The sequence below is a fragment of the Mesorhizobium sp. WSM4842 genome (assembly GCF_055901575.1).
The window spans coordinates 5161129-5217139 of sequence record NZ_CM148372.1 but is presented as its reverse complement, the minus strand read 5'-3'; the positions used below and the strand labels follow the sequence as shown (position 1 = coordinate 5217139).

At 62.6% G+C, this 56011-nt stretch carries 53 protein-coding genes and 3 pseudogenes (2 of these 56 running past the window's edge); 35 read left to right on the top strand and 21 right to left on the bottom strand.

The features are described 5' to 3' along the window. Window positions 1–596, top strand: the final stretch of a protein-coding gene (locus AC0NIE_RS25385) for a DHA2 family efflux MFS transporter permease subunit (RefSeq protein WP_473489371.1). Its footprint begins 940 nt before the window's first position; the window shows 596 of its 1536 coding nt (coding positions 941–1536); its start codon lies beyond the left edge, outside the window; it ends in the stop codon at window positions 594–596. A 35-nt stretch (window positions 597–631) separates the two neighbouring features. On the opposite strand, the gene AC0NIE_RS25380 is transcribed toward AC0NIE_RS25385, so the two are convergent. From AC0NIE_RS25380 to AC0NIE_RS25370, 3 genes are all read right to left on the bottom strand, one after another. Next, the gene (locus tag AC0NIE_RS25380; protein WP_473489372.1) at window positions 632–1147 is read right to left on the bottom strand and encodes a CAP domain-containing protein; all 516 of its coding nucleotides are present in this window, start codon (window positions 1145–1147) and stop codon (window positions 632–634) included. Next, window positions 1144–1275, bottom strand: coding sequence for a hypothetical protein (locus tag AC0NIE_RS25375; RefSeq protein WP_473489373.1), 132 nt, complete (start codon window positions 1273–1275; stop codon window positions 1144–1146). The genes AC0NIE_RS25380 and AC0NIE_RS25375 overlap by 4 nt, the downstream gene beginning before the upstream one ends. A 144-nt stretch (window positions 1276–1419) precedes the next feature. Next, window positions 1420–3339, bottom strand: coding sequence for an adenylate/guanylate cyclase domain-containing protein (locus tag AC0NIE_RS25370; RefSeq protein ID WP_473489374.1), 1920 nt, complete (start codon window positions 3337–3339; stop codon window positions 1420–1422). Between the two features lie 417 nt (window positions 3340–3756). On the opposite strand from AC0NIE_RS25370, the pseudogene AC0NIE_RS25365 reads away from it, so the two are divergent. Beyond that, window positions 3757–3993 (top strand): annotated as a pseudogene (locus tag AC0NIE_RS25365) (ATP-binding protein); the annotation flags it as partial. 42 nt (window positions 3994–4035) lie between these two features. Beyond that, window positions 4036–4653 carry a response regulator FixJ gene (gene fixJ, locus AC0NIE_RS25360; RefSeq protein WP_473529893.1) on the top strand — a complete coding sequence of 206 codons (618 nt, stop codon included), beginning with the start codon at window positions 4036–4038 and terminating at the stop codon, window positions 4651–4653. 133 nt (window positions 4654–4786) lie between these two features. Here fixJ and AC0NIE_RS25355 read toward each other — a convergent pair whose 3' ends face one another. Then, on the bottom strand, window positions 4787–5350 hold the full coding sequence (locus AC0NIE_RS25355; RefSeq protein ID WP_473489377.1) for a TetR/AcrR family transcriptional regulator: 564 nt from the start codon (window positions 5348–5350) through the stop codon (window positions 4787–4789). 110 nt (window positions 5351–5460) lie between these two features. On the opposite strand from AC0NIE_RS25355, the gene AC0NIE_RS25350 reads away from it, so the two are divergent. Both AC0NIE_RS25350 and AC0NIE_RS25345 read left to right on the top strand, forming a co-directional pair. Next, window positions 5461–6249, top strand: coding sequence for an SDR family NAD(P)-dependent oxidoreductase (locus AC0NIE_RS25350; protein ID WP_473489378.1), 789 nt, complete (start codon window positions 5461–5463; stop codon window positions 6247–6249). 61 nt (window positions 6250–6310) lie between these two features. Then, entirely contained in the window at window positions 6311–7405 is a 1095-nt protein-coding gene (locus AC0NIE_RS25345; protein ID WP_473489379.1) for an alkene reductase, read from the top strand. Window positions 7406–7584: 179 nt separating this feature from the next. Here the strand turns inward: AC0NIE_RS25345 and AC0NIE_RS25340 are convergent, their stop codons facing one another. The 3 genes from AC0NIE_RS25340 to AC0NIE_RS25330 are packed head-to-tail and all read right to left on the bottom strand — an operon-like array spanning window position 7585 to window position 11091. After that, window positions 7585–9285: a flotillin family protein gene (locus AC0NIE_RS25340; protein ID WP_473489380.1), complete on the bottom strand. Its 1701-nt coding sequence runs from the start codon at window positions 9283–9285 to the stop codon at window positions 7585–7587. Window positions 9286–9343: 58 nt separating this feature from the next. Beyond that, on the bottom strand, window positions 9344–9964 hold the full coding sequence (locus AC0NIE_RS25335) for an OB-fold-containig protein (protein ID WP_473489381.1): 621 nt from the start codon (window positions 9962–9964) through the stop codon (window positions 9344–9346). Between the two features lie 5 nt (window positions 9965–9969). Further along, window positions 9970–11091, bottom strand: coding sequence for a PspA/IM30 family protein (locus AC0NIE_RS25330; RefSeq protein ID WP_473489382.1), 1122 nt, complete (start codon window positions 11089–11091; stop codon window positions 9970–9972). Between the two features lie 364 nt (window positions 11092–11455). Here AC0NIE_RS25330 and AC0NIE_RS25325 point away from each other — a divergent pair, with 364 nt between their 5' ends. Continuing rightward, window positions 11456–11629 (top strand): VOC family protein, encoded by a 174-nt coding sequence (locus AC0NIE_RS25325; protein WP_473489383.1) that lies wholly within the window; start codon window positions 11456–11458, stop codon window positions 11627–11629. 381 nt (window positions 11630–12010) lie between these two features. Beyond that, window positions 12011–13090, top strand: a complete 1080-nt coding sequence (locus tag AC0NIE_RS25320) for a mechanosensitive ion channel family protein (RefSeq protein WP_473489384.1) — start codon at window positions 12011–12013, stop codon at window positions 13088–13090. A gap of 167 nt (window positions 13091–13257) precedes the next feature. On the opposite strand, the gene AC0NIE_RS25315 is transcribed toward AC0NIE_RS25320, so the two are convergent. Then, window positions 13258–13623, bottom strand: a complete 366-nt coding sequence (locus AC0NIE_RS25315) for a winged helix-turn-helix transcriptional regulator (RefSeq protein ID WP_473489385.1) — start codon at window positions 13621–13623, stop codon at window positions 13258–13260. 113 nt (window positions 13624–13736) lie between these two features. Here AC0NIE_RS25315 and AC0NIE_RS25310 point away from each other — a divergent pair, with 113 nt between their 5' ends. Both AC0NIE_RS25310 and AC0NIE_RS25305 read left to right on the top strand, forming a co-directional pair. Further along, window positions 13737–14432 carry a glutathione S-transferase family protein gene (locus AC0NIE_RS25310; protein ID WP_473489386.1) on the top strand — a complete coding sequence of 232 codons (696 nt, stop codon included), beginning with the start codon at window positions 13737–13739 and terminating at the stop codon, window positions 14430–14432. Window positions 14433–14602: 170 nt separating this feature from the next. After that, window positions 14603–15430, top strand: coding sequence for a DUF2189 domain-containing protein (locus AC0NIE_RS25305; protein ID WP_473489387.1), 828 nt, complete (start codon window positions 14603–14605; stop codon window positions 15428–15430). A gap of 98 nt (window positions 15431–15528) precedes the next feature. Here AC0NIE_RS25305 and AC0NIE_RS25300 read toward each other — a convergent pair whose 3' ends face one another. Then, entirely contained in the window at window positions 15529–16113 is a 585-nt protein-coding gene (locus AC0NIE_RS25300) for a LysE family translocator (RefSeq protein ID WP_473489401.1), read from the bottom strand. A gap of 254 nt (window positions 16114–16367) precedes the next feature. Next, window positions 16368–18328: pseudogene (locus AC0NIE_RS25295) on the bottom strand (TadE/TadG family type IV pilus assembly protein). 342 nt (window positions 18329–18670) lie between these two features. On the opposite strand from AC0NIE_RS25295, the gene AC0NIE_RS25290 reads away from it, so the two are divergent. After that, on the top strand, window positions 18671–19531 hold the full coding sequence (locus tag AC0NIE_RS25290; RefSeq protein WP_473489388.1) for a TIGR01459 family HAD-type hydrolase: 861 nt from the start codon (window positions 18671–18673) through the stop codon (window positions 19529–19531). Window positions 19532–19540: 9 nt separating this feature from the next. After that, window positions 19541–20524 (top strand): bifunctional riboflavin kinase/FAD synthetase, encoded by a 984-nt coding sequence (locus AC0NIE_RS25285; RefSeq protein WP_473489389.1) that lies wholly within the window; start codon window positions 19541–19543, stop codon window positions 20522–20524. A 58-nt stretch (window positions 20525–20582) separates the two neighbouring features. Here the strand turns inward: AC0NIE_RS25285 and AC0NIE_RS25280 are convergent, their stop codons facing one another. Beyond that, window positions 20583–21137, bottom strand: coding sequence for an HdeD family acid-resistance protein (locus tag AC0NIE_RS25280; protein WP_473489390.1), 555 nt, complete (start codon window positions 21135–21137; stop codon window positions 20583–20585). Window positions 21138–21476: 339 nt separating this feature from the next. Between AC0NIE_RS25280 and AC0NIE_RS25275 the strand changes: the two genes are divergently transcribed. Continuing rightward, window positions 21477–22403, top strand: a complete 927-nt coding sequence (locus AC0NIE_RS25275; protein WP_473489391.1) for an alpha/beta hydrolase — start codon at window positions 21477–21479, stop codon at window positions 22401–22403. Between the two features lie 220 nt (window positions 22404–22623). Beyond that, a pseudogene (locus AC0NIE_RS25270) lies at window positions 22624–23435 on the top strand (MipA/OmpV family protein). Between the two features lie 3 nt (window positions 23436–23438). On the opposite strand, the gene AC0NIE_RS25265 reads toward AC0NIE_RS25270, so the two are convergent. The 3 genes from AC0NIE_RS25265 to AC0NIE_RS25255 form a co-directional block, all read right to left on the bottom strand. Then, window positions 23439–23873, bottom strand: a complete 435-nt coding sequence (locus AC0NIE_RS25265) for an RES family NAD+ phosphorylase (RefSeq protein WP_473489392.1) — start codon at window positions 23871–23873, stop codon at window positions 23439–23441. 3 nt (window positions 23874–23876) lie between these two features. Beyond that, window positions 23877–24299, bottom strand: coding sequence for a type II RES/Xre toxin-antitoxin system antitoxin (gene parS / locus AC0NIE_RS25260; RefSeq protein ID WP_473489393.1), 423 nt, complete (start codon window positions 24297–24299; stop codon window positions 23877–23879). 65 nt (window positions 24300–24364) lie between these two features. Continuing rightward, window positions 24365–24550 (bottom strand): hypothetical protein, encoded by a 186-nt coding sequence (locus AC0NIE_RS25255; RefSeq protein ID WP_473489394.1) that lies wholly within the window; start codon window positions 24548–24550, stop codon window positions 24365–24367. Between the two features lie 58 nt (window positions 24551–24608). On the opposite strand from AC0NIE_RS25255, the gene ileS reads away from it, so the two are divergent. Both ileS and AC0NIE_RS25245 read left to right on the top strand, forming a co-directional pair. Next, window positions 24609–27593 carry an isoleucine--tRNA ligase gene (gene ileS / locus AC0NIE_RS25250; RefSeq protein WP_473489395.1) on the top strand — a complete coding sequence of 995 codons (2985 nt, stop codon included), beginning with the start codon at window positions 24609–24611 and terminating at the stop codon, window positions 27591–27593. 191 nt (window positions 27594–27784) lie between these two features. Continuing rightward, window positions 27785–28459: a hypothetical protein gene (locus tag AC0NIE_RS25245; protein WP_473489396.1), complete on the top strand. Its 675-nt coding sequence runs from the start codon at window positions 27785–27787 to the stop codon at window positions 28457–28459. Between the two features lie 131 nt (window positions 28460–28590). Here AC0NIE_RS25245 and AC0NIE_RS25240 read toward each other — a convergent pair whose 3' ends face one another. Next, complete coding sequence (locus AC0NIE_RS25240; protein WP_473489398.1) at window positions 28591–29043, bottom strand: nucleoside deaminase; 453 nt, start codon at window positions 29041–29043, stop codon at window positions 28591–28593. 176 nt (window positions 29044–29219) lie between these two features. Between AC0NIE_RS25240 and AC0NIE_RS25235 the strand changes: the two genes are divergently transcribed. From AC0NIE_RS25235 to AC0NIE_RS25210, 6 genes are all read left to right on the top strand, one after another. After that, window positions 29220–31349, top strand: a complete 2130-nt coding sequence (locus tag AC0NIE_RS25235; RefSeq protein WP_473489399.1) for a pseudouridine synthase — start codon at window positions 29220–29222, stop codon at window positions 31347–31349. Further along, window positions 31330–31884, top strand: a complete 555-nt coding sequence (gene rsmD, locus AC0NIE_RS25230) for a 16S rRNA (guanine(966)-N(2))-methyltransferase RsmD (protein ID WP_473489400.1) — start codon at window positions 31330–31332, stop codon at window positions 31882–31884. Before AC0NIE_RS25235 ends, rsmD begins: the two co-directional genes overlap by 20 nt. 153 nt (window positions 31885–32037) lie before the next feature. Continuing rightward, complete coding sequence (locus AC0NIE_RS25225; RefSeq protein WP_473529890.1) at window positions 32038–33402, top strand: M16 family metallopeptidase; 1365 nt, start codon at window positions 32038–32040, stop codon at window positions 33400–33402. A 243-nt stretch (window positions 33403–33645) separates the two neighbouring features. Further along, window positions 33646–34998 carry a M16 family metallopeptidase gene (locus AC0NIE_RS25220; RefSeq protein WP_473489878.1) on the top strand — a complete coding sequence of 451 codons (1353 nt, stop codon included), beginning with the start codon at window positions 33646–33648 and terminating at the stop codon, window positions 34996–34998. Between the two features lie 20 nt (window positions 34999–35018). Further along, window positions 35019–35903 carry a patatin-like phospholipase family protein gene (locus AC0NIE_RS25215; protein WP_473489877.1) on the top strand — a complete coding sequence of 295 codons (885 nt, stop codon included), beginning with the start codon at window positions 35019–35021 and terminating at the stop codon, window positions 35901–35903. A gap of 148 nt (window positions 35904–36051) precedes the next feature. Then, entirely contained in the window at window positions 36052–36222 is a 171-nt protein-coding gene (locus AC0NIE_RS25210) for a winged helix-turn-helix domain-containing protein (RefSeq protein WP_473489881.1), read from the top strand. 11 nt (window positions 36223–36233) lie between these two features. Here AC0NIE_RS25210 and AC0NIE_RS25205 read toward each other — a convergent pair whose 3' ends face one another. Further along, window positions 36234–37385, bottom strand: a complete 1152-nt coding sequence (locus AC0NIE_RS25205) for a helix-turn-helix transcriptional regulator (RefSeq protein WP_473489876.1) — start codon at window positions 37383–37385, stop codon at window positions 36234–36236. 352 nt (window positions 37386–37737) lie between these two features. Between AC0NIE_RS25205 and AC0NIE_RS25200 the strand changes: the two genes are divergently transcribed. Both AC0NIE_RS25200 and AC0NIE_RS25195 read left to right on the top strand, forming a co-directional pair. Next, window positions 37738–38097: a hypothetical protein gene (locus tag AC0NIE_RS25200; protein WP_473489875.1), complete on the top strand. Its 360-nt coding sequence runs from the start codon at window positions 37738–37740 to the stop codon at window positions 38095–38097. A gap of 87 nt (window positions 38098–38184) precedes the next feature. Next, window positions 38185–38592, top strand: coding sequence for a c-type cytochrome (locus AC0NIE_RS25195; RefSeq protein ID WP_473489874.1), 408 nt, complete (start codon window positions 38185–38187; stop codon window positions 38590–38592). Window positions 38593–38618: 26 nt separating this feature from the next. Here AC0NIE_RS25195 and AC0NIE_RS25190 read toward each other — a convergent pair whose 3' ends face one another. Then, on the bottom strand, window positions 38619–39758 hold the full coding sequence (locus AC0NIE_RS25190) for a CapA family protein (protein ID WP_473489873.1): 1140 nt from the start codon (window positions 39756–39758) through the stop codon (window positions 38619–38621). Between the two features lie 116 nt (window positions 39759–39874). On the opposite strand from AC0NIE_RS25190, the gene AC0NIE_RS25185 reads away from it, so the two are divergent. Next, window positions 39875–40693, top strand: a complete 819-nt coding sequence (locus tag AC0NIE_RS25185; protein ID WP_473489872.1) for a phosphosulfolactate synthase — start codon at window positions 39875–39877, stop codon at window positions 40691–40693. Between the two features lie 465 nt (window positions 40694–41158). Here the strand turns inward: AC0NIE_RS25185 and AC0NIE_RS25180 are convergent, their stop codons facing one another. Next, window positions 41159–42055 carry an MBL fold metallo-hydrolase gene (locus AC0NIE_RS25180; protein ID WP_473489871.1) on the bottom strand — a complete coding sequence of 299 codons (897 nt, stop codon included), beginning with the start codon at window positions 42053–42055 and terminating at the stop codon, window positions 41159–41161. A 164-nt stretch (window positions 42056–42219) separates the two neighbouring features. On the opposite strand from AC0NIE_RS25180, the gene AC0NIE_RS25175 reads away from it, so the two are divergent. From AC0NIE_RS25175 to AC0NIE_RS25150, 6 genes are all read left to right on the top strand, one after another. Then, window positions 42220–43107 carry a LysR family transcriptional regulator gene (locus AC0NIE_RS25175; protein WP_473489870.1) on the top strand — a complete coding sequence of 296 codons (888 nt, stop codon included), beginning with the start codon at window positions 42220–42222 and terminating at the stop codon, window positions 43105–43107. Window positions 43108–43369: 262 nt separating this feature from the next. Continuing rightward, window positions 43370–44641, top strand: coding sequence for an amino acid ABC transporter substrate-binding protein (locus AC0NIE_RS25170; RefSeq protein ID WP_473489869.1), 1272 nt, complete (start codon window positions 43370–43372; stop codon window positions 44639–44641). Between the two features lie 178 nt (window positions 44642–44819). Then, a complete protein-coding gene (locus AC0NIE_RS25165) occupies window positions 44820–45692 on the top strand; it encodes a branched-chain amino acid ABC transporter permease (RefSeq protein WP_473489868.1) in 873 nt (290 codons plus the stop codon). A gap of 13 nt (window positions 45693–45705) precedes the next feature. Next, on the top strand, window positions 45706–46692 hold the full coding sequence (locus AC0NIE_RS25160; protein WP_473489867.1) for a branched-chain amino acid ABC transporter permease: 987 nt from the start codon (window positions 45706–45708) through the stop codon (window positions 46690–46692). Window positions 46693–46694: 2 nt separating this feature from the next. Beyond that, window positions 46695–47435, top strand: a complete 741-nt coding sequence (locus AC0NIE_RS25155) for an ABC transporter ATP-binding protein (protein WP_473489880.1) — start codon at window positions 46695–46697, stop codon at window positions 47433–47435. Continuing rightward, window positions 47432–48145 carry an ABC transporter ATP-binding protein gene (locus tag AC0NIE_RS25150; RefSeq protein WP_027156099.1) on the top strand — a complete coding sequence of 238 codons (714 nt, stop codon included), beginning with the start codon at window positions 47432–47434 and terminating at the stop codon, window positions 48143–48145. Before AC0NIE_RS25155 ends, AC0NIE_RS25150 begins: the two co-directional genes overlap by 4 nt. Here AC0NIE_RS25150 and AC0NIE_RS25145 read toward each other — a convergent pair. Beyond that, on the bottom strand, window positions 48127–48351 hold the full coding sequence (locus AC0NIE_RS25145) for a dihydrofolate reductase family protein (protein WP_473489866.1): 225 nt from the start codon (window positions 48349–48351) through the stop codon (window positions 48127–48129). The genes AC0NIE_RS25150 and AC0NIE_RS25145 overlap by 19 nt on opposite strands. Window positions 48352–49119: 768 nt before the next feature. Between AC0NIE_RS25145 and AC0NIE_RS25140 the strand changes: the two genes are divergently transcribed. Continuing rightward, a complete protein-coding gene (locus AC0NIE_RS25140) occupies window positions 49120–49686 on the top strand; it encodes an NnrU family protein (protein ID WP_474044203.1) in 567 nt (188 codons plus the stop codon). A gap of 1037 nt (window positions 49687–50723) precedes the next feature. Here the strand turns inward: AC0NIE_RS25140 and AC0NIE_RS25135 are convergent. Further along, window positions 50724–52031, bottom strand: a complete 1308-nt coding sequence (locus tag AC0NIE_RS25135) for a hypothetical protein (RefSeq protein ID WP_473489293.1) — start codon at window positions 52029–52031, stop codon at window positions 50724–50726. Window positions 52032–52307: 276 nt separating this feature from the next. Continuing rightward, window positions 52308–53552 (bottom strand): sodium/glutamate symporter, encoded by a 1245-nt coding sequence (gltS, locus tag AC0NIE_RS25130; protein WP_473489294.1) that lies wholly within the window; start codon window positions 53550–53552, stop codon window positions 52308–52310. Between gltS and AC0NIE_RS25125 the strand changes: the two genes are divergently transcribed. The 4 genes from AC0NIE_RS25125 to AC0NIE_RS25110 form a co-directional block, all read left to right on the top strand. Then, on the top strand, window positions 53506–53931 hold the full coding sequence (locus tag AC0NIE_RS25125) for a DUF6074 family protein (protein WP_473489295.1): 426 nt from the start codon (window positions 53506–53508) through the stop codon (window positions 53929–53931). The two genes, gltS and AC0NIE_RS25125, sit on opposite strands and share 47 nt — an antisense overlap. A 50-nt stretch (window positions 53932–53981) precedes the next feature. Further along, window positions 53982–54518 (top strand): hypothetical protein, encoded by a 537-nt coding sequence (locus AC0NIE_RS25120; protein ID WP_473489296.1) that lies wholly within the window; start codon window positions 53982–53984, stop codon window positions 54516–54518. A 542-nt stretch (window positions 54519–55060) separates the two neighbouring features. Next, entirely contained in the window at window positions 55061–55456 is a 396-nt protein-coding gene (locus AC0NIE_RS25115; RefSeq protein ID WP_473613747.1) for an MAPEG family protein, read from the top strand. Window positions 55457–55886: 430 nt separating this feature from the next. Then, on the top strand, window positions 55887–56011 hold the beginning of the coding sequence (locus AC0NIE_RS25110) for a LacI family DNA-binding transcriptional regulator (protein ID WP_473489297.1). The gene runs 931 nt beyond the window's last position; only the first 125 of its 1056 coding nucleotides appear in the window; the start codon lies at window positions 55887–55889; its stop codon lies beyond the right edge, outside the window.

Here is a 56011-nt window from a genome sequence, read left to right as displayed (position 1 = left end):
TCGGCACGATGATTGCCATGCTCGTCGTCGGCCGCATCATGCACAAGGTCGATGCCCGAATTCTCGTCGTCATCGGCTTCCTGCTGACCGCGCAATCGCTCCACACCATGTCTAGCTTTTCACCGCAGATGGACAACTGGCTCATCCTCAGCTCCGGCGTCATCCAGGGCCTTGGAATGGGAATGGTGTTCGTGCCGCTGTCGACCGTGGCCTTCGCCACGCTGGACGCACGCTTCCGCACCGATGCCACGGCGTTATTCAGCCTGGTGCGCAATCTTGGCTCGTCGATCGGCGTATCGGTGGTGACGGTTCTGCTGGTACGCAACACGCAGGTCAACCATGCCGAGCTCTCGGCCTACATCAATCCGTTCAATCCCAACCTCTGGGCGGCGTCACCGGCAGCGGCGGGCGGCGATCCGACGGCGCTTTCCCGGGTGGACGGCATGGTCAATATCCAAGCGATGATGATCTCTTACATCAATGACTTCAAGCTGCTGATGATGATGACGCTGATTGCCATCCCGTTCGTTTTTCTGCTGCGCAAGCCAAAGGCTGGTCCGACCACCGGCGGGGCGCCCGCCGCGCATATGGACTGATGAGTAGGGATTGGTCGACGTTCCGGTCACCCCTTCTATTTGCCCAGAACAAGGCTCCAGTAGCGCAGCGAGCTGTCGCGGCCGTCCCGCACATAGGCCAGACCAAAGCGGGTGAAGCGCGGGTCGAGCATGTTGCGGCGGTGGCCGGCCGAGTGCATCCAGATGTCGAACAGCTTCCGCTGATCGAAACGGCCCTCGGCGATGTTTTCGGCGGCAGCACCGGCAATACCGTTGCCCTTGACGCGCGAGGCAAATCCCTTGCTCCAGCCGGTGGAGTGGGTCATGCGGCCGCCGCGCGCCATATAGCCGGACTGCTGCAGGGCTGCCTGTTCGAGTTGAGGGTCGGGGACAAGCGGTTCGAGACCGGCTGAGGCGCGGATGCCCGCCAGTGTGCCGACGGCGGAGGCGGAGACCCCGGCGCCTTCGCCGGTGGGCAGCACAGTGGCGCAAGCGGCAAGCCCGGCCAGCGCGGCAAGGCCGGCAGCTCTAAGCAGCATTCGCCTGTTTAAGCTTGATCGGACTTCGGAATTTTCGATTTTGGCAGCGGTCATGCCCGCCTGACATAGCGGTGATCATGGCTTTTGCCGGGCAGGTGCTCAAGAATCTCGCTCGCCGCGGTTCGTCGCCCGGTGGTGAAATCTGACGCGTGGTGCCGCGACGGAATATCGGTTTGGCCCATCGGTGACCTCCACCGGTGCGCGCTGCGAATGACTGCTTCGCTTCACCATGTCGGCCGTTCAGGCAAACGTTACCTTCGCCTCGAAGCGGACATTCCGGCTGGCATGGTCAAAGGTGACGCCGTTTGACATTCCTGCGACGCAGCCTAGTTGGCGGTCCCTTTCTCGCATTCCGGCAACCGCTGAGGCTTGGCGAACTTCGCCAGCGCCTCGGGGCTCGCACAGGCCGGGAAGCCGGCCTTGCGCATTGTCTCGAGGAAGCGCTGGTGCTCGGCGTCGCTGTAGCCCGGCTCGTTGGCCATGGCTTCGATGGTCAGGTCCGGTAAGCGTTTGAGCGCCTCTGCGACACAGGCTTTTGTGTCTTCCGTTCGACCAAGCGCGGCGAAGGAACCGCACCGCATCGACCACTTGGAGAGGTTGTAGGTTTCTGGTGTCATGCGCGCCTGCATCTTCAGCGCATCTTCATAGCGGCCGGCCATGAAGTATGCATAGGAGAAGCTGCCTGTGGCCCACAATGGGTAGTTCGGATCGAGTCGGATCACCTGGTCGACCAGTTCCACGCCGCGTTCGGGTTCCCCGAAGGTTGACGCCCAGCCGACATAGAAGGTCAGGATTTCAGCTGAACCCGGAGCCATACGCAAGGCGGTGTCCAACTCGACCTTGGCCCGCGCCAGGTCGCCCCTTTCGCCAAAACTCATGCCGAGCACGGCGTGCGCCTCGGCGTCGCTCGGATCAAGCCTGACGGCGCGCTCGGCCGCTTCGACAGCCGCCTTCCGCTCGCTCTCAGGGCTGACCCCGAAGCTCGCCAAAAGACTGTGCGAATGATAAAGCTCGACCCAGGCGCGGGCGAGGCCGGGGTCCAGATCGACGGCGCGGGTAAGCAAATGAATGGCCTCTTCGAGATCGGCTTTGGTGATTTGCTCGAGCTTCTCGGTGCCGAGTAGATAATACTCATACGCGTTCAGGTTTTCCGGCCGCTTGCGTTTGGCCGCTGTCCGCCCGGTCTCCTGGATCAGGCCAGCGCCGCCGCCGAGCCGGTTGGTGACCTGTTCGGCGATCTCGGTTTGGACAGCGAACACGTCTTCATCCGGCCGATCCCAACGCTCCGACCACAGATGCTTGCCGGATGCCGCCTCGATCAGCTGCGCATTGATCCGCACGCGGCTGCCCTGGCGCTGGATGGAACCTTCGAGCACATATCCGACGTATAGCGATGCTGCGACCTGGCGGACGTCCACCGGCTTACCCTTGTAGGCTTCGGTGGAATTGCGGGCGACGACCTCGAATTCGGGGAAACGCGCGAGGTCGGTGATGATGTCCTCGGTGAGGCCGTCGGCGAGGCGCCCGGTGGCCTCGTCGCCGCCATAATTGCTGAAAGGCAGAACCGCAATGGACGGCTTGCCGATGGCAGTATCAACCGGCCGCAGCCACCACCACGCTCCAGTAGCCGCAAACGCAAGCAAAACAAGGGATGCAGCCGCCATCGGCAGAAAGCGCCGGATGTGGCGAGTGCGCAGGCTCCAGCCGCGCTTTGCCCCTTGCATTCTGACGCTGTAGGTGCGAACCGGCTCGGCGATATTCTTGACCTTTTGAGCGCCGGCAAAGTCAATTGGCAGGCTGAGCTTGCCTTTCATGTGGTCGTAGGCGGTTCCTGAGATGAGCACGCCGCCCGGCGGGCAAAGCTGCTCAAGGCGCGCCGCCACGTTCACCCCGTCGCCGAAGAGATCATCACCTTCGACCACCACGTCGCCGAGATTAATGCCGATACGAAATACTATGCGGCGCTCGGCAGGAGCCTCGCTCTGATGCGCGGCGACTCTGGTCTGAATGGCCACAGCGCAAGCAACGGCATCGACGACGGAGTGGAACTCAGCCAAGGCGCCATCGCCCATGAGCTTAACGACACGTCCGTTATGCTCGTTGAGCAGTGGATCGATCACCTCCGCCCGGAGCGCCTTGATCGCTGCGAGCGTCGCCGCCTCGTCGGTTTCCATGAGGCGCGAGTAGCCGACGATGTCGGCGGCCATGATGGCCGCCAGCCGCCGCTCCGTTCGAGTGGTCACCACGCTGGCGTGCTCCCACAGCCAGAGCTGTGCTCTCGCATCTGGCTCGCTTCAATCCTTTCAGGTCTCGACTCAAATCGCAAGGCGAATGGGCTACGCGTTTGCCAGCTTCTGCGATGGCACGCTGCTCACGGCTCTCGTCCGCGCCTTCCGTCGGAAGAACATGATGGACAAACGGCCGCGTTGGCTCGATCAGCGAACTGGCCAGGGCAGAGAAGCTCAAGACCTCCTACGTCGCGTAGTTCCTACGCCCTGCGCTGCTCGAGCCCGACGTTGTTGAGGCGATTCTCGATGGTCGGCAGCCACCTACTGCAGCTTCAGCGGCTCATGCGCGGGTTTCCGATCGAGTGGACGGAGGCAGGTAAGCCGTCTCACGTTGAACCCCGATTTGACCCGTAGCTGAGTTGCGCGCTCCGCAAGATGGAGGGCAACTTTGCGCCGATTCTGGTCATTTCGCCGACCCCTCCCGTCCTCCAGAAGCGGACATCGCTGGTTCAACGCCCCGGGCATCGATCCGGCGGTGCAAAACCGGCTTTCCAGCCCTTCATGACGACCAAGAAGCACGGCATGGGAGTGGGCCTGTCGATCTGCAGGACGATTGTCGAATCCCACGGCGGCAAGATCTGGGCCGAGTCTGCCCCAGGACAGGGAACCACGTTCGGCTTCACCTCCGGTCCGTGGAGCGAGAGGAGCTTTCCGATGCAGGCTGAAGCCGTGGTGCATGTGGTCGATGACGATCTGGCTGTCCGTCAGTCGCTGGCATTCCTGCTCGCGTCGGACGGCCTTGCGGTCAGGCTGCACGAATCCGCCTCCGCCTTCCTGGAAGACGTGGAGGGCTCGGCGTCCGGCTGCGTCGTTACCGACGTGCGGATGCCGGGCATCGATGGCATCGAATTCCTGCGTCGCCTGAAGGCTCGTGGCTCGCTTCTCCCTGTGATCGTGATGACGGGCCACGCCGACGTGCCCATGGCGGTCGAGGCAATGAAGGAGGGCGCGATCGATTTCATCGAGAAGCCGTTCGATGACGACCTGCTCATCGCGACGATCCGCTCCGCGCTTGGCCGCCGGACGAAGACCATCCAGGACGGCGCACACGTCAGGGAGGCGGCGAGCCGGGTAGGATCGCTCACAGAACGCGAACGCCAGGTCCTGGACCTGCTCGTCGACGGCAAGGCGAACAAGGCGATCGCGCACGAACTCGGCATCAGCCCGCGAACGGTCGAAATCTACAGGGCCAATGTCATGTCGAAGATGCAGGCGAAGAGCCTGTCCGAGCTCGTCCGGCTGGCGTTGTTGGCCGACCGCTCCGCTCAGTAGGGCCAGGTTCTGTGCGTCTTCGCCTGCGCAAGGATGCTGAGGCGCTGATGCCCGCCAGCGTGCCGGCGGCGGAGGCCGAGACACCGGCGCCTTCGGCGGGCAGTACGGTGGCGCAAGCCCGGCCGCAGACCGCCTATCTGGCAGACACTTGGCTGATCCCGGCATCGATCCAGGCATGCGTCTGTTCCAGAACTTCATCCGAAAGCGCGGGATCGTCGATAGCCCGGGCGAGGATCACTGCCCCCACCATCGCTGCCCAGCATCCGATCGCTGCGCGGCGTCTGCCTGCCGGATCCAACTCCGGCAGCGCCTTGCCGATACGGTCGATCTGCGATCGAAGGCCTTCCGTCATGGCCGAGCGTGCAGCCGGGGTCTGATGGCGAATGGCCGCGGCAAGGCCTGCCGTCGGGCAACCACCAGCGGCGTTGTCGCGATGACGGGGCGAAAGATAGGCGTCTACATAAGCGCGAAGATCGGCCCCTGCGCTTGAGTCCGCGGCGAGGACATGGGCAAGGGTCTGCGCGATCAGGTCGTCCTTTGAGCTGAAATGGCCATAGAAGCCGCCATGGGTGAGTCCGGCGGCTTTCATCACCTCCGCCACGCTGACCGCGTCGAAGCCCTTGTCGCGAAACAGCCGGCCGGCAACATCCAGAATTCGGCGACGGTTCTCCGCCATCTGTTCTCGACTGACCTTCATTTCAAAATTCTCCGCCGGCCCCGTTGACATTTACATGATGGCTATCATATTAAACAGCAATCATGATGATCGTCATGAATATAGAGTCCATCAGAGAAAAGAGCAATGCCATGACCACCATTCCGTCAGTCCTCATAACCGGTGCCTCCACCGGCATCGGAGCCGCATATGCCGAGCGCTTCGCGCGCCGCGGGCACGACCTCGTGCTGGTTGCCCGTGATATGGCACGAATGGAGGCTCTGGCGGCCAGTCTGCGTCAGGAAAATGGCGTGGCGCTCGACATCATCCAGGCTGATCTTACGCAGCCTGCCGAGCTTGCAACGGTAGAGACGAGGCTGCGCGATGACGCCCGCATCGGGATCCTCGTCAACAATGCCGGAACGGCCATCGGCGGAAGCTTTATCGAGCAGAGCACCGATGACGTCGCGCGGCTGGTTGCGCTCAACACGACCGCGCTTCTGCGGCTAGCCAGCGCCATCGCCCCGCGTCTTGCGGCGGCCGGCGAAGGGGCGATCGTCAACATCGGCTCGGTGGTCGGCCTGGCGCCGGAGTTCGGCATGACGGTCTACGGCGCAACCAAAGCCTTCGTGCTGTTTCTGTCGCAGGGACTCAGCCTCGAGCTCGCGCCGAAGGGTGTCTACGTCCAGGCCGTGCTTCCCGCCACGACGCGAACGGAGATCTGGGAACATGTCGGCGCCGACGTCAACACGCTTTCCAACGTGATGGAGGTGGACGATCTGGTGGATGCGGCGCTGGTCGGCTTCGACCGCCGCGAACTGGTGACCATCCCGCCGCTACCCGATGCCGGGCAGTGGGACGCGCTTCAGGCCGCGCGCCAGGCCATGCTTCCGAACTATCGGAACGAACATCCCGCCAAGCGGTACCGCACGGTCGCCTGAGCATGAACGAAGCCATTTCGATAAGCGACCCCGCCGCGGCGGGGACAAACAAAGGTGACCTATGACGAGCACAACGCTGTTTGAGCCCTATACTCTCGGCTCGCTCACTCTCTCCAATCGTATCGTCATGGCGCCGCTGACGCGCAATCGCGCTGGCCCGGGCTTCGTTCCAGGCGATCTCGCCGCGCAGTATTACGGCCAGCGCGCGTCGGCCGGCCTGCTGATTTCCGAGGCCACGCAGATCTCGCAGCAGGGACAGGGCTATCAGGACACGCCCGGCATCTACTCCCAGGCGCAGATCGACGGCTGGCGCAAGGTCACCCACGCCGTGCACACCAAGGGTGGCCGGATCTTCCTGCAGCTCTGGCATGTCGGCCGCGTCTCACATGTCGACCTGCAGGAGCATGGCGCCGCGCCCGTCGCGCCCTCGGCGATCCGGGCCGCGACCAAGACATTCGTCAGCAACGGCTTTGTCGACGTTTCGGAGCCCCGCGCGCTCGAGCTCGACGAGCTTCCGGGGATCGTCAACGATTTCAGGCAAGCAGCCGCGAACGCCATCGAGGCCGGCTTCGATGGCGTCGAGATTCACGGCGCCAACGGCTATCTGCTGGACCAGTTCGCCAAGGACAGCGCTAATGTCCGCACCGATGCTTATGGCGGATCGGTCGAGAACCGCGCCCGGCTGATGCTGGAGGTTGCGACTGCGGTGGTCGAGGAGATCGGCGCTGAGCGCACCGGCATCCGGATTTCGCCCATTTCGCCCGCCAACGGTGTCTCGAGCGGCGCCCCCCAGGCGCAGTTCGACTACATCGTCGATCAACTCGACGCCTTGGGCATCGTCTACATCCATGTCGTCGAGGGCGCCACGGGCGGACCGCGCGATGTCGCGCCCTTCGACTTCGGATCGCTCCGCCGGCGCTTCAACAACACCTATATCGCCAACAACGGCTATGACCTCGAACTCGCGGCGTCGCAGCTCGCCGACGGCAAGGCGGACCTGTTCGCCTTCGGACGCCCATTCATCGCCAATCCCGACCTTGTGGAACGGCTGAAGACGCGCGCGCCGCTGGCGGAGTTCAACCCGGCGACGCTCTATGGCGGCGGCTCCGCCGGCTATACCGACTATCCCGCGATCACCGCCTCAAGCCACCCATGAGCCATCGGAGGGCCGCGCCTGCGAGGCAGCCATCCCAACTCGACGGCAGCACCGGCGCTTTCGCCGGTGGGCAGGACGGTGGCGGCAAGGCCGCCTGCCTGACATAAGCGCGATCCTGACTGCCAAATAGACCGGGCGTGGATTGTTTCCACGCCCGATCAAATCAGCGTTTGGGCAGTTCAGGCCTTCGGTATCCCAGCCAGGGGGGCGACCAGCTCGTCGTCCTCCACGTCTGCCTCCTCGAACAGATCGGCCCCGTCAGCATCCGTTTCCCGCGGCCGCGTCGAGACCAGATCCTTTAGAGAGCCACCGGCGCCGGCGATGCCAGCTTCCTTCAGGAGCGCGTCAATCAGAGACTTGTTGCCGGTGAACTTCAGCAGCTGGTCGGCCAGATCGCCCGGACCCGAACGCCCGCCTTCGCCGCCCGAGCGACCGCCCGAAAATCCCGCCGTGTCGAACACGCGGATGCTATCGATACGGCTCGCCGGCTCCATCAGCGCCTTTAGTGCTTCCGGTAGCATGGTGATCCGGGCCTGCGTCAGTTCAAGCTGGATCAGCCGGTCGGAGAGCAGGTTGCGCGCTTCGTTCGTGGCGCGGATGGTCGCGGCCTCCGCCTCGCCTTCCGCGATCACGCCCTCGGCGCGGACCTTCATCGCTTCCGCTGCCGCGCGGGCTTCCACCAGCGCCGCCTCGGCGCGGTCTTCCGCCGCTGCTTTTTCGGCGCTCGCGCCAACTGTCACCGACACAGCCTCAGATTCCGCCGCTTCCTGCGCTTGCAGAACGGCGATCTGCCTGGCGCGGTCGGCGATTTCGCGTTCGCGCGCCGTCTGCACCTTTTCTTGAGCAGCAACCGTCAGCGCCTCGGCCTCGCGGGCCTTGGCTTCAGCCTGGCTGGTTTCCTGGCTCTTCTTGGCGATGGCCACCGCCATATTCTGGCGCGACAATTCAACCTCGCGCTCAGAGTTAATGCGCGCCTCTTCCTTGGCGCGCTGCGCTTCCGCCGCATGCTCGGCGATCTCGCGTTCGCGCGCGATCTGCGCCGCCTGTTCGGCGAGCTTCGCCGCTTCCTCGGCCTTGGCCATTTCGGAGCGCGTGGAGGCCTGCTTGGAGACTACGTCGCGCTCCTGCTCCAGCCGCGCCTCTTCCTCTTGCCGCTTCAACGCGTACTTTTCGCGCGAGGCGTTCAGATCCTGCTCGGCAATCGCTACTTCGGTCTTCCGGGTCACCTCGTTGCGCTCCTTGCGGCGCTGTTCGGTGATGGTTGTCAGCTTGGCCAAACCGACGGCGTCGAAAGCGTTGGTTTCGTTGAAGAACTCACGCGGCGTCTGGTCGAGGCCCGTCAACGACACCGATTCCAGCTCAAGCCCGTTCGAGCGCAGATCGGTCTCGACTGCGTCCTGCACCGCCTTCACGAAGTCTGAGCGATTCTCATGCAGTTGATCGAGCGTGTTGCGCGCGGCCACAGAGCGCAGCGCGTCGACCAGCTTGGCTTCCACCAGATCCTGGATTGCCTTCGGGTCGTTGACACGGTCGCCCAGCGTCTGCGCAGCGAGGCCGATGCCGTCATCCGTGCCGTCGACGCGTACGTAAAACTCGGCACGGATGTCGACGCGCATGCGGTCAGAGGTGATGAAGGCGTCCTCGCGGCGGCGGTCGACCACCAGCTTGACGGTGTTGAGCTTGACCTTCGCCAGCGCATGCAAGATGGGAAGGATCAGCGCGCCGCCGTCTTTGACCACTCTGCGGCCGCCGACGCCGGTACGCACAAAGGCCTCGTCACGTTCGGCGCGCTGGTAGAGCCGCCCGAGCACAAAGCCGATCACCGCGATCACGAAGAGAACGATGCCGACCCAGATCAGAAATTGAACTATGTTGTCCATACTTTGCCCCCAGATTTGAAAGTGTTTGATGCTCGGCTTTGCTCAGAGCGCGCTCTGGCTAGATATGCTCCTCGAACGGGACTACGAGCCAGACACGACCGGGTCCCTCGGCGGCTTTCACCACCACGACTACGGCGCCTTTCTCGATTTTCATTCCCGCGTCTGCGGGCCGCGCCCGCAGCGTATGCAATTCGCCATGCTCATCGCGCACTCGGATCGAGCCGGGCCGACCGTCATCCAGCGGCCCGAGCGTGACCGTGCCGCGACGCCCGACCAGATGATCGTGGTTGACAGCGTAGCTCTCGTCCTGCGGCAGGAGATAAGCGATCCAGCCGCCGGTGATCTTCGTTACCATCACCGCCGCCGGCGCCGCGCCAAAAGCGTAGCTCCACGCCGGCAAGACCGGGAAGATCTGCCACAGCATGATGCCGACCATGCCGAATGTGACCAGCAGAAGCAGTATCAGGATGGCGAAGGGTACCCGACCGAAATTCAGCCAGTCGAATACGTCGCCTAGATGTGTGGCGTCGAGGAGGTGGTCGACCGTGCCGTCTTCGCCGCCACCATGGTCAAAATGCCCGGCTCCAACATAGAAAAGGACGATCTGCAGGACCCCCAGCAACATCCCTGCCAGCAATGGATAGAGATAGAGCGCCGGTGCGTGGAGAATATCTGCCATCGGCGCTACTTCTTACCCTTGAGTTCGCTGCGCAGGGTCGCCAGCCGGTCGTCAATGCGGCGCTGGCGCCCAAATTCTTCGAGTTCGACAAGATCGTTGTCGCGCGGCTTGCCAGCGGGCAGGTCGGTCAGCCGCGCCACGCTGGAAAGCGCGGCCGCAATGCGATCCTCTGGTGCGGGTTTGCGGAACCCGCCGTCAGCGTTGCCCACCGTGCCCGGCTTCTGCGCCTCGCGAGCGCGCCGCGCTATCTTCACCCGCTCCTCGGAATCGCGGCGGGCCGCACTTGCGGCGCTCAGCGCGCCTCGCGCTTCGTCAATGCGCACATCAACATCCTGGATCAGCTTGTCGATAGAGGCGGCCTGCGCGTCGATGTCGTCCTGACGGCCAATACCGGCCCGTGCAAGGTCTTCGCGGCCCTCTTGCAGGGCAACACGGATATTCTGGTCCAGCCCCTCGCGTTCCTCGGTCAGGTCGTCCTTCTGCAAGGTGTAGCGCTTGCGCTCGGCGATCAGCGCTGCGAGGTTGGACTTCAACTCGTCGGCGGCCTTGTCGATCTCGCGGATCGCTTGTTCGGCCACCGCCTCGGGAGCCTTCTTCTCAAGGCCGTCGATCACGGTTGCGACCAGGCCCGCGGCGAGGCGCGAAACGCGCCCGGAAATGGATTCGGTCTGCATGGCTTCGATCTCCCTGTGTTGCATGTCCGCCGACAGCGGAACGGTGAGCAGATAGACTCCGTTATCCCGTACGAGGTGGGAAAGTTGCGCCTTCTCCTGGCTATCGGAGTAGCCGGTGGCCAGGAATCCCGCGATCACACGCCCCTCGACGGTAGAAATCGAAACCTTGTCAACGCCCTTGAAGGACATGAGCTTGTCGTCAAGCGGCAGCCGATCGGACGACCAGGCGCCGGAGGCGTATTCGCGAATGCCATTGGTCACCAGTCGCGCCGGCAGGCCCGTCTCGGCGCGGATCGCTTCATAGGCGAGCTTCTGGAGCTCAAACGTGTTGGTGCGTTGGGTAGAGTCGGTGCGATCCAGGATGTCGTGCATGACGGCATAAGCCGCGAAAGTCATGTCGATGGCGCGTTCGCCAGCGCGGGTCAGGATCAGCTTGTAGTGCGCTGTCTTCATCTTGTTCTCCCTCCCAATCACCTAGAGAGTGATTGAGGGGATTTCAAGCGACAATCACCAAAAACGTGATTTGCTGTTGGGAAGGGTTAATGAACATGTGTTGTTTGGCGAAAATTCCGCAGGTGGCGAGTGTTGGCCAGAAGACAGCTTCTGGCGCTGCGCGCGCATCGGTATCCGGCCCGGACGGCAGATCCGACCCAAAGCGGTTGCACAGCCTATGGTTGCAAGCGTCAGGTTTTCACCCCTGGCTAGGCCGCTGTGTCCAGCTTAGTTTCCGCCGTCGATGAGACCCCGCCGGCCTGATCGTCCTCGGTATCTTCCCACAGCGCTTTCAACCGACAGCGAGATCGCCGGCAGGGGCGTGATGCTCCTTATCGTCGACGATGTCGCGGCCGAGCGCCGTAGGCTGCAGGGCCTGGGGATCGTGCTTGAGGACGACATTGAGGGCGACTACTCGACGCTAGCGCAGGTGCGTGATCCTGACGGCAACCTACTCACGCTGGCGACGCCGCCGTCGCGGCCCTATCCGCCGGCATGATCCCGCCGGCAGGGCAAAGTCCGCCTCATGCAAGAAACGCGCCGGCCGATGAAGGCTGGCTACCCGAGCCGGACTCGAACCAACGGCCGCTGGATTAACAGTCGAGATCTCTACCGGTGAGCTATCGGGGAGCTGCTGATACCAAACCCAACCTAATTTCGGATCGGGCTATAAGGCATTTGCCGAATATGGCGGCGACGTCGCATCTTTCTGCTTGCCGCCCTATTTCACCAGGGACGGGGCCGCCGGAATGAAGGCCAGCTTTCGTGAGCCGGCAAGGAGCCAGTCAGCGACTGACATTGGGTCGTTTGCCGGAATGCCGCCGTCGAGGAACGAGCAGGCACTGGGCTGGGTGTTGATAGCCACATCGGGAGTGAACCCATGGAACCGCGCGCCAAGGAACAGGAGAACCTTTCCCGACTCGAACGGGCCGCGCAACAGACTGCTGATCCAAAAACTATGGAACAGAAGGCGAAAAAGCCAGAGGAAAAATTTCGCTTCAGCCTTCGCAAGGAAGACGTCTGGTGGACGATTGGTTTCGCTGCCGCTGCCTTGCTGTTTTTTGGCATCCAAGTCCTGATCAATTGGCGCTTAGAATGGCTTGACGCGCCTTTGCGCGTTCGCGTGCTGAACTACGTCAGGGGCGGCCTTTTCATTTTCGTTATGCTGACCGTTGCGAATGTTATCGAAGTCTTTCTCATTGGCCGAATTCCCAATCGTGTTTCGCGTTTCAACCTGCAACGTATTTTTCGATTGGTCGTCGTCGTCGCCATCGTCTTCGTGGCCATTTCAGTCTTATTTGTGAACTGGTACGCTGCGGTTGTTTCACTCGGCCTGATTTCACTGATTCTCGGCTTTGCACTGCAAATGCCGATCTCCAGTTTCATCGCGTGGATTTATATTCTGGCCAGGGCGCCTTATCGCGTTGGCGACCGCATTCGCATCGGCGATGCCCATGGCGATGTCATTGATGTCAGCTATCTCGACACGACGTTATGGGAATTCGGCGGCGAACATCTTTGGACCGATCATCCGAGCGGACGCGTCATCAAGTTTCCGAACTCCACCGTGTTTGACACGCCGGTCTTCAACTATTCCTGGCCGCTGTTTCCCTATGTCTGGAACGAAATCAAGTTCCAGCTCGCTTATGAAAGCGATCTGGAATTCGTAGCGAAAACCATGAGAGAGGTCGTTGACGAGCAGATCGGCGACATCATGAGCCAGAAGGTGAAGGTCTATAAGCACATCCTGTCGCAAACGCCGGTGGACGAACTCGAAGTGAAGGAGCATCCAGTGGTTCATTTTCGCGTCAGTGAAAACACCTGGCTCGAGGCCATCGTTCGTTACCTCGTGCCGCCGAAGGAAGCGGGGCGCACCAAAACACGCTTGATCAAGGAAATGCTGGCGCGAATGAATGCAAAACCCGATCGCGTGCTGTTTCCGAAGAGCAATTTGAGGTGAACTTCCTCACGCCCCGCTGTCGGCCCAGAACGCGACGTTAGAGTATCTGCTCGGCAATGACGGCTTCTGGTGCTACCCGTGCATTCCGATATTCGGCCGGGACGCCAAAATCCCACCCAAAGCGGTTTCACAGCCTATGGTTGCAAGCGTCAGGTTTTCACCCTTGGCTAGGCCGCTGTGTCCAGACTTGTTTCCGGCGTCGATGAGACCCGGCCGGCCCGTTCGTCCTCGGTATCTTCCCACCAGTCGCCCAGGGCGTCGATGAGCGGCACAAGCTTGAGGCCGCGCGCTGTGAGGTCGTAGTCCACGCGCAGCGGATAGCCGGCATGCGCCGTTCGCCGCACAATCCCGGCTTCTTCCAGCTTGCGCAGTTCCAGCGCCAGAATGCGGTGCGACACGGTCGGGTTGTCACGCCTCAAATCGCTGAAGCGCTTAGTCCCGTCCTTGAGATAGTAGAGCAGCAAGGTAGGCCAGCGACCGCTGAGCACACGCATGGCCTCTTCGATCGGGCAGCTTGAGACGACATCTTTCATGGGCGGCACCCCGTGGTGGTTACAGAATAGTGCGTAATTTACATGGGACGACCAGCGTTTAGGGTCAAGCTTCGCTGCGCAGCGTGATCCCTAAACATGGAAGAGACAAAGAAATGGAACCTATCCTCCTTTACGGCTTCCCGGCAGGAAGTTCGATGGGGCTCGTCGCTGCTTTTGAACGCGTCGGACAGCCCTACCGCCTGTGTCGCGTCGACATGCTCACCGAAATGAAGAACGACGCCTATGCCAGCATCAACGGCCGTCAGGAAACGCCGGTATTGATCACGGACGAGGGCAGGGTGCTCACCGAGACCATGGCGATTGCCGCGTGGCTCGAAGCCCGCGACACGCAACGTCGTGTCAGCTTCGACCCTCGCTCGCCGGAAGCCGACCGGATACATCAGTTGATGGCTTTCGTGAACACCGGTTTCACCGCCGCTTTCACCCCGCTCTGGGCTGCATATGAAATGGAATCGGCCGAAGCGGCCCTGCTGGCGACCTTGCGTGATTTTGGCCGCAAGGCCGTTACCAACCGCCATGACCAGCTTGAGGCGATGATCGTCGACACCGCCTGCGATCACCTGACGCTGGCGGATACCACGCTGATCGGCGTGGCACGCTGGGCAGAATTCCACAAGGCGGTCGACGGCGCCGCCTATCCCAAGCTGGCGGCGCTGCGCCGCCGGATCGAAAGCGATCCGGACGTGCGATATGCGCAGGCCATCGAGGATGGCGAAAAGCCGGCGGGTTCGGGTGCCTGTCTTGGCCACATTCCGCTGGCCGAGGTCATTGAACGATTTGGTGCCTAGCCTCTTTTCAGCGCGCGGCACGAACACGCCCTGTGCCGCGCCGCACTCGCTCCAACACCACCCGATTCGCGACAAGCACATCAAATTCGGCTATCATGCCAGCGTTCTTGAAGTGGCAGCTACGGGCGGCCATCCTGGCGGTGGCCGCCCCCGGATACGGGAGAATGGTTATGGCCAGCTTTCATGTCATGTCGGACGCGCGTGGAATGCACGTGCAGCCCACGGTGCGCCGCATCACCACGGCGGACCTGATGGATGCGCTGCGGCTCGGCGTCGAGGATTTCTGGGCTAAGCCATCGCATTACGTGTTCCTGTGCCTGATCTATCCGGTGGTCGGATTGATCCTGGCGCGGTGGACGACATCCGGCTCCAACGCCATCCAGCTGCTCTATCCGCTGATGTCCGGCTTCGCCCTGCTTGGACCCTTCGCCGCGATCGGTCTCTACGAGATCAGCCGCCGCCGCGAACTCGGCATGGACACGTCCTGGTGGCACGCGCTCGACGTGCGCCACTCGCCGGCGCTGCCGGCGATCGCGGTCATCGGCGCTATGCTGGTAGCACTGTTCCTGCTCTGGCTGTACACTGCGCAATCGATCTATACCGGCCTGTTCGGCAATCAGCCGCCGGCCTCGATCGGCGGCTTTGTGCGCGAGGTGCTGACAACGCCAAAAGGCTGGACGCTGATCCTGCTCGGCAATGCGGCCGGCTTCGTCTTCGCCGCGATCGTGCTGGCGACGACCGTCGTCGCGTTCCCGCTGCTGCTCGACCGCGATGTCGGCGCAGTCTCGGCAATCGAGACCTCGGCACGGGCGGTGATGACAAACCCGCTGCAGTTGGCGCTGTGGGGCCTGATGGTCGCCGTGCTGCTGGTCATCGGCTCGATCCCGCTGTTTGCCGGGCTCGCCGTCGTCATGCCTGTGCTTGGCCATGCGACGTGGCATCTCTATCGCAAGGTGGTCGAACCGGAGCGGGCGCAGCAGGACCGGCGGCCGATGTAGCTAGCGGCGGACTTTCAAGTCGATCGTGCCGCCGCTCTATCTTTTGTCTGAGCATCGGAACCAAAACCGGTACCCACTTCTGGGTTTCGACGCTTTAGTTAACGCTGCGCGTCGGTCGCCATCTTCAGGGCCAGTGCGGTCAGCACCGTGCCCATCATCCAGCGCTGGATCACCAGCCATAGCGGCCGGCCGGCGAGGAAAACGGCGATCGAGCCGGCCGTAACCGCGATGATCGCGTTGACGGTGAGGCTGATCGCGATCTGCGTGGTGCCGAGCACCAGAAGCTGCGACAGCACGTGGCCCTTGCCGGGGTTGATGAACTGCGGCAGCAGCGACAGGTAGAGCACCGCCACCTTCGGGTTGAGCAGATTGGTCATCAGGCCCATGGCGAACAATTTGCGCGGCCTGTCCTTCGGCAGTTCCCGGACCTGGAATGGCGAGCGTCCGCCTGGCCTCACTGCTTGCCACGCAAGCCACAAGAGGTAGAGCGCGCCGGCCAAACGCAACGCATCATAGGCGTAAGGCACGGCAAGCAGCAGCGCGGTGATGCCGAATGCCGCCGACAACACGTAGAAGACAAAGCCGAGCGCCACGCCGCCGAGCGAGATCAGGCCGGCCTTCGGTCCCTGTGACAGCGACCGCGAGATCAGATAGATCATGTTCGGGCCGGGCGTCAGCACCATGCCGAGGCAGACCAGCGCGAAGGCGAGATGGTTGGCGGCGTCGGGCACGGGCGCATCTCCGGGAAGTGCGCATGTGTGCCTCGTCGGACAACGACGCGCAAGGGCTTGGCGGATTCAGCCGTTGCGCCAGACGAAATTGCCGAACACACGCTGGGTCGCGTTCCTTCGCACCCCCTCTGGCCGGCAGGCCGGAGGGGGTGCTGTCCGGGTGCTGTCCCGCCAGCCTCTCGCTTAAGTCGCCAGCCCCATCGCCTTCAGCCGACGATGCGCAGGTTCGACAATTCGTTGGCGATTTCCTTGAAATTGTCCGACAGCGTCGCCCCGGTCGCGTTCCAGAACAGCTTGGCCGGTTTGGTCGGATCGGTGGGATCCATGCGGAAGCGCGAGTCCGACGAGCATGCCTTCAGCGCGTCGAGTGCTTTCTTGTCGCCGGCATCGGTGGTCGACAGGTCGAGCGCGACGGTCATGACGAGAATGTTCGAATTCTTCGCGTTGGCGCAAAGGGTCTGCATCTGCTCGTCCAGCGCGGCGGTGTAGTTGGCGCCGGTATAGGTGGTCTTGCCGATGTCGGTGCTGGTGTTCATGAACAGGCGCGTCACGCTTCCAGACCCCGGATATGTCAGGCCGGTGTAACCGTAAGCGGCGTAGGTCGACCTGTTACTGGCATAGAGGCTGTCGCTGACGGCGCTGTAGGTATTGGCGCCGTCGGTCAGCACGATGACCACTTTGTCGTTGCCCCTTTCGGTGTTCGGCCGGCCCTCGGTGAAAGGTTCGTTGCTCGATACCGTCCGCCAGCCCCAGGCAAGGCCATCCGGCACGTTGGTGTTGCCGTTCGGCGCCATGGCGTCGATGGCGTCCTTGATCTCCTCCTTCTGGGCAATCTGGCTGACGTCTTTGAGTGGCGTGATCGGGTTGGTCGTGCAGGACGAATTCGGGCCGTCGCCCGAGGCAGCCGACTTCGAACCGTAAGGCTTGACCAGGAAATACTTGCGCATGTCCGACTGCCGCTGCGAAGCGGTTGGGAGGTCGGTGAAATAGGGCCAGTCGGCCCACCAGTTGTTGCCGTAATTATACGACGTGATGTCGACGTCGTTGACACCGTCGCGGTTGAAATCGAGCCAGAGGGTGCCAGCCTCGTCCGGTGCGAACATCGGCACGAACAGCGTGGCAGGCGTGGCGGTGTTCGGCGTCGTGTCGTCGTTATTATACGGGTATGGCCTCGCCTCGACGCAACCCTGCCAACTCGCATAGCGGCTGGTGGTGTAGATATATTCCGGGGTGGTCCAGTGGCCGCTGCTGCAGTTGCCTTTTTTGTTATAGGTGTCGCAGATATACTGTTTCGTGTTAGGCACTTCTTCGCGGCCAGACTCGACCGTGATGTCGGCGTAAAGGCTGAAGCGGGTCAGTGGTTGATCCTCGCTGTCACCCCAGCCGGCGCCGCGCTTGTACCAGACGCCGTTGAGCTTCTCAGCGTATTTGTCTGGATCGTTGGCGGGGGTCATCGTCGTCCAGTCGAAGTCCTCGTGCTGGATCGGGGAGATGCCGTCCTGGTCCATCCAGCCATCCTGGTCACGGGTGGGACCGACATTGACCGAAGCCGCGAACGGCACGAGGGAGAACTGCACCGGTTTGCTGACCTGCTTCATCTGCTGTGCCTGCAGCGCCAACGTATCGACAAGCTGCTTGGCGGCAGTCTTCAGCAGATCAATCCGCATCTGGCCGGTGCCGGAACCCAGATTATTCATCGAACCGGAATTATCGAGCACAAGGCTACTTCCAGCGTGTTCTTGAGGCGGATTTCCGAGCACGCGGTGAAGGTTGTATCGCTGGTGGTCCCGCCGCCCATCAGCATGGCGGCGGCCGGCAGAAAATAGGGGTGGTACGTCAGGGCGCTGCAGAGCTTCAACGTGCCGCCACCCGCATTGTTGTTGGGGAGGGTGACGGTAAGCAACGTATTGGCCGGATCGACGGGGCCGAGATTGGCTTCGAAGAAAGTCTTGGCATAGGCCTTGGCGGCGTCGTCGCTTGCGCCGGAGACGATCTGGTGAGCGGTGGCGAGACCGGCGGCGTCCAGCGCGTTCAACGCAGCGTGCTTCTGGCGGAGCAGTTCCGAGTAGTCGACGCTGAGCGCCACGCCGCCCATGAGCGGCACCATGGTGATGACCGTCATCAGCGTATAGTTGCCACGCCGGTCCCTACCGAATTTTCGGATCATTGCCTTCAGCACCCCGCCAGAACCCCTTTGTCGGCGAAGCGATGCCACCAATCCTTAAATTTCAGATTGCTAAAATTCGTCCAAGATCGGCACACTTTTTCAAAGCTCGTTAACCACGCCGCCGATGGCGGCAACATGGCCTGCGATTTGGACCGGCGCGGAGCCTCCGTAAAGCTCTGGAAAACGAGAATTTTTGTGCCGTGCGATCATGCCTTCATTTCGGGGCGGCGATGCTGAACGCGGCGAAAGCTGGTGACAGGGTCAAGAGCTTCGGTTAATGCGGTCCGGTCGCTGCGGATCGTCGGCGGCGGCGCTCGCAACCATCATGACCTGGGAAACGATATGGCGGATTCGCCCGATATCATCGGCTCGCTCGCGGATTTGTCGGCAGCCTATTCTGCCATTCTTTGCGATGTCTGGGGCGTGGTCCACAATGGCGAACGGCATTTCCCGGCCGCGGCTCTGGCGCTGGCGACCGCACGCGAGGCGGAGATACCTGTGGTGCTGATTACCAATTCGCCACGCCGCAGCGCCGATGTGGTGGCGCAGATGAATGCGATCGGCGTTCCCTCGGAGGCCTACGACCGCGTCGTCACCTCCGGCGATGTGACCCGCGACCTGATCATCGAGGGCCCGCGAAAGATCTTCCATATCGGTGCCGATCGCGATTTCACGCTCTATGACGGGCTTGATGTCGAACTCGTCGAGGAGTTCGAGGCATCCGGCGTGGTCTGCACCGGGCTGTTCGACGACGAGGTCGAGAAGCCGGAAGACTACGCCGATCTTCTGCGGCGGCTACGTGCCAGGAACCTGCCCTTCATCTGCGCCAATCCCGACATCGTGGTCGAGCGCGGCGAGCGGATGATCTGGTGCGCCGGGGCCTTGGCTCGCGACTATGCCCAGCTCGGCGGGCGGACGCTGATCGCCGGAAAACCATATGCCCCGGTCTATGACGTCGCGATGAAGGAGATCGCCGACTTGCTCGGCCACCCGGTCGAGCGCTCGGACGTGCTGGCCATCGGCGACGGCATGATGACCGACATCAAGGGTGCTGCCGACAACGGCTTCGACGTGCTCTACGTGTCGGGCGGCATCCATGCCCGCGACTACGGTGATACGCTACAACCGGATCCGGCCAGGCTAATTGCCTTTCTGGAAAGGCACGGCTACCGGCCGGTCGCGGTCATACCGAGACTGCAGTAGGGTCGCTCGATGACGGAAGCCTTCGAACGCATTTCTGCAATCTCGCCGCTGCCGGCCCATTTGCGGGGTGGCGTGGTGGCGATCGGCAATTTCGACGGCGTTCACCGCGGCCACCAGGCGGTGCTCGAGCGCGCGCTTGCCGAGGCCCGCCGGCGCGGCGTGCCGGCTCTGGTGCTGACCTTCGAGCCGCATCCGAGAAAGGTGTTCCGGCCTGAGATACCGCTGTTCGTGCTGACGCCGCCGCCGATGAAGGCACGGCTGTTGTCGTATCTAGGCTTTGCCGCACTCGTCGAACAGCCGTTCACGCGCGACTTCGCCGCACTGTCGGCGGAATCGTTCGTGACCGACGTGCTGGACAGGAATCTCGGCATCATTCACGCCGTGACCGGCTTCGACTTCCACTTCGGCAAGGACAGGCAAGGCGGCCCGGCCTATCTGATGGCGGCCGGCGAACGCCACGGCTTCGGCGTCACCCTGGTCGACGCGTTTCGCGACGAGGGCGCCGAGGTGGTGTCGTCGAGCCGGATCCGCGCGCTGCTATGCGAAGGCGCGGTGGCCGAGGCCGCCGGCCTGCTCGGCTACCGCTTCACGGTCGAAAGCGAGGTGATCGGCGGCCAGCAGCTTGGCCGGACGCTCGGCTTTCCAACCGCCAATATGAGGCTTTCGCCGGAAGCTACTCTGAAGGAAGGGATTTATGCCGTCCGCTTCCGTCGCCCCGACGGTACGCTTCATGATGGTGTTGCCAGCTTCGGCCGCCGCCCGACCGTCGATGACAACGGCGCGCCGCTTCTGGAAACTTTCGTTTTCGATTTTTCCGGCGATCTCTACGGCGAGATATGCGCTGTGTCCTTCTTTGGTTTCCTGCGCGCGGAGGTGAAGTTCGACGGGCTCGACGCGCTGGTCGCGCAGATGAAGCGCGACGAAGTCGAGGCGAGGGCGCTGCTTGCCGGCGTCAGCCCGCTTTCCGAGCTCGACGCGGCCATTGCTTTCTAAAGCATGATCCCGAAAAGTGGGAACCGGTTTTCGGACAAGATCATGCTAAAACAAGGACCTATTTTTTCAGCGCCAGGCCGACCGCAATGAAGGCCCAGCCCTGGAAGATCAGGTCGACGGCGAGAAACAGCCCCAGCACCCATACGCTGTTGACTGGCCAGCCCATGGCGATGACCAGGCCTGCCAGCGCGCTGATGACGCCGGCCGCCACCAGCCAGCCCCAGCCTTTTTCCGGTCTGTGCTTGTACCCGACCCAGGCCCTGAGCACGCCTGAAGCGAGAAGGGCGACCGCCAGCAGGAAGGTCAGCACCGCCGAGGCCAGCAGCGGATTGTAGAAGGCGAAGAACCCGGCGACGGCATAGAGGAGACCGCTGAGCAGCCAATAGAAGAACCGGCTCCAAGTCTTCACACCGAAGGCATGCATGATCTCGATGACACCGGCCATCAGCATCAGCCAGCCGACGACGTAGACCGAGGCGACCGTGGCGATGAACAGATTGCCGAAGGCGATGCCGCCGAGGATCAGCAGCAGCACGCCGAGCCCGACGAACCATCCCCATTTCGCCCGCGTCTGACCGATTGCATCTTTCAAGGCATCGCCGTGCAGTGCCATCGCCCTTCTCCCTCAAGGTTACCTTTGCCGGCTTTGAGGGTAACGCCGATCGGCTTGCCCGTAAAGCGAGCAGGCTGGGGGCGCCACAGCCCGAGCGATCCGCTTGCCAGACGTTCGCTTTTGATCCGAAGCGGCCAAATATCTGATGGAATATTCGACTATGTGCAGGGGGCAGTGCTAAAACATGACGAGCGGGTTACGGGCCACCCCGTCCTCCCGTGTATTCGCCATGGCGCAATTGTAACGAAAAATTCCCAGTGCTGGCATTGGCGCTTTATGGATGACGTGTGGCTGCTGCTGTCCGCCGTTTTCTACGTTTGATGAGACTAGGGAAGCAAAATGAGCGATGCGGACGAACACCTCGATCTGACGGAGATCAACGCCGTCCGCAGCTTGTTGGAGTCAAAGCCACGACCGGTGGGCTGGGACGAACGCCGGGCGCGGCTCGACGAGGTTGGTTCGGTGTGGCCGATTGCGGACGACATCCAATGCGAGGATGCGGTTTTCGACGGCCTAGAGGGAGAGTGGTCGCTAGCGCCTGGGAGTGACAGGGATAAGGTTCTGCTCTTTTTCCACGGTGGTGGCTACTGCTCGGGCTCGCTCAAAAGTCATCGTCGAATGGTGACTGAGGCAGGTCGAGCAATGGGAATGCGCACCCTCGCGATCGACTATCGACGAGCACCGGAACATCCTTTTCCTGCGCAGCATGCAGACGCGCTCACGGCATGGCGCTTTCTGAGCCGGCAAGGGGTCGCGCCGGATCGCATCGTGGTTGGCGGAGACAGTGCGGGCGGCAACCTCACCCTGTGCTTGGTCGGTATATTGCGCGCGGCAGGCGAGCGGTTACCGCGATCTCTTTGGCTGGTCTCGCCCTGGACGGACCTTTCGATGTCCGGCGCGACACTATCAACTAAGGACGCGATCGACCCTATCATCCACCGGGCGTATTTGGAGGAACTGGTTACCGCCTATGTTCCCCATGGCGTTGGCCGGCGCGATCCCCTGATCTCGCCGTTGTTCGCCGATCTGAGCGGATTTCCCCCAATGCTGATACAAGTCGGTTCTGCCGAGACGCTGTTGTCGGACGCAACTCGGCTCGCGGAAGCCGCTGGTGCGGCTGATGTCAAAGTACGACTCGAAATTTGGCCGCATATGATTCACGCCTGGCCGGTTTGGAATGCAGGATTGAGTGCCGGTCGCCGCACTCTTCACAGCGCGGGCATGTTTGTGAATATTTGTAACCCTTGGGTGGGCGGCCAAGGTTAAATACGGCTATCGCCAAATTCCAACAGCAGCCGAGACATTCCAGGCTGGAAAGCGAGATGGCAGCTCCTGTGAATTCCAGACGTCTTGATCTGGAATCTTGGCGGGCCATACAATCGACTGCAATGCGGAACAGTACGACCAACACCGCCGATGTTACGGATATTAAGTTAAATTTTACCGAACTGGCGCCATGGCTTGTGAAGGCTGGTTGTGTCGGCCAATGCGTTCTGTCCGAGCGATCCCGGTGGTTCTGGCCGCCTTCATACTTGGGGCCTCCGGTGCCGCCGAAGCCGGTGAGGGCGCCTTGGGCTGGCTGTCCGGCGACTGGTATTTGACGGTCGGCGCCACCGGCATGATCGCGCCGAATTTCGAGGGCGGCAAGAAATACCTGCTCAGCGCCTCGCCGATCATCTCGCTCGGCAAGGCCGGTCCTGCGGCCCGCTTCACCTCGCGCAACGACAACATCTCGCTGGGGTTGATCGACGACGGCGGCCTCCGCGCCGGACTGGCCGGAAAATTGCTGTTTTCGCGCGATGGCGACGACGCCGACGAGCTGAAAGGCCTTGACCCGGTGCGCTGGGGTGGCGAGGCCGGCGGCTTCTTCGAATTCTATCCCTTTGACTGGTTGCGCGCCCGCGCCGAATTGCGGCATGGCATTTGCGCCCATAGCGGCTTTGTCGCCGACATCGCCGCCGACGCCTTCTATGATGTGACGCCGGACGTCAGAATTTCGGGCGGGCCGCGCGTTTCGTTCGCCTCGTCGGACTATTTCGACGCCTATTACGGCGTTAACGCCGAGGAAGCCGTGGCTTCGGGCCTCAGCCAATACCGTCCGGGCGGCGGCGTGAAGTCGGCGGCCTCGGCGGCGCGGTGACCTGGAAAGTGACCGAGCCGATGACGGCCAGCCTGTTCGGCGAATATTCGCGCCTGATGGGCCCGGCGGCCGATTCCAGCCTGGTCAAGGAGCGCGGCTCAAGAGACCAGTTCATGATCGGCGTCTCGACGACGTATCGCTTCGACTTTTCGGTGTGAGCACTATCCCAGCAATCGCGTATCGACCGGATGCGTCGTGGCGCCAACAATACGGATGCAGTCGCGGGCCAGCAAATCCGGGTTGAGGAGATAGTTTCTTGTGAACGGGACAATTGCACAAGGAACTTCCATGACGGCGTGGGTGGCAGCAGCGACAAAGTTCCTCCCGAGCCGTTGTGTCATGGCCAGATCGTCCTTCCAGTCATCAGGCAAACCAGGAGACGTGATGGCAACGCCATCCGGCATTTCGATCTCCAGAAGCTGATAGGTCTGGGGCATGTCTTCCGCGTCGACATGCACAAGTATCTCGAGAAGTGCCGTGGCCGGGTGATCGGCGCAGTAGACAATTGGTGTTCCCATGACATGCCAACGGCCGCCGCTGACCAAACCACCGACACCCAGCAGGTCGGCGTAGCCGGAAATGCGCCAGAGCCGCATATGTCAGGCGAAGATGCCATGGTCGATGCGATGGAGCTCTTCTTCCACCAGCGCTGCACCCGTTTCTGACTGCAAGAGGTTGATCGGTGTCTCGTTAAGCACCCTGCTGTGCTTGCGCAGCCAACGCTGCGCCTTTTCGTGATTACCGAAAACCCGATCCGCCATCGCCGAAATCCGTTCAAGCCGCATGACGCGGTCGGACTCGGCGATCGTCAGTGTCTCGTTTCGCTCCCTGCGGCGCGCCAATGTCCGTCGCGGGCCGACGATCCTATAGATTTCGTCATTGCTGAAGCCACGCTGGCGAAGTCCTTCGACCCTGGTGACATGAACGAGAAACCGTTCCGTTGCGGTGTCCGGGATTGCGGCGCCGATACGCTCGGCCTTTGGATTTGGGCTCGGCTGACCCTTGATGTGCAAGCTGGACATGTTTTAGCTCCGCTGCCATATGCCCAAAGATATAGGCGCAATTGGCACATGACGCAAGGAAACCACTAGAGTTCAGGCTTTTCAATATCGCCTGTCTCGGTTAAAAGCCCAGCCATGACGAGCTTTTCGCGCCTTTTCGCGCTGACGATACGAATTACGAGCCCGGTGTTCCGGGCGGCCTGACCGCCGCCGGAGCCGCCGGGAATTTTGCGCGCGGCCTCTCGCGCTTTTTCCAGATCATGATAGTTCAACGCCCGGGCTCTTTTGCCGCCGGGCAATGCATATGGCAGACCAATGACCGATACCCCAATGACCGACACTGTTGAAACGATCGACTATTCCAAAACGCTTTATCTGCCCCAGACGGATTTCCCGATGCGCGCCGGCTTGCCCGAGAAGGAGCCGCTGCTGGTCAAGCGCTGGCAGGACTTGGACCTCTACCGCAAGCTGCGCGACAACGCCGCCGGCCGCGAAAAATACGTGCTGCATGACGGCCCGCCCTACGCCAACGGCAACATCCACATCGGCCACGCGCTGAACAAGATCCTTAAGGACGTCATCACCCGCTCGTTCCAGATGCGCGGCTACGACTCGAACTACGTGCCCGGCTGGGATTGTCACGGCCTGCCGATCGAATGGAAGATCGAGGAGCAATACCGCGCCAAGGGTAAGAACAAGGACGAGGTTCCGGTCAACGAGTTCCGTAAGGAATGCCGCGAGTTCGCCGCGCACTGGATCAAGGTGCAGGGCGCAGAATTCCAGCGGCTGGGTGTCGTCGGCGACTTCGACAATCCCTATACGACGATGGCGTTCCGTGCCGAGGCGCGCATCGCCGGCGAACTGTTGAAATTCGCCATGTCCGGCCAGCTCTATCGCGGCTCCAAGCCGGTGATGTGGAGCGTTGTCGAGCGCACCGCGCTGGCCGAGGCCGAGGTCGAGTACCAGGACTATGAGAGCGATACGATCTGGGCGAAGTTTCCGGTCGTCAGCCTCGCTCATCAGGTCACCAACGTCGAAGATGGGCAGCCAGCCTTGGATCCAAAGCTGACGCAGACGTCACTGGACTTGCTGGAGGCCCACGTCGTCATCTGGACGACCACGCCGTGGACCATCCCCGGCAACCGCGCCGTAAACTATTCGCCCCGCATCAACTATGGCCTCTACGAGGTCACGGCAGCAGAGAATGCTTTCGGCCCGCAACCCGGCGAAAAGCTGATCTTTGCCGACGCGCTGGCCGAAGAGGCTGCCGTCAAAGCCAAAGTGACAATGAATCGTCTCCGTAACGTTTCGGCCGAAGAGCTTGGAAGCCTTACGCTTTCTCATCCCTTCAACGGTTTGAACGGCGGCTACGAATTCCCCGTGCCGATGCTCGCCGGCGACCACGTCACCGACGATGCCGGCACCGGCTTCGTTCACACCTCGCCCAGCCACGGCCGCGAGGACTTCGACGCCTGGACGGACGCTGCATCGGAACTGCGCCAACGCGGCATCGACACGGCGATCCCGTTTCCGGTCGACGATGCCGGCTTCTTCACCAAGGACGCGCCGGGCTTCGGCGCGGACCGCGAGGGCGGAGCGGCGCGCGTCATCGACGACAACGGCAAGAAGGGCAATGCCAACCAGGCGGTCATCGACGAGCTGATCAAACGCAACGCACTGTTCGCGCGCGGCCGGCTGAAGCACTCCTATCCGCATTCGTGGCGGTCGAAGAAGCCGATCATCTTCCGTAACACGCCGCAATGGTTCGTCTATATGGACAAGGATCTGAGCGACGGCACGACGCTGCGCAGCCGTGCCTTGAAGGCCATCGACGACACCCGCTTCGTGCCGGCCGCCGGCCAGAACCGCATTCGCGCCATGATCGAGGAGCGTCCCGATTGGGTGCTGTCGCGCCAGCGCGCCTGGGGCGTGCCGATCGCCGTCTTCGCCGATGCCGACGGCAATGTTCTGCGCGACGAGGCGGTCAACCAGCGCATCGTGGACGCCTTCGAGAAGGAGGGCGCCGACGCATGGTTCGCGGCCGGCGCCAAGGAGCGTTTCCTCGGCAACCACGATGCTTCGAAATGGCAGCAGGTGATGGACATCCTCGACGTCTGGTTCGATTCCGGCTCGAGCCATGTCTTCACTCTCGAGGATCGCCCGGACCTGAAATGGCCGGCCGACCTTTACCTCGAAGGCTCCGACCAGCATCGCGGCTGGTTCCACTCCTCGCTGCTTGAAAGCTGCGGCACCAGGGGCAGGGCGCCTTACGACACAGTCGTCACCCATGGTTTCACCATGGACGAGGAGGGGCGCAAAATGTCGAAATCGCTCGGCAATACAGTCGTGCCGCAGGACGTCATCAGGCAGTCGGGCGCCGATATCCTGCGGCTATGGGTGGTGACGACCGATTACTGGGAAGACCAGCGGCTCGGCAAGAACGTGCTGCAGACCAACATCGACGCCTACCGCAAGCTGCGCAACACCATCCGTTGGATGCTGGGCACGCTTGCCCATGACGATGGCGAGGAAGTACCGCTGGATAAGATGCCGGAGCTGGAGCGGCTGATGCTGCACCGGCTCTCCGAACTCGATGAAGTCGTGCGCGCGGGCTATGACGCCTTCGAGTTCAAGCGCATCACCCGCACGCTGCTCGACTTCATGGTGGTCGAACTGTCGGCCTTCTATTTCGACATCCGCAAGGACGCGCTCTACTGCGAAGCGCCGTCCAGCGTGAAGCGCAAGGCCTCCGTGCAGGTGGTGCGCCATCTGTTCGACTGCCTGGTGAAATGGCTGGCGCCGATGCTGCCCTTCACCATGGAGGAGGCCTGGCTCGACCGTCATCCGGACGCCGTCTCGGTGCATCTCGACCAGTTCCCGCAAATCCCCGTTGACTGGAAGAACGAGGTGCTGGCGGAAAAATGGCGCAAGGTGCGCCAGGTCCGCCGTGTCGTCACCGGCGCGCTGGAGATCGCACGTGCCCAGAAGGTCATCGGCTCGTCGCTGGAAGCGGTGCCGGTCGTCACGCTCGACGATGCGGCGCTCGAAGCAGCGATATCAGACGTCGACATGGCCGAAATGGCGATCACCAGCGATCTGGTCGTTGCGCATGGCGACGCGCCTTCTGGTGCCTTCACGCTGGACGACGTTAAGGGCGTCGCCGTGGTGGTCGAGAAGGCCGAGGACCGGGGCCTGGTCAAATGCGCGCGCTCATGGCGCTACACGGCCGATGTCGGGCAGGACAGGGAATTCCCCGACGTTTCGGCGCGGGACGCAGCGGTTCTGCATGAATTGAAGGCGCTTGGTCGTATATAAGGCGGTGCACAAATGCCACGGCGGACGGCCGATCAGCCCCCGCTCGTTGCCCTTAACGAGTGGTTGAGGTAAACACGCGAAACTCCGGACGACAAATTGTCGCCGGATTTCCGTCGGAAGAGCATAGGCGATGGGGACCGGACCTTTGGCCGGTGGCGATCGAGAGGCTGTCTAGAGTGGGACTTTTTGGCATGACCGAAAGAACTTGCGCGCGCGTTGCGCTGCTGGCGCCGCTTGTCGTATCCGGCTTGGCCCTGACCGGCTGCATGGGCTCGCCGACCTACGGGACCGACAAGACCGCCTCCGCCCAGCTTGCCGGCGATCTCACCAGCGCTTTTTCAGTCATGCCGAAGAACAAGGAAAAGATCGACTACAAGCCGCGTCCCGAACTGGTGAAGCCGGCGCCGGGACAGAAGGAACTGCCGCCACCGCAGGACAGCATCGCGACGGCAAGCGCCGATTGGCCGGAATCGCCCGAGCAACGCCGCGCTCGCCTGCGTGCCGAGGCCACGCTCAATCAGGACGATCCGTCCTACCAGGCGCAGATTGTCGATGACGTCCAGACGGATCCGTCGGCGATCAAGGCTGCGATGGCGCAGTCGGCTTCCAGTCATCCGCCGGCCTGGACTCCGGCGGATTCGGACAAGGGCCGCGCCGCCGAGGTCAAGCGCCGCCTCGCCGAAGGCAAGCAGGGTGACCCGAACACCCGCAGATATTTGAGCGAGCCGCCGGTGCAATACCGCGCCGCTGCCGCGACCGCGCCGGTGGACGACATCGGCGAGGACGAATACAAGAAAGAACGCCGCCTCAAGAAGGAAGCGGCCGCCAAGAACAAGAGCGGCATGTTCGACTGGCTGCCGTGGTAAGCTGTCAGCGCTAATGCATGTCGCGCAAAACTGTGAAGCGGTTTTGCGATAACGACATGCATAAACAGCAACCTAAAGCGCGTCGCATGAGGCCGGTCTAACACGACGCGCGTTAGGGAAAGCTGGCGACGCTACGGTTCGCGTCGATCTCTGAAAAAATCCTTCAGAAGCAGCGCCGCGTCGCTTTCGGCCATGCCTGGATAGATATCTGGCACATGGTGGCAGGTCGGCGAGGCGAAGAAGCGCACGCCGTTGACCACGGCGCCGCCCTTCTCGTCGGCGGCGCCGAAATAGAGCCGGCGCAGCCTGGCGAAGGAAATGGCGCCGGCGCACATGGCGCAGGGCTCCAGCGTCACATAGAGATCGTGGCCGGTGAGCCGCTCGCTCGACAGCTTGCGGCAGGCCTCGCGGATCGCCAGCATCTCGGCATGGGCGGTGGGGTCGGAAAGCTCGCGGGTGCGGTTGCCGGCACTGGCAACGACCGTATCGCCGCTGGCGATGACCGCGCCGACCGGCACTTCGCCGCGCAGGGCGGCGGCTTCGGCCTCCTTCAGCGCCAGCGCCATGAAATCCGGCCGCTTCAAGCGGTTTCCATTCCTATTATCTCCTCGCTACTCCGGCGTGATCCTGTTATCTAGCGCATGACCCCGAAAACCGGAATCGGTTTCGGAAGGGATCATGCGCCAAATCACAGTCCTACAGCGTCCTTTGCGCGTCCGTACGGACGCGCGGCGCTGTAGTGCAAACGAGCAAAAGCCACATGGACGACAAAGACAAGAAATTCCCGCGCCGAAAGGGTCCGGGCAAGAACGGCCCGAAACCGTCGGGCCCGCGTGGTCGCGATGCCGCTGCCGGCAAGGGCGGCAAGCCGTCCTTCGGCGCGAAAAGACCTTACGCGCCGCGCGGCGACCGCCCGATGGCGGCTGACGGCGAGCGGCCGAAGCGTGACTTCAAAAGCGGCGACCGGCCGATCAGCAAGGCGCCGCGCCCTGAAGGCAGGCCCTATGAAAAGCGTGAGGGGCCGCGCAAGCCATACGCCCCGCGCGGCGACCGCCCGATGGCGGCTGACGGCGAGCGGCCGAAGCGCGACTTCAAGAGTGGCGACCGGCCGTTCAGCAAAGGGCCGCGCCCTGAAGGCAAGCCTTATGAAAAGCGCGAGGGGCCTCGAAAACCCTATGCGCCACGCGGCGACCGGCCGATGGCAGCCGACGGCGAGCGGCCGAAGCGCGACTTCAAGGCGGGCGACAGGCCGTTCAGCAAAGGGCCGCGTCCGGAAGGCAAGCCTTATGAGAAGCGCGAAGGTTCGCGCAAGCCCTACGCGCCGCGCGGCGACCGCCCGGCGGCTGCCGAAGGCGAGCGCAGCGAAAGGCGCTTCGACCGTCCCAAGCACGACTTCGGCGATCGGCCCAAGCGCGATTTTGGCGCTGCCCAAGGGGCATCGGGCGGCGGCTTCAAGCCGCGCCCACGTCCGGCCGAAGCGACGGAAGAGCCAGGCGAGCGCATCGCTAAGCGGCTGGCCCGCGCCGGCCTTGCCTCGCGCCGCGATGCCGAGGAACTGATCGCGGCCGGCCGCGTCAAGGTCAATGGAAGGGTGCTGTCCTCGCCCGCCTTCAATGTGATGCCCGGCGACATCATCCATCTCGACGGCATGGAGATCCCGCCGATCGAGCGCACCCGGCTGTTCCTGTTCCACAAGCCGGCCGGCGTCGTCACCACCAACCGTGATCCCGAGGGCCGCAAGACCGTCTTCGACGTGCTGCCGGCCGACCTGCCGCGGTTGATGACCATCGGCCGGCTCGACATCAACACCGAAGGCCTGCTGCTGCTCACCAATGATGGCGGGCTGGCGCGCGTGCTCGAACTGCCGGCGACCGGCTGGCTCAGGCGCTACCGCGTGCGCGTGCACGGCAAGGTCGAGGAAAGTGCGCTCGCCGGCTTGCGCGAAGGCATTGCCGTCGACGGCGTCTTCTACGGCGCCATCGAGGCGACGCTCGACCGCGAGCAAGGCACCAACGCCTGGCTGACGCTCGGCCTGCGCGAAGGCAAGAACCGCGAGGTCAGGAATATACTGGGCTCGCTTGGTCTCGACGTCACACGGCTGATCCGCATTTCCTACGGACCGTTCCAGCTCGACGACCTGCCCGAGGGCCATGTGCTGGAGATCAAGGGCCGCGTGCTGCGCGACCAGCTCGGCGAACGCCTGGTCGAGGAGTCCGGCGCCAATTTCGACGCTGAGATCACCAAGCCGTTTTCCAACAGGCCGGTGCGGCGCGAAGCGGTGCGGGAAGAGGAACCGGAGCGGCCGAAGTTCACCCGCGACGGCGAACGCCGTCCGATCGGCGAAGGCGGGCTGATCAAAAACCGCAAACGCCGCGAAGGCAGCCGCGACGAGGCGCTGGGCAAGCTGTCGACAAGTCCCGGCAGAAGCTTTGGGCCGGAAAAGAGCTTTGGTGAGCGTGGCCCCAAATCTGAACGCAGCGGCCCCGAACGCGGCGGCTTTGGCGATCGCGGCCCCAAATCTGAACGGAGCGGGCCGGGCGGCTTTGGCGGCAAACCGGGCGGCGGGAAAAAGTCCGAACGCGAGCAGCGCCCGATCGAGCCGCCGGGCCAGCGCAAGGCCAATGTCTGGATGGCGCCGGGCGCGCGGCCGATCGGCAGGGGCAGGGCGGACGCGGATGCCGCCAAGGCGGCCGAAGCCAAGGAACGCAAGGCTTCGTTCAAGCCGTCTTATGGCAAGCCCGCCCATGGAAAACCGGGAGGGGGAAAAGCCGGAGGCGCAAAGCCGTTCGGCAAGCCGCGTGGTGCCGAGGGTGACGGTGCCAAAGGCGGCGACCGGCCACGCAGTGGTCCCAAGGGATCAAGGGGAGGCAATGCGGATCGTCGGCGGTGAGTTTCGCGGGCGTCCGCTGGCGACGCCGCGCTCAAGCGCCATCCGCCCGACCACCGACCGCACCCGCGAGGCTGTCTTCAACGTGCTGGCGCATCGCTTTCCTGATAGGCTGGTCGGCGCGCGCGTGCTCGACCTGTTCGCCGGTACCGGCGCGCTCGGCCTCGAGGCGCTGTCACGCGGCGCATCTTATGGCATCTTCATCGAAGAATCAGCGGAAGGGCGCGGCCTGATCCGCACCAATGTCGAGGCCTTCGGCCTCACCGGGCGTACCAAGATATTCCGTCGCGACGCGACGGCGCTGGGCGAGGCGGGCACGATGGCCGCGTTCGGCCTGGTGTTCGCCGATCCGCCCTATGGCAAGGGCCTGGGCGAGCGTGCCTTGCGTTCGGCCAAGGCCGGCGGCTGGCTCGCCCGCGGCGCGCTCTGCGTCGTCGAGGAGGCGGCAGTGGCGCCGTTCGAGGCAGGGCCGGGCTTTTCGGTTGTCGACGAGCGCAGCTATGGCGAGACGGTCATCCGGTTTATCGAGGTTGGGTGAGCGCGGCGGCGATTGGCGCTTCCTCGCCCCATAGCTTCTCTCCCCCGCTTCGCGGGGGCGAGGAACCGAGCGCCTCGAAAATGACGAACAAATCAATTTGCCTGTGGCAACACCCCCGCCTATCGTCCCATCCCATGACAACCGGAGCCATTGATGACATCTCAGGCTGAATGGCTGCGCGGAACGCTCTTGGCGCTGGCTCTCGTGATGACCGGCCCGGTTCGGGCCGACAACAAGCCGGAAGACGGCAAGGTGACGAATTTCCTGCTCGACAACGGAATGGAGGTTGTCGTCATCCCCGATCACCGCGCGCCGATCGTCACTCATATGGTGTGGTACAAGATCGGCAGCGCGGATGAGCCGCCCGGCAAGTCCGGCATCGCCCATTTCTTCGAGCATCTGATGTTCAAGGCGACGACCAATCAGGCGGCCGGCGCGTTCGACCGCGCCGTCTCCGCCATCGGCGGTTCGAACAACGCTTTCACCTCCTATGACTACACCGCCTTTTACGAGACGGTGGTGCCGCAGGCGCTCGAGCAGATGATGGATTTCGAGGCCGATCGCATGCGCAACCTCATCCTCAACGACAATGTCATCGCCACTGAGCGCGACGTGATCCTCGAGGAACGCAGCTCGCGCATTGACAGCAATCCGCAGGCGGTGCTCGGCGAGGAGGTCGATGCCACGCTCTGGCAGAACCAGCCCTATCGCATTCCGGTGATCGGCTGGATGCAGGAGATGGAGAAGCTGAACCGCGCCGACGCCAAGGCTTTCTACGACAAGTATTATACGCCCAACAACGCCGTGCTGGTGGTCGCCGGCGATGTCGACCCGGAGGTGGTCAAGGCGCTGGCCGAAAAGACCTATGGCAAGATTGCGCGTGGTCCGGACCTGCCGCCGCGCATCCGTCCGGTCGAACCCGAGCAGAACACCAGGCGCACGGTGACGCTCACTGACGCGCGTGTCAGCGTGCCGAACTTTTCGACGCAATGGGTGGTTCCCTCCTATCACACTGCAAAGCCGGGGGAAGCCGAAGCGCTGGACCTCCTGGCGGAGATCCTCGGCGGCGGTAGCCGCAGCCGGCTCCACCAGCAGGTTGTCGTCAAGCAGGGTATTGCCGCCGAGGCTGGCGCCTTCTTCCAGGGCACTATGCTCGATGCCACCAACTTCACCGTCTATGGCGCGCCGCGCGGCGACGCCAAGCTGGCCGATGTCCAGGCGGCGATCGAGGTCGAGGTTGCCCGCATCGCCAAGGACGGCGTCACATCAGGCGAGTTGGAGAAGGCCAAGGATCGTTTCGTCCGCTCGATGATCTTCGCCCGCGACAAGCAGGATTCGATGGCCAACATCTATGGCGCGACGCTCGCCACCGGCGGCAGCGTCCGGGACGTCGAGGAATGGCCGGGCCGCATCCGCAAGGTCACCGCCGACGAAGTCAGGGGCGTTGCCGCGCGCTATCTCAATCTCAACCATTCGACATCAGGCTATCTCTTGCCGCAGACACAGGCAGGGAATTGATCGATGACGAGCTTGAGCGTTTGCGCTGCCCCTCACCTGCCTGCCGGCATCCTCTCCCCGTATAGTGACGGGGAGAGGGGCGCTCTCGTCGGCGGTTTCGCCAACCACCAGCGTTGCAGAAACAGCGCCTGGGTTGCGGCCAGCCCCCTTCTCCCCATACGGGGAGAAGTGCCCGGCAGGGCGATGAGGGGCGGCGCTAACACCGACAGCTATTCGTCTCGAACATCAGTTGGAAGCTACCATTTGTCCGAAGCGACTGTCCTGAAGCGTGTCGCCACCCGACTGGCCACCCTGCTCCTCTCATTGCTCTTCCTCGTCCTGCCGGCGCTTTCCGCTCGCGCGGCCATGAGCATCCAGGAGGTGACCTCGTCAAAGGGCATTACCGCCTGGCTGGTGGAGGATTATTCCGTGCCGCTGGTCGCCATCCGCTTCGTCTTCGACGGCGGCACGACGCAGGATCCCGCCGGGAAGGAAGGACTTGCCAATTTGATGAGCGGCCTGTTCGACGAGGGCGCCGGCAATCTCGACAGCGAAGCCTTCCAGATAAAGCTGGACGACGTTGGCGCCGAGATGAGCTTCGAGGCGGGGCGCGACGGCACCTACGGCTCGATGCGCATGCTGGCCGAGCAGCGGGACGCAGCGTTCGACCTGTTGCGGCTGGCGGTCACAGAGCCGCGTTTCGACCAGGCGCCAATCGACCGCATCCGCGCGCAAGTGCTGTCCGGCATCATCGCCAACGAGCTTGACCCCGACACGCTCGCCCAGCGCAAATGGCTGGAGGCACTATACGGCACCCATCCCTATGCGCGGCCCGACCAGGGCACCAGGCAAAGCATCGCCACGATCACGTCGGACGATCTCATTGCCTTTCACAGGGCGAACTTTGCTCGCGATGGCCTGCATGTGGCGGTGGTCGGTGCCATCGATGCCGAAACGTTGAAGAAAAAGCTCGATATGGTCTTCGGTGGCCTGCCGGAACATCAGGCGCTCGCGCCCGTCGCCGATGTCGATCCGAAACTCAACCAGCAGCTCGAGGTCAATTACGACCAGCCCCAGACGTCGCTGCAATTGGCCTATCCCGGCGTCAAGCGGAGTGCGCCGGATTTCTTCGCTGCGGTGCTGATGAACGAGATCCTCGGCGGCAGCGCCTTCACCTCGCGGCTGTTCGACGAGGTGCGCGAAAAACGCGGCCTGGCCTACAGCGCCAGTTCCGACCTGGTCGACCACCAGCACGCCAACGCCCTGGCCATCACCACGGCGACCCGCGCGGACCGGGCGGCCGAGACGTTGGCTGTCGTACGGGAGGTGGTGAAGCGCATGGCGCAGGAGGGGCCGACCGAAGCGGAACTGGCGGCGACCAAGAAATACCTGATCGGCGCCTATGCCATCAACAACCTGAACTCCTCCGGCGCCATCGCTGCGACGCTGCTCGAACTGCAGCTCGACAAGCTCGGCATCGACTACATGCAGCGCCGCGCCGCCCTCATCAACGCCGTGACGCTGGATCAGGTCAAGGCGGCGGCGAAAAAACTGCTCTCCGCCGAGCCGGCCATCATGATCGTCGGGCCGAAGCACGGCGAGGCCAAGGAGGAATGAGCCCAAATGGGGGGCAAGGAATGAGCCCGAGCTTCGGCATCGCCTTCGGCGGCGGCGGCGCGCGCGGGCTGGCGCATATCCATGTCATCGAGGCGCTGGACGAACTGGGTATAAGGCCGGTCGCGATATCAGGCTCATCGATCGGCGCCATCATGGGCGCCGGCATGGCTTCGGGCATGGCCGGCAGCGACATTCACGACTACATGCGCTCGATCCTCGGCCGCCGCGCCGAGGTGGCGGCGCGCATGTGGCGGGCTCGGCCAGGCACCTTTGCCGAGGCGCTGCAGGGCGGGCTGCGTGTCACCCAGTTCAATGTCGAGCGCATCCTCAAGGCATTCATGCCCGACGCCATACCCGAAAATTTCGCCGAACTGAAAATACCGCTGAAGGTGACGGCGACGGATTTCTTCGGCCATAAGCTCGCCGTGCTTAGCGACGGCGACCTGCATTCGGCGCTTGCCGCCTCTGCGGCTATTCCCGCGGTATTCCGCCCGGTGATGCGCGACGGCAGGCTGCTGATCGACGGCGGCATCTACAATCCAGTGCCGTTCGACCTGATCGAGCACGACGCCGACATCATCATCGCCGTCGACGTCGTTGGCGCGCCGACCAAAGGCGGGCGAAAATACCCGACCTCCGTCGACCTGATGTTCGGCGCCACGCAATTGATGATGCAGTCGATCATCGCCGCCAAGCTGAGGCAATGCCAGCCGGACATACTGGTCAGGCCGGCGGTGTCGAAATACCGTGTGCTCGATTTCATGAAGATCGACGCCTTGATGGCCGAAACGGTTGATATCAAGGACGAGCTGAAGCGGGAGATCGAGAAGGCGGTGGAGACGCGGGCCAAGGTCGACACGGGCAAGCGCACCAAGCAGGTGGGGGGCGTGGCGCGGAAAATCTGACGCTTTGGTGGCCTCTATCCAACGAGCGCGAGCTTTTGATCATCTGGAGCATTCGACCGACGAGCCCAGCTTTCGCGATATGACTATTCCGCCGCGGCTTGAACCGTTCGCGGGTCGATCGAACGGTTGAGGATCAGCGCCCCGGGGCATCCGAAGCGCACGCATTTCGCCCGCGCCGCCGCCCAGGAGCGACGAGCCATTCGATCGCAGCATCGACAGTCGCATCACAAGGCTGCGCCGCCGGCTCGAGAAGGATCCCGCCAAGCCGGAACTGATCAAGACGATCCGCGGCGCTGGATACCTGTATCCAAAGCGGTGAATGAGTGTGATTCAGGGACCGGGCTGCCCCGTGGGCGGAACGATCTGCATGACAAGGCGCATCAGATCGGCCTGGCGGGAGACGCCGGTCTTCTGGAAGATATTGTCGAGATGCGTCTTGGCGGTCGCGTTGGCAATGTGAAGGCTGGCGCCAGTCTCGGCCAGGGTATGACCGGCAAGAAGGCTTGCGAGCACGCGGGTTTCGGCCAGCGTAAGCCCAAAGGCTGTTGCCAGCATGTCGGCGGCGACATGCTCGTCCGGTGCATTGCCGATGAACACCGCGGCTACCGCCGCGGGTTCCATGCCGGCGCGCCGATCGCCGCCGGCCATTGGCAGCACGCGGGCGAAGACGGGCGGCAGGCCCGGTTCGGTGAGGAGGACGGCAAGCCCGGTCTTGCCGATGCTGGCCTCATCCTGAGCCGCAGCCAAGATGGCTCTGTGAAGCTCCCTGGAGGCCGACGGCATCTTCGCTTGCAGAATGCCGTGGATATCGTGGATCGGGCCGCCGCTCCGCAGCCTGCACTTGGCCGAGCGGTTGGCGTGCAGGATGGCGCCACGTTCATTGGTGAGGACCACGGCGCATGTGAGCGCATCGAGCGCCTCGGCCATGCGTGTGCGCTCGATCGTGCTGATATCCAGCATGTTGCTGATCATTACCGACCGGCGCACATGCGGCAGCAACAGTCCACCAAGCTTGATTTCACGGTCGGTGATAAGGCCTTGCCGCTCATGTCGGGCAACGGCGAAGCCGGCAAGGCGGGTAGGGGTATGGATCAGGAAAAACGACATGACGTCGACCAGGCCTTGCGGCTTCAGCCACTCCTGAAAATATCGGGAGGTCTCCAGGTCGCCTTGAGGGACATGGCGCGAGACCACATGCGGCACATCGAGCGAAGGCCATTTCGAGAGGTTCTCGATCAGCCGGGCGTGGATCTCGGGGATATGTTTGGCCTGTTGCTCCAGCCAGTATGGCGCTATTCCCACGGTCGTGTGGATCAGCAGCCGGTCGTGACTGAGATCGTCAAGGTGCAGCACCGCTGTCTGGGCGTTGAGCGCATCCCTGATCCCGGCAAGCGCGTACTCCCATCGCCCCGGGTCGAGTGCGCAATCGTAGATCGAGCCGATCAGCTTCGACAGCTCATGATGCGACAATGCCTTGGCCATCGACGGCCCCCCGCATGTCGACAGCGCGTCCGACGCGGAAAGCCGCGCGCTCTCACAGGTGCTCTCGCCTCTCCAAACTTTAGCGATCGCTAATTTCCGATTATCTCCCCCAAACAGGGGATGCGCAAGCAACCGGGTGGTGAAATGTTTGAGCCTTAGAAGAAAGGGTCATATTTGACTGTGACACCAGTGGGGTTCAGCGCGTTCTCGGCTCGCGGACCTTCGCCACTGTGATGCAGCCGGGGGCACTAATCAAGAATTCTGCCTGCGTGCGCCGACCATCACGGCGCGAGCGCCTATTGCTGAAACTTAAGCCGGGCTCGGCCCGGACAATTCGGGATGGAGCAGCATTATGAACAGGTACATTGCTTTTGCAGCACTTTGCATGGCGGCGATGCCCGCCCACGCCGGCGAGCTTGGAGCCATGAAGGCTGAAAGCATCGATCTCGCCGGCTTCCTTGGTGTCGTCTATTACACGCCGGAGGAGGACGGTTATCGGGTGGTCACCACAATCGCGCAGGGCGAGGCTGGCTTGCCCGTGCGTTTCGTGGCGATACTGACCGAGAACCAGAAGATCGCGCTCTCCGTGCCGGGAAAACTGGGAGAGTCGGAACAGATCGTCGAGATATTGCGCGTTGGCGGCAAGCTTGTCGTCAGCCCGCATCCGATAGACGGGATCGTGGTTTCTTCTCCGAAGCCCGCCGTCGACTGATCCAAGTCGAGTGATCCAAGGTCGAGTGATCCGGGGGCATGTGCGTTGCGGCGGTGCTGGATGAGCCTGCAACGTGGGCGACAGACGATGTCCCTGTGGCTCGTCCTCCCGTCTGTCGTCGTCTTTACCGTCGCCGCCGGCTTCGGCGTGTCTTCGCAAGCTGACCTGGCCACAGGGAAGTTCTACGAAATTGTCGGCGGCAAGGTCGATGCGCGAACCTATAACGGCTTCCGTCGCTACCATGGCAGCTGCAATCATTGCCACGGACCCGACGGCATGGGCTCGACCTTCGCCTCGGCCCTTGTCGACCGGCTGCCCGGCATCGAGGTCTTTCGGCGCAATGTTCGCGACGGCGTGCGCAGCGGCCCTTCGGTCATGAAGGGCTTCGCCGACGACCCCAACGTCGCTCCTTACATCGACGACATCTACGCCTACCTGCAGGCCCGCGCCGACGGTGCGCTTGGCCGAGGACGGCCCGAGCGGCTTGAAAATTAGTGCCATTGCCTGCTGACCGCAGGCGCTCACCAAAGGACGGCGAGACGGCCGTCGCTCCCGAGCGCCACATGCGTGCCGAAAGCCGAGCACTCGCGCTCAAGCATGGCCGCGAGCCAGGCGGCATCTTCGCGCCGGGCGCGGTTTAGCCGGAACCTGGCGAGCTGGAACGGTACCAGCTCGAGCGAAACAAGCGTACCGTCCGGTATCGCGAGCCGCGGCAGGTAGATCAGCGCAAGCTCACCGCGAAAGGTTTTGTACCCTGTTATCCCCTCATAGTCGGTGAGGAAGTCGCCGCATCCATAAAGGATCAGCCGGCCGTTGTGGACTTCGATCGGCTTGGGATGGTGGGAGGAGTGCCCATGCACGACATTGAAACCTGCAACATCGATGAGAGCATGAGCAAGCGCGCGTTCTTCCACCGGGACTTGGTAGCCCCAGTTGCCGCCCCAGTGGATCGAGGCCACCGCAAGGTCGCCAGGCTGTTTTATGGCCTCCACGGATCGGGCGATCTGCGCGAGCGACCGGGCCGAGACATCCGCCAGCAAATTGATCCCTGGCTTATAAGCTCCGGCTGCCCATGAAGCTGGAACGCCGCTCGTCCCGAGCGCGAAGCCGAAGACGAGCACGCGGCCTCCGCCTGTCAGTTCAAAGACGGCAGGCGCCGCCGCCTCATCCGCGTCAAGCCCGGCCCCGGCATAGGCGAGGCCGGCAAGCCGGAGCGTATCGAGGGTTTCGACGAGGCCAGGCTCATCCCAGTCGAGCACATGGTTGTTGGCGAGCACGCAGCAGTCTACCCGCGCCGCCGCCAGGCAGCCGATGTTTGCCGGGTTCATTTTGTAATTGATGCCCTTGGGCGCCAAAGACAGGCTGGTGGTAATGCTGGTCTCGAGATTGATGATCCGCGCGTCGGGCGCTTCACGCTCCAATTCGGCGAGCGCATCACCCCAGACATACGCATCGTCGACCTTTCTCGGGATCGGTCCATTGATGCGTTCGGCAAGCTCGACATAGGTCGTCGCCGATTTGACATAGCGCTCGCTAAGGTGCGGATCGCCCGGACTGGCGAGGATCTGGTCGATGCCGCGTCCGAGCATGACGTCGCCGCACAGGAACAGCTTTGCGCTGCTTCGAACGCCGGCGGCGGCATTGTTCGCGATCTGCGCCATCCCAGACCTCCTTTTCCCGCCAACAGCCAGTGAGCTTGAGGGTTCCAGCCCAATTTGCACGGATCGGATCGCGCGCCCAGTCGTTAACGCAGGAGAGCCGACCGCCGAGGCCTGAAATGACCGACACAGCCTTCTCCTTCATCCCGCGCGCCGCGCGCTCTTCCAAGCCGCGCAAGACCGGCCTGACCGAGATTCGCGGGCCCTATTACAGCGCCTATGGGCCGCGCCATCTGGCCGATGTCTTGGAAATCATGGGCAACTGGATCGACGGCATCAAGTATGCCGGCGGATCATTCGCCCTGATGCCGCCCGAAGCGGTGAAATCGATCAACAAGCTGGCTCATGATCACGACGCCTACGTCTCGACAGGCGGCTGGATCGAGAATGTCCTCCGCTTTGGCCCGGACGCCGTCGACCGCTACATCGAAGAAGCCAAGGCGCTGGGGTTCGATGTGATCGAGATCTCCACCGGCTTCATCAGCCTGCCGACGGAGGCGCTGCTGCGCCTGGTCGAAACCGTGAAAAAGGCCGGGCTCAAAGCCAAGCCGGAGCTCGGCATCCAGTTCGGGGCCGGCGGTGACACGTCGGCCAGGGAGCTCGAAGCCGAAGGCACCAGGGATGTCGGCTGGCTGGTCGCGCAGGCCGGGCGCGCCCTCGATGCCGGTGCCGACATCATCATGATCGAGAGTGAAGGGATCACCGAAAACGTGACGTCCTGGCGCACCGACGTGGTGGCCCGCATCATCGACGAGCTCGGCCTGGAAAAGGTGATGTTCGAAGCCGCCGACCCGGCGGTCTTCGAATGGTACGTCAAGAACTACGGCAACGAGATCAATCTGTTCGTCGACCACAGCCAGATCGTGCAGCTCGAAGCGCTTCGCTCCGGCATCTGGGGAACCAAGAGCACCTGGGGGCGGATTCAGAATGTTGGGTGAGGGGCGTTTGAGACGACTGCGATGGCAATCGCTCCAGGTTTGCGCTGCCCCTCATCGGCCTGCCGGGCACTTCTCCCCGTATAGAGACCAGGGCTATCGCAGGTGGGCCGAGGCTTTCGCTCTACGATGTACCCCCACCCCTAACCCCTCCCCACAAGGGGGAGGGAGACTTCTGTTGGCGCTGACCTCGGCAAATTGCCTGTCTTTCCAAAGGGGAAGTGAGGGCGCGCGGCAGCATTCCCTCCCCCTTGTGGGGAGGGTTAGGGTGGGGGTCCATCTTCGCAAGAATCCCTATTGGATCGCGGCTTCATTCCAGCTTGGGTTCCTCGCCCCACGAAAGTGGGGAGAGGTGGCTCGGCGAAGTCGAGACGGAGAGGGGACTGCGCCTTACGAAAGCCCCCTCTCCGGCCGCTTCGCGGCCACCTCTCCCCCGCTTCGCGGTGGGCGAGGAACCCAGATCGTGCCTCAGCCCCACTTCATCTCGCCGGTGGCGACCTTGGAGCCGATGTCGAGCGCCACGCCCATGCCGAGGCCGGGGAAGCGGGCCTCCATGGCGCCCTTGAGCGCGGCCGCGTCTTTGGCCTTGGCCAGTTCTTCCTCGAAGGCAATGAGGTAGGTTTTGGTGTGCTCGACGCCCGAAAGGTCGGTGGCGGCCTGCGGCGTCATGTGGCCGGGCACGACGATTTCAGGCTTGGCGGCCGCGATCTTTTCGAGATTGGCGAGCCAGGCGGCGCGCTTTTCCTTGGTCGGCGTGTCGGCGGTCCAGACATGCACGCCCGAAAAAATCATCACTCCGCCGAACACTGCATTCAGCGACGGCACCGAGAGATAGCGCCGGTTGGCGAGGCCTTCCGCGTTGACGATCTCGATGGTCTCGCCATCGACGCTGAGCGTCTTGCCGTCGAAGACTTCGGGGATGACGACATCCGCGAGCGTCTGCGGACCATTCTCCTTGAGCTGCGGCCCCCAGACGGCGATTTTCTTGTCGACGCTGCCGTTGATGGCGGCCACCGTATCGGCCGCGGCGATCACCCGTGCCTGCGGGAACGCCTCCTTGATCGGCTTGAGGCCGAAATAATAGTCCGGGTCGGACTGGCTGACATAGATGGTGGTGAGCGTCTTGCCCGTCGCCTTGATCGCCTCGGCCACGGCGCGGCCGTCGGAGTAGGTGAAACCGTCATCGATCAGCAGCGCCTCGGAAGCCCCGGTGATCAGCACGGGGGCGCGAAAGAAGCCGTTTTCGCCGGCAGGAAAATGTTTCCAGGAAAGCCCGCCGGCTGCATGGCCAAGCCCGGCGGGAGCGAAGACGGCGGCGGCGCCGGCGGCGAGGGTGGTTTTCATGATGGCTCTCCGTGTGAACATGGATGTCTCCTGGGCTTGAGAATGCGGAATTCCGGCGAGCGCATCTCCCGCGCAGCCTCGATTTCAGGAAGATGGCAGAGGCGGAATGCGTATTGAAGGCCAACAAAATAGACGTAATGTATGCAATTGCCTGACAATGAGGCCGCGCCTGCCATGAGCCACGCATGAACCTGAACCGGCTGGCCTATTTCGCGGCGGTGGTCGATGCCGGCTCCTTCACGCGGGCTGCCGAGCGGCTGGGCATCACCAAGGCGGTCGTCAGCCAGCAGGTGGCGCGGCTGGAGCGCGATGTCGGAACGACGCTGCTGATCCGCACGACGCGGCGGGTCCATCCGACCGAGGCCGGCCGGACATTCCATGCCCGCTGCCTGCAAGTCCTGCAGCAGGCCGAGGACGCCTTCGACGAGCTCGCGCAGGCCGCCGCCGAGCCGACCGGCACGCTGCGCATCGCGGCGCCCAACGACTACGGCACGTCGGCGGTGGTGCCGGTGGTCACCGCCTTCAGCGCGCGCTATCCCGCCTGCCGGGTGGAGCTGACGCTGGGCGATGAGACCATCGACCTGGCTTCTGGTGGAATGGACGTGGCGATCCGTGTCGGCTGGCTGGCCGATTCCAGCCTCCAGGCGCGGCGGATCGGCACTTTCCGGCAATTCATGATGTGCGGCGCCGAGTTTGCCGGACGGTTCACGGCTGGCGAACCGCAAGACCTTGCCGGGCTGCCCTTCATCGCCAACATGGCGCTGCGCGAACCGCTGCTATGGCAATTCTCGCGCGGCGACGACGAGCATGAGGCTGTGCGCATGCAGGCAACGATCGCCATCGACGCGACGCCGGCAGTGCTGGCCGCCGTCCGCGCCGGCGCCGGCCTGTCGGTGCTGCCGGACTTTTTGGTGCGGGACGAGCTGGCCGCCGGGCGGCTCGTCCACATCCTGCCCGAGTGGCGGCTGCCCTCCGGAGGCATCTACACAGTCTACCCGGCCGCACGTTTTCGGCCGCCCAAAGTGACGAGGTTTGTCGAGATGCTGGTCGCGGCTGAGCAGGAGATGGGGTGAAGCGGGGGAGGGACGGGCCGGCGGAGATGACGCCGGAGGTCACGGAAATCCATGACCGGGCGCGCGAAAAGCTCAGCGGCATTGGAAAGGGAGGACCGAACATGGCATCTGTCGCGCGGATCGCCACATGGACGACTAGCACGAAGTGCTGTGGTGCGCTGCAAGTATGGATTTTCAGAGAGCTGCAGCGAGCGTTTCCAGTAGATTTGTGTGGTGTGCGGACATATCCTGCAACTTTAGGACCGAATGCGGGAGGACCATCATGCCAAAGAAGGACGTAAGCTTTTCTCGACGCACATTTCTCGGCGGCAGCGCCCTGGCGCTTGCCAGCGGCACGATTTCGATGCCGTTCGTGCGGACCGCGCGCGCCCAGGCGGCGACTTTCAAGGCCGGCGTCATCACGTCTCTGTCGGGCGAGAATATTTCGGGCGGCAATTTGACCAAGAACGGTTACGATCTCTGGGCCGAAGCGGCCAACGAGAAGGGCGGCGTCGAGGTCGGCGGCGAGCGTTTCATGGTCGAGATGTTCTATGGCGACGACCAGAGCAATCCGGCTACCGGCGCCGACGCCGCCGAACGGCTGATCGTGCAGAACGAGGTCGATTTCCTGCTCGGCCCCTACACCAGTGGCTCGACAATCGCCGTTCAGCCGATCTGCCAGAAATACCAGGTGCCGATGATTTCGGGCTCGGCCGAGTCGCCCAATGTCTGGTTGGCCAAGCCCGAATTCAATTTCGGCATCATCCCTTCCGTCGACACGACATCCGGCCAGTCGCTGGGCGTGCTGGCGGCGCTGTCAAACCCGAAGGCGAGGACGATCGCGGTGATCGGGGTCAACGAACCCTTTTCGAAGGAGACCGGCGAAGGCTTCCAGCGCGGCGCCAAGGAAGCGGGGCTCGAAGTCGTCGCCTACGAGCTCGTTCCGGCTTCCGGCGATCTCACCCCGGTAATGTCCAAGATCGCCGCCCTCAACCCTGACATCGTCGCGGTGGGCGGGCATGAAGAGCCGCTGATAAATGTGGTCAAGACGTCGAAATCGCTGAATTATCGGCCGAAGGCCTTGATCATGCATTACGGCGTGACCAATCCGGCCTTCGCCGAAGCGCTCGGCGCTGATGCGAACGGCACCTCCGGTGTCGCCGTATGGCTGCCTACGGTGCCCTACAAGGACGACCTGTTCGGCACCGCACAGGACTATGTCGCGCGGGCCCAGGCTAAGTTCGGCCATGAGCCCGACTACACGGAAGCCGCCTGCTCGGCCAGCGGCCTCGTCTTCGCCGACGCGGCCAAGCGACTGGGCAAGAAGCCTTCGCTCACCCCCGAGGATCGCGTCGCTCTCAAGGATGCCATCGCCGACACCGACATCACGACTTTTTACGGACCGATCAAGTTCGAGAAGGAAGGCGACCACTATCACGACAACATCCAGCCGGTGCCAGTCGTGATCCAGATCCAGGATGGAAAGACCGTCGCTGTCGGCCCGAAGGAAGCGGCCGCGGCCGAGTTCATCTACCCGTTGCCGTCCTGGAAATAATCGCGACTTGAGGCGAGCGGAGGCGCTATTCGCCGTTGCCTGCTACGGCAGCGGCAGCATGATGGCGGCCGGCTCTTCCAAAGGCCGGCTGTAGGTTGGGCTTTATACTGCGGGCGTCAATTCGCACTCGCGCCAAAAGCATGTTGCGGATTTCTTGGACTGACGGACAGGTTTGCCATTGGATCTTTTTCTTCAAACCCTGCTCAACGGCCTGCTGATAGGCGGTGTCATCGCCACGTTTTCGATCGCCTTCCAACTGACCTTCGGCGTGCTCCATGTCATCGACTTTGCGGTCGGCGCGTGGGTCGTGCTCGGCGGCTACTTCGCCTACTACATGGCGGCCCTTCTCGGCATAGACGGGTTCCTCGCCATGCCGATGGCCTTCGTCCTGTTCGGCGCGATCGGCTATCTCATGGGGCCGATGATCTACAATGTTCGAAACAGCCGCACGGCGCGACCCGAACTGATGGCGCTCGCGCTGACCTTCGGCATCTTCACCTTGCTGCGCGGCGGAATGCTGACCGTCTGGGGTTTCAATACGCATAGCGTGCCGACGGCGCTCAGCGGTCACAGCATCATGATCGGCCCGGTCACAGTTCCCCTGATCCGGGTGGCGGCGGCGGCGTTTGCGGTACTCATCGCCGGCGGGCTGTTTTTCTTTCTCTTTCGCACGCGCTACGGGCTGGCGATCCGAGCGACGGCCGAAAACCGCCAGAACGCCGCCTTGATGGGGGTCAACATCCGGCGTCTCAGCGCCAATGTTTACGGGCTCTACGCGGGGATCACGGCGATGTCGGGCGTTCTGATGGGAGGCATCTATTCGGTCAATCCGGAGATCGGCCTGCGCTATACGCTGTTCGCCTTCTTCGTCGCCGTGCTGGCAGGGCTGGGCTCGCTGGGCGGCGCGCTTGTGGCTGCCCTGCTTCTGGGCGTCATCGAAGCCTTTGTCGCGACGTATGGCGGAGCCAGCTACTCGCATCTCGCGATCTTCGCAACGCTCTTCCTTGTCCTGTTGGTTTCCCCGCGCGGCATCCTGCGGCGCGGACTGTGAGATGGCCCAGACCATGAAAAATCGTTGGGCCGGCCTGCTTCTCCTCGTCGTCATCCTCGTCGTGCTGGCGTTGCTGCCGGTGCTGGTCAACAATTACTGGCTGCGCATCGCCACCGGCGCGCTGATGTGGGCGGGGCTCGCCTGTTCCTGGAACATGCTAGGCGGCTATGCCGGCTACATCAATTTCGGCCATTCGGCCTTCTTCGGCATCGGCGCCTACGCCACCGCCCTCCTGATGGGCGCGGATTTCGCTGTGCCGTTCCTCGCCACCATTCCCATGGGCATGATCGTCACAGCCCTGTTTGCGGTCGTCATCGGCGCGCCGACATTGCGGCTGCGCGGCGCTTATTTCGCCATCGCCACCTGGGCCTTCGCCGAAGTGCTCATGCAGTTCGCCACCGTCGTCGACTTCACCGGCGGAACCGGCGGTATCGGCCTGCCTCCCTTCCTCAACGAGCGCTTCTTCTATTTCGCCATGTTCGCGGCCGCCGTCCTGACCTATTTCCTCACCTGGTTGCTGTTCGAGCGCTCCCGCTTCGGCTTGAAGGTCAAGGCCTTACGGGACCACGAACCGGCGGCCGAAGCCATGGGCATCAACACCTCGCTGGTCAAGTTGCAGACCTTCATGCTCAGCGCCGTCGTCGCCTCCGTGTTCGGCAGTATTTTCGCCTACTGGGTGACCTTCATCAATCCAAAGAGCGTGTTCGGCGGCGACATCACCGACCAGATGGTCGTCATGGTCCTGCTCGGCGGGCTCGGCAGCCTGTGGGGGCCGGCCATCGGCGGCGTCGCGCTGTTCTTCGTCAACCGGCTTATCTGGATGTACTATGGCGATACCGCCTTCTATATCGCCATTCTCGGCGCCGCCATCATCCTGGTGGTGCTGTTCCTGCCCAACGGCATCGCCGGCCTGTTTGCGCGGCGAAGCGGGAAATCAGGCAGCGTGCTCGACACGGTGCTCGGACGCCTGCTCGGCTCCCGCCAGGGAGGACGCTCGTGAGCATGACTGCGCAAGTGCCCGCGCCAGGCGACCAGCCCATCCTCTTCGTTCGCGACGTGCACAAGCATTTCGGCGGCATCCAGGCAGCCGCCGGCGTCGACCTGGAGGTCGGACGCGGCGAGATCGCCGGCCTCATCGGCCCCAACGGCTCGGGCAAATCGACCCTGTTCAACCTCGTGGCCGGCATGGAGACGCCCGATCGCGGGCAGATCCTGTTCGACGGCCATGAGATCGGCGGCAAAAAGGCCTATACGATAGCCCGCCTCGGCCTCGCGCGCACCTTTCAGATCCCGGCGTTGTTCGAGAACATAACAGTCAGTGGGAACCTTCTGGCCGGGGCTGCCGAGGGTCATTGGCATGGCGCGCACCAGCGGGCGGACGAGACGCTGGCGCTGCTGCATCTCGAACCGGTCGCCAACAACCGCGCGTCCGACTTGTCCGGCGGCCAGCAGAAACTGCTCGAATTCGGCCGCGTGATCATGCGCCAGGCGTCCCTCATCCTGCTCGACGAGGTGACGGCCGGCGTCCACCCCAACATCCGCAAGATCATACTGGAAGCGATCGCCAGGCTGCGCGAGCAGGGAACCAGCTTCTTCGTCATCGAGCATGACATGGAAATGGTGCGCAATGTCTGCGACCGCATCATCGTCATGGATTCGGGGCGGGTGGTGACCAGCGGCGCGTTCGAGGACATCGTGCAAAATTCCGAAGTCATGCAGACCTATCTAGGGCGTCCGCAATGAGCACGTTGGTCGCAGACAGCGTCGTTGCGGGCTACGGCAAGCAGGAGATCGTCCATGGCGTCTCCCTTGTCGCGGAAGCCGGCAAGATCACCTGCATCTTCGGCCCCAATGGCTGCGGTAAGTCGACCTTGCTGAAAGCGATCGCCGGCGCGCTGCCGGTATGGGGCGGCACAATCGGGCTTGGCGGCGAAACGATCGGCAATTTGCCGGTCCATGAAGTCGTGCGCCAGGGCCTGGTGCTGATGCCGCAGGGCGGCGGCGTGTTTCCACGGCTGACGGTGATGGAAAATCTGCGCATGGGCGGCTACGCCATTGCCGACCGGAAGCTGGTGGACAGGCGCATCGAGGCTCTGGTCGACCAATATCCATCGCTGGCGCGGCGGCGCAAGACCACGGCCGGAGCCCTTTCGGGCGGCGAACAGGCGATGCTGGCGCTGGCGCGCGCGCTGGTGTCGGAACCGCGTTTCATCCTGCTCGACGAACCGTCCGCCGGCCTTTCGCCGGCCATGGTGAGCGAGACGCTGGAGCGCATCAAGGTGCTGACCGCGCGCGGCATCGGCATTCTCATGGTCGAGCAGAACATTCGCGAGGCCATGCCGATCGCCGACCGGCTCTATATCCTGGCCGCCGGAGAAAAGCGCTTCGAAGGTACGCCCGGAGATGTCCGCAATGACCGACAGATCATGGACATCTATATGGGCGGCGCCTGATGCCGCTTGGCGAAGTCTCCGGTTTCCTCAGGCCAGGAGCCGGCAAAAATCTCATAGGTCGTGCGCCCCAGAAGCATGGCGCCGCTGTCGGCAAGCTCGTCCTCCTTGAACCTTTGCATTTCTTCGTTCCAGGTCACGCTGGGCAGCTTCTCGACCTCGGCGATGCCATCGACGCTGATGAATTCGGTGACGATGAGTTTTCGCATGGCGCTCTCCTTTTGATGGAGGACGGATGGCGCGGGACTTCTGCGACACGCTCCGTGAAAAATAGCGCGGCGCTTTGTTAGCCTTTTGGTCGATGTCAGACACAAGCGTCGATCTCAGTCGACCTGGTGCCCGGCGCCAATTCCAACCGGCAGGAGAAGCGCGAAGCGGTGGTGGGCGGTCGGTGCTTGTTTGTCTGCGATGGCCGCTTTTGACCCGAAGCAGACTCTCGCAAACGGAGCCGTGCATGACAGCTTTGCGCCTAAAATCGGACATTGAGATCAGCATTGCCCCTTCCTGAAAGCCGACATCCCAAGAAGGGTCGTGGTTGCGCCAGAAACGGATCTATAGGCTGGTCAAACTCAAGGTCGTGTTCGACCATTTCCGGACCTTCATGTAGCATGTGCGGAGGGCCGGCAATTAGGTCGAAGCAGCATACCGCTCAGCCTTGGATGCCGTGACGACGAGAACGGGCATATCGAACGCTACAGCGCCGCCCGCCCGTTGCCCTCATGCAATTTATGTGAACGGAACGTCGCCACAGGCATTCACCGGGGCGGTTCCGTGCTGAACGCGAAGAACCTGCGCGCAGGCGATGCCGCTGTGCCGTGCCAATCGGCAGCTTCGCCCATTCCAAGATTGCGGGTCCCTGATATATTACTCTGACCATCTCGTTCGCAGAATCCGTTTTGCGCATATGCAGCCGGCAACTCGAGCGAGAGCGTAAGCAAGCCTTCCTTCCCGCCGACGCGCCGAACCTCGGAGGTGTTATGCTAGTACTGGTTTTCGGCCTCGTGATCTTCTTCGGAATCCATTCTGTTCGGATCGCCGCCGGCAGCTTTCGTGATGCGCAAATCGCCACAAACGAGCGGCGCTGGAAGGGACTTTATTCGCTCCTATCGATCATCGGCTTCGTGCTGATCGTCTGGGGCTGGAGTCTTTATCGGCCCAATGCGCCTGAGATCTACGAGCCGCCCTCTTGGGGCCGCCATGTCCCGTCGGTGTTGGTGCTCGCCGCATTCGTCTTTCTGGCAGCCGCTTACTTGCCCACGGGTTCAATCAAGCATCGGCTGAAGCACCCGATGCTGGTGGGCATCATCCTTTGGGCCATCGGCCACCTCCTGGCCAATGGCGACCTTGCCTCGCTCCTAGTCTTCGGAGCGTTTCTGGTTTACGCGATTGTCGATCTCATTGCCGTCATTCCACGCGGCGATCCGGCACCCGCGGTCGTGCGACCGCGTAGCGACCTGATTGCTGTGGGCATCGGCTTGGTGGCTTTCGCATTGTTCGGGCTCTGGCTGCACGGCTGGCTGTTCGGAGTCTCGCCCTTCGCTTGAACGTCCGCAGCGACGGCGCGCCTTCGAGGATGTCCTGGCGAATCCCACCAGTTGCCGCGGATCGAGCGCCTCGCAGACGCCACAGTGAACCAATGCTTGGCATAAGGTCGGCACATCTGAATTTTGATCGCAACGCCGATGATCGCCAAGCCAATAGCAAGCAAGAGGTCGTGCACGAGCGCCGCCAGATGGACGGAGCGCTCCGCGAACTCGGTTCGCCGCGATGCCATCAAGAGTGATCTGACGGCGGCGAGGATGATGAAGCCGAGCACGGTCGCCACCGTCCAAAGGCGAAAGGTTTGCAAAGGCACGCCAGAACCGGCCAGCAGCCGCGCAGCAATGAAACCGATCACCAGCGCCACCACAGTAGCCGCCACGCCCGCGAAGAATCTGCGCCATGCACTACTTGTGGCACTCGCCTTCTTGAACCGCCGGGCGAGCAGGATGAACACGCCCGCGACGAGCGCAACAACCAACACAATCTCGAACAGGAGCCCAAGCAGAGATGTTCCCCCGGCCGCCAGCGAGGCCCTCAGGCGTTCAAGCTCGACGGGGACGTCGCTCAAAGCGGCAAACCGCGCGAACAGTCCGGAGACGAAACGCTCGGCGAGCTGTTCGAAGCCCGAAATCAACGAAGTAACGTCCGTTTCCGCCGTCGTGTCCACGATTTCTCCCCCTTCAGCGCCTCGGAAGCCAGTTCCGGTGGTCGCTCGTCGGCCGCTGTCTCGCTATCCAGCGCCCAACCGTCGAACAATTCAAGCTTTTCTGCCCGGCCCTTTGCCCCGCGCGGGGTCCGAGCGCACTGAACTTGTCGGCCCAGAGCGCAACGACCGCGCCGATGTCGTAGGTCTGATTTCCGCTGCCCATCAGGCGTTTTCTGTGGCTATCTTCTGCTCGACTTTCGGAAACCCAACATCTCATTCAGCTATCTATTTGAACGCCTCACCGTAAGCTACGCTGCCAAACGACAATGGCCCATTCGACGGTTTCATCGTAGCAGAGTGGGAGTGTTGAGACGTCTGCACGACATACCATCGCTAGCTGGGAGGTATCGCAACCAGGAAGCCACTGGCCAGCAGATATTCATAAAGATGCAGTAGAGGGGGTGCGGGGCGCAACTGATCGGCAGTTATCCATTGCCGGCTACCGTCAACCTCCCATCCGCGTCCCAGCTCAGTTTCGAGCAGGGGAAGCAACTCCTCGCGAGGGCATGGGTAGGCCAGTACACGTACGTTGGAGCCGAAAAGCCGCGCGATACCCTCGAGCAGGCGGCCTTCCAGGTGCTGGTATCTCACATCGTCGAAAATCCGTATCAACGCAGGCAGCGGCACGGCAAAACGCAACGGAGCCTGCGTATATCGACGCGCAAATGCGGTGGCACGGTACAACTGGCGATGCCGCGTCATCATCGCTGCGCCCTTGCCCATTGAAGGCAGCGGAGCATCAGAATCGACGACCATCAGGCGCACATCGATGACATCCTTCACCTCAGGATTCCCGGCGACCTCGCGGCGGAGCGTTTCCAGGCACGCCGCAATCGCTTCCGCTGAAAGGTCGTCTCGCGGGTCGCTCGCCAACGGTACGATAGCCACAGCCTTCTTATAAAGAAATTCGTTGGCGGCGACGGCCGCATCGTCACCGTCCAGCATCACCGCCTCAGCCTGACCGTCACGTGCCAAGGCCATGTGCAGTTCGCGCATGTCGCAACCCGCGAACGCGCGGCCTCGCATCACGATCTGATCAATTTCGAGGCGATCATTTGCAAGGTTGTCGAACATCCTCGCAGGCAAATCACCGGGGGCTGCCCGCTCATTCAGCAGCGCATGCAGCAGGTTCACACCGAGAATGCCCACCGCCTCCTGCTGAAGCAGGTTGGCATTATTGCGAAGGTTTACGTGCAGCAGAATGTCGCTCGCCTCAGCCCGCGGGTGATCCTGAAAGCGGACGCCGATCCAGCCGTGGCAATCGTTGGTGCCCGCAAAGTTGCGGGCGGCGATGGTATCGGCGAAAGCGAACAAGCGCGTATCTTTGCCGCGCGCATCACCGACCTGTTGCACAAGCGATTTCCATTCACAATCAAGCATCGTCTCAAGCCGCGGCCTGGACACGTAGCGTGTTCCGGAGCCGTAAAGGTCGTCGCTCACTTCCTTGTCGTAGGCTGAGACGGTCTTGGCCACCGTGCCAGACGCGGCGCCAACGCGCAGAAACCATCGCGCCACTTCTTGACCCGCGCCGATCTCGGCGAACGAGCCGAAACTCGTTGCGTCGAGATTGACCTCCAGCGCCTTCCGATGCGTGTCAGCAACGGCGTTATCCGATCGGCCAGTCGCATCGGTATGATTCATGGCGGGTCTCTGCGGTGGACTGCGGTTGCGTCTCAATACTGCCGCCCAACGCCAGGTGCAAATTGATCCGCTGGGCGAGTTGTACGCTCTGAACGAGCAGCAAACCAGCTGCGCCCAATGCGCATTCACCTGTTGCTTTTGAACCGCGCGAAGATCGCCGCTGCCTATGAGGCCGACAGAACTTGCAACAAGCATAGCGAGTCCGCTTTAGGGCGGCTAGCGGCGTCGCTACGCCAGTCGACAGGTTGCCGCTCGTTCGACCGCATTTGTCGGAAATCAGTGTCCTGCGATGCCCAGGGCATTCATGTCGAAAAGTGGCAACGCCAGGAATGCCTTCGCAACGAGAGCATTGGCAAGATCGACGAAGAACGATCCGGCCAGGGTGATCAGCAAGAACGCCTTCGGGGCTGGACCGTAACGGCGCGCCACCTCGTCCATGGTCGCCATCGCGACGGGCATTGAAGATATCCCGAAGCCGAGGAAACCACCGACCGTAACCGCTGCCTCATAGTCACGGCCCAGCAACCGGAATAGAACGAAATAGGCAATCGCCACGATAACGATGATCTGCAGCAGTACGTTGACGAAAAGTGGTCCGAGGATAGCGGCAACGGCAATCAGCTTTGTGCTCATGAGGCTGAGCACCAGAAACAGGTTCAGAGCGACCTCGCCGCCCTTTTGAATCGGCTCGAAGTCCAGCCGGATGCGAGTCCAGTCAACAAGGTTCGACAGGAAAACTCCCGCAAGCATCGCCGACAGGAAGCCAGGCAGCAATAATCCTGCGTCCTTGGCCCAGCTATTGAGCTTGTCGCCAAGAAGGACCGATACCGCAACAATCAGGATGGTCGCCAGAATACTCTCGAGCGATCCTCCTGAAACTGCTGCTGGTGTGTCTTTTTGTGGCTCGGCGAAGGAGACATCAATCTGCGTTGCCGCAACCGGGGAGAGTTTATGACGCCCGATCAGCCAACCGGTAATGGGTCCCGACACCAGAGCGCCAGTGATGACCGCAAGAGTCGCCGCTCCTGCTCCGACCGCTTGCGCGTTCTGAAGCCCGACGGCTTCCGCCTCCTTCGCCCAGGCAAGTGCCGTCCCTGGCCCACCGACGAAGGAAAGGCTCCCAGCAAGGAGCCCGTAGAAGGGGTGTGCTCCCCAAGCCGTAGCGACACCGATGCCAACCAGATTCTGGCAGACCAGCAGAAGCACTGTCACCGCGCAGAGGATGACCAATGGACGGCCGCCGGCTCGCAGCGCTTTCAACTTCGCCGACAGGCCGATCGTCGTGAAGAAGACAAGCAACAGAAGATCGCGGAGCTTTGTGCCGAAGGCGACCTCAGTTCCGAACATGACATGAGCAAGGAGAACCAGCAGAGCCACTATCATGGCACCGATCACGGCGTTGGGCATGTCGATGCGTTTCAGCACTGGAACCATTTGACGGATTCGGGTGCCCGCGACCAACGCGATCAGACCAATGATCAGCGTTGCAAGTTCCGAGAATTCAACATGGTCCGCGGCCATCGGCTCAATTCCCCGGCCCCTGGAGCGACAGGCGGTCTTCAGGCCGCCTGGTTTGCTGACACTGCGAGGAGACGTCCTAGCATATCGGACGCGGCACTTGGCCGGAAGAGCAAAACCTTGCAGGCCAAGAGGATCCGGGTTCCTGTTTCCAACCGTTCGACGCGTCGGGAAGATCCGTCGGACCGTCGAAGTGTTGTCTGATCGAACCGGAAAGGGTGGAAACCATTATTGGAAACAAGTCATCGCGGGCATGCGGACGCAAATGGTGTCCGCTGGCCTGGCCGACGAGGTCATTGACCAGGAACTTCGGGCGTTTGCCGACGAGGTTTTCGGCCGAATCCGGAATTATCGTAAACCCGAAACCAATGGTGCAGCATGAAATCGATTGATGCCGCGAATTGCATTCGTGAAATATTGGCGGCCTAATCCATGACGGCAAAAACAAAAGTCCTCCCCGCGGCAGATAACGCGCACCAAGCGAAGCCGTCGCGCCTCTTAAAGATCGACGGAAGCACCCTCACTATCGACCATACGGCAGCCCAGAAAGCCTTCGGATCATCGGACGAAGATTTCATCAATGGCTTCCTGCGCCAGCTGGTGAATGTCGGCAGCCACGGCAAAACGCCAGACGATCAGGGCACGGCCTTTGTCGCCTCGATTGTGAAAGGCATTGAACCGCAGGATCAGATCGAAGCTATGCTGGCTTCGCAGATGGCTGCGGTGCACATGGCGACAATGACGTTCGCCCGCCGCCTTGCTCATTGCGAAACTATCCCGCAGCAAGACAGCGCCGAGCGTGCGTTCAACAAGCTCACCAGGACATTCGCGGCCCAGGTCGAAGCCCTAAAGAAATACCGCACGGGCGGCCAGCAGCACGTCACGGTGAAGCACGTCACGGTGAACGAAGGCGGCCAAGCTATTGTCGGCAACGTCTCGCATGGGGGGCAGGGTGGCGGAAAAAAATAACGTCAACCTCATGAACCTAGCGCCTCGATGTCATGCTCGATCGAAGCGGACAGGTTGCCAGTGTCGGTCGCCAGCGGTGAGGGGCAGCGTAGTCTGTCGCATGCATGGTGCGGGCGGTGGCGCACCTGAAGGCAAGCGGAACGGCAACTATCGCAACGGAGGCAGGACGAAACGCACAATGGCAGCCTTGGCGGTTGTCCAGGCAATGGCGCGGATATGTCGGCAGACGATCGATGATCTACCGGATTAACTGGGAACTAGTCGCCATGCTGCTCGCCGCCGCCTTCATTCTGGCGTTGTGCCTGCGTCAGGCAGGGCCAGTTAGCGGGAACTCCCCGGTCCCGAACCGCTCTGCATTTGGCAACGTTTCGCTTCGAGGCAGCTCAGCCGGCCCATCTCATCTAGTCGTGGAAGTCTAACGCTTGGTGCCCCATGCGGGATGCCTGTCCCGACCTCGGTGGACAATCAGCCTGGCCAGCCGGCAGGCACACAACGCGGGGTTCTGGTAAAGTCCATGAAGAATGGGCAGGTGGGAGGGTTGAATGAGCTTCGAGCTAGCAATGCTTGCGGCGAGCTGCGTGCTCTGTTTGATCCAAATTGTTATCTCCTCCCACGCAGCCAGCCTTCAGCGAGGTTATCGGTGGACTGCCAGCTCCCGTGAGGCCGAAGTCCCCCCGCTCACGGGCATAGCTGGGCGCTTGGAAAGAGCGCTTCGAAACTTCCTTGAGACGTTTCCGGTGTTTGTGGCTGCGGTCTTCCTTGTTCACTTGCTCGGCCGTGAGAGCGCTCTCAGCGAATGGGGAGCTGGTCTCTATGTTTCGGCCAGGTTGGTTTACCTTCTACTCTATGCAGCGGGCGTTCCCTTGCTCCGCTCGCTCGTCTGGAACGCCGCGTTCGTTGGAATTATCCTTCTTTTGCTCGCGTCAGTCTGGCCTTAGCTGTCGTGACCGTATGCCGATCGCCGCTGCGGGGACGTCCGCTTCCTTGACCATCGCGGAAGTTCCAAGAACAACTCTCGAACGACCTCATTGGGTCAGTCACGACGATGCCCACACCAACCTGAATGTCCGATCTTGAATATTCGCAGCCCAAAGCTGCCGGTCTGCTCTCGGCCCAAACGCGACGCCTGAGTAGTGGTTCGGCGATGACCGCTCTTGGCGCAAAGCGGTCGTAGATCACGGCACCCAGCAAGAAATCTCAGACACGCCCAAACCAAATCTATCCCTCTTGCCATCCCCGCATCCTTCCCCTAATCTCTTCTGAGAAAACCTTTTCCCAACTCGCACCGCATCCGCTGACCTCGCCAATCAGCACATCGCAGGGTAACAAGAGAAAACCTTTTTCCAACTAAGGAATTCAGTGCGCACCATGGTTTCCGACGCCTCGCCAGCGCCCGCCAAGACCCCAGTCACCCTGCGTGAGGTGGCCGCCCTTGCCGGCGTCAGCGTGGCCACGGCGTCGAAAGCGCTCAACGGGCAGGGGCGGATGACCGC

Excerpts from the sequence above, each read along its gene's own strand:
- AC0NIE_RS25380 (WP_473489372.1), bottom strand. The coding sequence starts at position 1,147 with ATGACCGCTGCCAAAATCGAAAATTCCGAAGTCCGATCAAGCTTAAAC.
- AC0NIE_RS25375 (WP_473489373.1), bottom strand. The coding sequence starts at position 1,275 with ATGGGCCAAACCGATATTCCGTCGCGGCACCACGCGTCAGATTTCACC.
- fixJ (WP_473529893.1), top strand. The coding sequence starts at position 4,036 with ATGCAGGCTGAAGCCGTGGTGCATGTGGTCGATGACGATCTGGCTGTC.
- AC0NIE_RS25355 (WP_473489377.1), bottom strand. The coding sequence starts at position 5,350 with ATGAAGGTCAGTCGAGAACAGATGGCGGAGAACCGTCGCCGAATTCTG.
- AC0NIE_RS25350 (WP_473489378.1), top strand. The coding sequence starts at position 5,461 with ATGACCACCATTCCGTCAGTCCTCATAACCGGTGCCTCCACCGGCATC.
- AC0NIE_RS25345 (WP_473489379.1), top strand. The coding sequence starts at position 6,311 with ATGACGAGCACAACGCTGTTTGAGCCCTATACTCTCGGCTCGCTCACT.
- AC0NIE_RS25340 (WP_473489380.1), bottom strand. The coding sequence starts at position 9,285 with ATGGACAACATAGTTCAATTTCTGATCTGGGTCGGCATCGTTCTCTTC.
- AC0NIE_RS25335 (WP_473489381.1), bottom strand. The coding sequence starts at position 9,964 with ATGGCAGATATTCTCCACGCACCGGCGCTCTATCTCTATCCATTGCTG.
- AC0NIE_RS25330 (WP_473489382.1), bottom strand. The coding sequence starts at position 11,091 with ATGAAGACAGCGCACTACAAGCTGATCCTGACCCGCGCTGGCGAACGC.
- AC0NIE_RS25325 (WP_473489383.1), top strand. The coding sequence starts at position 11,456 with ATGCTCCTTATCGTCGACGATGTCGCGGCCGAGCGCCGTAGGCTGCAG.
- AC0NIE_RS25320 (WP_473489384.1), top strand. The coding sequence starts at position 12,011 with ATGGAACCGCGCGCCAAGGAACAGGAGAACCTTTCCCGACTCGAACGG.
- AC0NIE_RS25315 (WP_473489385.1), bottom strand. The coding sequence starts at position 13,623 with ATGAAAGATGTCGTCTCAAGCTGCCCGATCGAAGAGGCCATGCGTGTG.
- AC0NIE_RS25310 (WP_473489386.1), top strand. The coding sequence starts at position 13,737 with ATGGAACCTATCCTCCTTTACGGCTTCCCGGCAGGAAGTTCGATGGGG.
- AC0NIE_RS25305 (WP_473489387.1), top strand. The coding sequence starts at position 14,603 with ATGGCCAGCTTTCATGTCATGTCGGACGCGCGTGGAATGCACGTGCAG.
- AC0NIE_RS25300 (WP_473489401.1), bottom strand. The coding sequence starts at position 16,113 with ATGGTGCTGACGCCCGGCCCGAACATGATCTATCTGATCTCGCGGTCG.
- AC0NIE_RS25290 (WP_473489388.1), top strand. The coding sequence starts at position 18,671 with ATGGCGGATTCGCCCGATATCATCGGCTCGCTCGCGGATTTGTCGGCA.
- AC0NIE_RS25285 (WP_473489389.1), top strand. The coding sequence starts at position 19,541 with ATGACGGAAGCCTTCGAACGCATTTCTGCAATCTCGCCGCTGCCGGCC.
- AC0NIE_RS25280 (WP_473489390.1), bottom strand. The coding sequence starts at position 21,137 with ATGGCACTGCACGGCGATGCCTTGAAAGATGCAATCGGTCAGACGCGG.
- AC0NIE_RS25275 (WP_473489391.1), top strand. The coding sequence starts at position 21,477 with ATGAGCGATGCGGACGAACACCTCGATCTGACGGAGATCAACGCCGTC.
- AC0NIE_RS25265 (WP_473489392.1), bottom strand. The coding sequence starts at position 23,873 with ATGCGGCTCTGGCGCATTTCCGGCTACGCCGACCTGCTGGGTGTCGGT.
- parS (WP_473489393.1), bottom strand. The coding sequence starts at position 24,299 with ATGTCCAGCTTGCACATCAAGGGTCAGCCGAGCCCAAATCCAAAGGCC.
- ileS (WP_473489395.1), top strand. The coding sequence starts at position 24,609 with ATGACCGACACTGTTGAAACGATCGACTATTCCAAAACGCTTTATCTG.
- AC0NIE_RS25245 (WP_473489396.1), top strand. The coding sequence starts at position 27,785 with ATGACCGAAAGAACTTGCGCGCGCGTTGCGCTGCTGGCGCCGCTTGTC.
- AC0NIE_RS25235 (WP_473489399.1), top strand. The coding sequence starts at position 29,220 with ATGGACGACAAAGACAAGAAATTCCCGCGCCGAAAGGGTCCGGGCAAG.
- rsmD (WP_473489400.1), top strand. The coding sequence starts at position 31,330 with ATGCGGATCGTCGGCGGTGAGTTTCGCGGGCGTCCGCTGGCGACGCCG.
- AC0NIE_RS25225 (WP_473529890.1), top strand. The coding sequence starts at position 32,038 with ATGACATCTCAGGCTGAATGGCTGCGCGGAACGCTCTTGGCGCTGGCT.
- AC0NIE_RS25215 (WP_473489877.1), top strand. The coding sequence starts at position 35,019 with ATGAGCCCGAGCTTCGGCATCGCCTTCGGCGGCGGCGGCGCGCGCGGG.
- AC0NIE_RS25205 (WP_473489876.1), bottom strand. The coding sequence starts at position 37,385 with ATGGCCAAGGCATTGTCGCATCATGAGCTGTCGAAGCTGATCGGCTCG.
- AC0NIE_RS25200 (WP_473489875.1), top strand. The coding sequence starts at position 37,738 with ATGAACAGGTACATTGCTTTTGCAGCACTTTGCATGGCGGCGATGCCC.
- AC0NIE_RS25195 (WP_473489874.1), top strand. The coding sequence starts at position 38,185 with ATGTCCCTGTGGCTCGTCCTCCCGTCTGTCGTCGTCTTTACCGTCGCC.
- AC0NIE_RS25190 (WP_473489873.1), bottom strand. The coding sequence starts at position 39,758 with ATGGCGCAGATCGCGAACAATGCCGCCGCCGGCGTTCGAAGCAGCGCA.
- AC0NIE_RS25185 (WP_473489872.1), top strand. The coding sequence starts at position 39,875 with ATGACCGACACAGCCTTCTCCTTCATCCCGCGCGCCGCGCGCTCTTCC.
- AC0NIE_RS25180 (WP_473489871.1), bottom strand. The coding sequence starts at position 42,055 with ATGTTCACACGGAGAGCCATCATGAAAACCACCCTCGCCGCCGGCGCC.
- AC0NIE_RS25175 (WP_473489870.1), top strand. The coding sequence starts at position 42,220 with ATGAACCTGAACCGGCTGGCCTATTTCGCGGCGGTGGTCGATGCCGGC.
- AC0NIE_RS25170 (WP_473489869.1), top strand. The coding sequence starts at position 43,370 with ATGCCAAAGAAGGACGTAAGCTTTTCTCGACGCACATTTCTCGGCGGC.
- AC0NIE_RS25160 (WP_473489867.1), top strand. The coding sequence starts at position 45,706 with ATGAAAAATCGTTGGGCCGGCCTGCTTCTCCTCGTCGTCATCCTCGTC.
- AC0NIE_RS25155 (WP_473489880.1), top strand. The coding sequence starts at position 46,695 with ATGACTGCGCAAGTGCCCGCGCCAGGCGACCAGCCCATCCTCTTCGTT.
- AC0NIE_RS25150 (WP_027156099.1), top strand. The coding sequence starts at position 47,432 with ATGAGCACGTTGGTCGCAGACAGCGTCGTTGCGGGCTACGGCAAGCAG.
- AC0NIE_RS25145 (WP_473489866.1), bottom strand. The coding sequence starts at position 48,351 with ATGCGAAAACTCATCGTCACCGAATTCATCAGCGTCGATGGCATCGCC.
- AC0NIE_RS25140 (WP_474044203.1), top strand. The coding sequence starts at position 49,120 with ATGCTAGTACTGGTTTTCGGCCTCGTGATCTTCTTCGGAATCCATTCT.
- AC0NIE_RS25135 (WP_473489293.1), bottom strand. The coding sequence starts at position 52,031 with ATGAATCATACCGATGCGACTGGCCGATCGGATAACGCCGTTGCTGAC.
- AC0NIE_RS25125 (WP_473489295.1), top strand. The coding sequence starts at position 53,506 with ATGATCAGCGTTGCAAGTTCCGAGAATTCAACATGGTCCGCGGCCATC.
- gltS (WP_473489294.1), bottom strand. The coding sequence starts at position 53,552 with ATGGCCGCGGACCATGTTGAATTCTCGGAACTTGCAACGCTGATCATT.
- AC0NIE_RS25120 (WP_473489296.1), top strand. The coding sequence starts at position 53,982 with ATGACGGCAAAAACAAAAGTCCTCCCCGCGGCAGATAACGCGCACCAA.
- AC0NIE_RS25115 (WP_473613747.1), top strand. The coding sequence starts at position 55,061 with ATGAGCTTCGAGCTAGCAATGCTTGCGGCGAGCTGCGTGCTCTGTTTG.